At 68.4% G+C, this 54757-nt stretch carries 57 protein-coding genes (2 of these 57 running past the window's edge); 23 read left to right on the plus strand and 34 right to left on the minus strand.

The window, feature by feature from the left end; all coding sequences use genetic code 11:
• A protein-coding gene (locus AC3WRR_RS10085) for a SphA family protein (RefSeq protein WP_037023789.1) crosses the window boundary here: on the plus strand, positions 1 to 413 show its 3' portion. 544 nt of this gene lie to the left of the window's left edge; the window shows 413 of its 957 coding nt (coding positions 545-957); the start codon falls outside the window, past its left edge; its stop codon occupies positions 411 to 413.
• Between the two features lie 24 nt (positions 414 to 437).
• Here AC3WRR_RS10085 and AC3WRR_RS10090 read toward each other — a convergent pair whose 3' ends face one another.
• A complete protein-coding gene (locus AC3WRR_RS10090; protein ID WP_010811557.1) occupies positions 438 to 1271 on the minus strand; it encodes an autotransporter family protein in 834 nt (277 codons plus the stop codon).
• A gap of 143 nt (positions 1272 to 1414) precedes the next feature.
• On the opposite strand from AC3WRR_RS10090, the gene AC3WRR_RS10095 reads away from it, so the two are divergent.
• Complete coding sequence (locus AC3WRR_RS10095; protein WP_010811556.1) at positions 1415 to 1681, plus strand: hypothetical protein; 267 nt, start codon at positions 1415 to 1417, stop codon at positions 1679 to 1681.
• A gap of 468 nt (positions 1682 to 2149) precedes the next feature.
• A complete protein-coding gene (gene yihG / locus AC3WRR_RS10100; RefSeq protein ID WP_492296879.1) occupies positions 2150 to 3052 on the plus strand; it encodes a 1-acylglycerol-3-phosphate O-acyltransferase, YihG family in 903 nt (300 codons plus the stop codon).
• A gap of 7 nt (positions 3053 to 3059) precedes the next feature.
• Here yihG and AC3WRR_RS10105 read toward each other — a convergent pair whose 3' ends face one another.
• From AC3WRR_RS10105 to AC3WRR_RS10115, 3 genes are read right to left on the minus strand one after another with little or no spacing between them, the layout of a single operon-like run.
• On the minus strand, positions 3060 to 4904 hold the full coding sequence (locus AC3WRR_RS10105) for an NAD(P)/FAD-dependent oxidoreductase (protein ID WP_492296844.1): 1845 nt from the start codon (positions 4902 to 4904) through the stop codon (positions 3060 to 3062).
• 7 nt (positions 4905 to 4911) lie between these two features.
• Complete coding sequence (locus tag AC3WRR_RS10110; protein ID WP_011615167.1) at positions 4912 to 6246, minus strand: cytochrome c; 1335 nt, start codon at positions 6244 to 6246, stop codon at positions 4912 to 4914.
• A 15-nt stretch (positions 6247 to 6261) separates the two neighbouring features.
• A complete protein-coding gene (locus AC3WRR_RS10115; protein WP_010811552.1) occupies positions 6262 to 6447 on the minus strand; it encodes a DUF2970 domain-containing protein in 186 nt (61 codons plus the stop codon).
• A gap of 147 nt (positions 6448 to 6594) precedes the next feature.
• On the opposite strand from AC3WRR_RS10115, the gene AC3WRR_RS10120 reads away from it, so the two are divergent.
• On the plus strand, positions 6595 to 8013 hold the full coding sequence (locus AC3WRR_RS10120; RefSeq protein WP_010811551.1) for an aminotransferase-like domain-containing protein: 1419 nt from the start codon (positions 6595 to 6597) through the stop codon (positions 8011 to 8013).
• On the opposite strand, the gene AC3WRR_RS10125 is transcribed toward AC3WRR_RS10120, so the two are convergent.
• On the minus strand, positions 8010 to 9491 hold the full coding sequence (locus tag AC3WRR_RS10125; RefSeq protein ID WP_454749619.1) for a glycine betaine ABC transporter substrate-binding protein: 1482 nt from the start codon (positions 9489 to 9491) through the stop codon (positions 8010 to 8012). The two genes, AC3WRR_RS10120 and AC3WRR_RS10125, sit on opposite strands and share 4 nt — an antisense overlap.
• 220 nt (positions 9492 to 9711) lie before the next feature.
• On the opposite strand from AC3WRR_RS10125, the gene AC3WRR_RS10130 reads away from it, so the two are divergent.
• The 4 genes from AC3WRR_RS10130 to AC3WRR_RS10145 are packed head-to-tail and all read left to right on the plus strand — an operon-like array spanning position 9712 to position 13351.
• Positions 9712 to 10722, plus strand: coding sequence for a LysR family transcriptional regulator (locus AC3WRR_RS10130; protein ID WP_011615164.1), 1011 nt, complete (start codon positions 9712 to 9714; stop codon positions 10720 to 10722).
• Positions 10715 to 12190, plus strand: coding sequence for an FAD-dependent oxidoreductase (locus AC3WRR_RS10135; protein WP_058697297.1), 1476 nt, complete (start codon positions 10715 to 10717; stop codon positions 12188 to 12190). The genes AC3WRR_RS10130 and AC3WRR_RS10135 overlap by 8 nt, the downstream gene beginning before the upstream one ends.
• Positions 12191 to 12221: 31 nt before the next feature.
• Positions 12222 to 12758: a CMD domain protein gene (locus tag AC3WRR_RS10140; RefSeq protein WP_010811547.1), complete on the plus strand. Its 537-nt coding sequence runs from the start codon at positions 12222 to 12224 to the stop codon at positions 12756 to 12758.
• Positions 12755 to 13351, plus strand: a complete 597-nt coding sequence (locus AC3WRR_RS10145; RefSeq protein ID WP_010811546.1) for a peroxidase-related enzyme — start codon at positions 12755 to 12757, stop codon at positions 13349 to 13351. The genes AC3WRR_RS10140 and AC3WRR_RS10145 overlap by 4 nt, the downstream gene beginning before the upstream one ends.
• 34 nt (positions 13352 to 13385) lie before the next feature.
• Here AC3WRR_RS10145 and AC3WRR_RS10150 read toward each other — a convergent pair whose 3' ends face one another.
• Positions 13386 to 13721 carry a cupin domain-containing protein gene (locus AC3WRR_RS10150; RefSeq protein ID WP_492296847.1) on the minus strand — a complete coding sequence of 112 codons (336 nt, stop codon included), beginning with the start codon at positions 13719 to 13721 and terminating at the stop codon, positions 13386 to 13388.
• Positions 13722 to 13760: 39 nt separating this feature from the next.
• Positions 13761 to 16994, minus strand: coding sequence for a DNA translocase FtsK 4TM domain-containing protein (locus AC3WRR_RS10155; RefSeq protein WP_492296881.1), 3234 nt, complete (start codon positions 16992 to 16994; stop codon positions 13761 to 13763).
• A 253-nt stretch (positions 16995 to 17247) separates the two neighbouring features.
• Between AC3WRR_RS10155 and AC3WRR_RS10160 the strand changes: the two genes are divergently transcribed.
• Complete coding sequence (locus AC3WRR_RS10160) at positions 17248 to 18474, plus strand: EAL domain-containing response regulator (protein ID WP_492296848.1); 1227 nt, start codon at positions 17248 to 17250, stop codon at positions 18472 to 18474.
• Positions 18475 to 18481: 7 nt separating this feature from the next.
• Here the strand turns inward: AC3WRR_RS10160 and AC3WRR_RS10165 are convergent, their stop codons facing one another.
• From AC3WRR_RS10165 to AC3WRR_RS10175, 3 genes are all read right to left on the minus strand, one after another.
• Positions 18482 to 19048 (minus strand): DUF4136 domain-containing protein, encoded by a 567-nt coding sequence (locus AC3WRR_RS10165; RefSeq protein ID WP_010809992.1) that lies wholly within the window; start codon positions 19046 to 19048, stop codon positions 18482 to 18484.
• Positions 19049 to 19312: 264 nt separating this feature from the next.
• On the minus strand, positions 19313 to 19732 hold the full coding sequence (locus tag AC3WRR_RS10170) for a DoxX family protein (RefSeq protein ID WP_010809993.1): 420 nt from the start codon (positions 19730 to 19732) through the stop codon (positions 19313 to 19315).
• A 197-nt stretch (positions 19733 to 19929) separates the two neighbouring features.
• Entirely contained in the window at positions 19930 to 20877 is a 948-nt protein-coding gene (locus AC3WRR_RS10175; RefSeq protein ID WP_492296850.1) for a LysR family transcriptional regulator, read from the minus strand.
• Positions 20878 to 21017: 140 nt separating this feature from the next.
• On the opposite strand from AC3WRR_RS10175, the gene AC3WRR_RS10180 reads away from it, so the two are divergent.
• Both AC3WRR_RS10180 and egtB read left to right on the plus strand, forming a co-directional pair.
• On the plus strand, positions 21018 to 21638 hold the full coding sequence (locus tag AC3WRR_RS10180) for an FMN-dependent NADH-azoreductase (RefSeq protein WP_010809995.1): 621 nt from the start codon (positions 21018 to 21020) through the stop codon (positions 21636 to 21638).
• 181 nt (positions 21639 to 21819) lie between these two features.
• Complete coding sequence (gene egtB, locus AC3WRR_RS10185) at positions 21820 to 23109, plus strand: ergothioneine biosynthesis protein EgtB (protein WP_010809996.1); 1290 nt, start codon at positions 21820 to 21822, stop codon at positions 23107 to 23109.
• On the opposite strand, the gene AC3WRR_RS10190 is transcribed toward egtB, so the two are convergent.
• From AC3WRR_RS10190 to mltG, 8 genes are all read right to left on the minus strand, one after another.
• On the minus strand, positions 23106 to 23495 hold the full coding sequence (locus AC3WRR_RS10190) for a YkvA family protein (protein WP_041687712.1): 390 nt from the start codon (positions 23493 to 23495) through the stop codon (positions 23106 to 23108). The two genes, egtB and AC3WRR_RS10190, sit on opposite strands and share 4 nt — an antisense overlap.
• Positions 23496 to 23510: 15 nt before the next feature.
• The gene (locus AC3WRR_RS10195; RefSeq protein ID WP_010809998.1) at positions 23511 to 24263 is read right to left on the minus strand and encodes an ankyrin repeat domain-containing protein; all 753 of its coding nucleotides are present in this window, start codon (positions 24261 to 24263) and stop codon (positions 23511 to 23513) included.
• Entirely contained in the window at positions 24256 to 25050 is a 795-nt protein-coding gene (locus AC3WRR_RS10200) for a TatD family hydrolase (RefSeq protein WP_010809999.1), read from the minus strand. The genes AC3WRR_RS10195 and AC3WRR_RS10200 overlap by 8 nt, the downstream gene beginning before the upstream one ends.
• 24 nt (positions 25051 to 25074) lie before the next feature.
• Positions 25075 to 25575, minus strand: a complete 501-nt coding sequence (locus AC3WRR_RS10205) for a GNAT family N-acetyltransferase (protein ID WP_010810000.1) — start codon at positions 25573 to 25575, stop codon at positions 25075 to 25077.
• A gap of 37 nt (positions 25576 to 25612) precedes the next feature.
• Entirely contained in the window at positions 25613 to 26005 is a 393-nt protein-coding gene (locus AC3WRR_RS10210) for a PilZ domain-containing protein (RefSeq protein WP_010810001.1), read from the minus strand.
• A 61-nt stretch (positions 26006 to 26066) separates the two neighbouring features.
• A complete protein-coding gene (locus AC3WRR_RS10215; RefSeq protein WP_492296852.1) occupies positions 26067 to 27074 on the minus strand; it encodes a DNA polymerase III subunit delta' in 1008 nt (335 codons plus the stop codon).
• A gap of 117 nt (positions 27075 to 27191) precedes the next feature.
• Positions 27192 to 27803 (minus strand): dTMP kinase, encoded by a 612-nt coding sequence (gene tmk, locus AC3WRR_RS10220; RefSeq protein ID WP_010810003.1) that lies wholly within the window; start codon positions 27801 to 27803, stop codon positions 27192 to 27194.
• A gap of 7 nt (positions 27804 to 27810) precedes the next feature.
• The gene (gene mltG, locus AC3WRR_RS10225; RefSeq protein WP_010810004.1) at positions 27811 to 28806 is read right to left on the minus strand and encodes an endolytic transglycosylase MltG; all 996 of its coding nucleotides are present in this window, start codon (positions 28804 to 28806) and stop codon (positions 27811 to 27813) included.
• Positions 28807 to 29030: 224 nt separating this feature from the next.
• On the opposite strand from mltG, the gene ygfZ reads away from it, so the two are divergent.
• The 3 genes from ygfZ (at position 29031) to AC3WRR_RS10240 (ending at position 31254) form a co-directional block, all read left to right on the plus strand.
• Positions 29031 to 30047: a CAF17-like 4Fe-4S cluster assembly/insertion protein YgfZ gene (ygfZ, locus tag AC3WRR_RS10230; protein ID WP_081050197.1), complete on the plus strand. Its 1017-nt coding sequence runs from the start codon at positions 29031 to 29033 to the stop codon at positions 30045 to 30047.
• Positions 30048 to 30064: 17 nt separating this feature from the next.
• Complete coding sequence (locus tag AC3WRR_RS10235; RefSeq protein WP_010810006.1) at positions 30065 to 30355, plus strand: DUF4936 family protein; 291 nt, start codon at positions 30065 to 30067, stop codon at positions 30353 to 30355.
• A 71-nt stretch (positions 30356 to 30426) separates the two neighbouring features.
• Positions 30427 to 31254, plus strand: coding sequence for an NRDE family protein (locus AC3WRR_RS10240; RefSeq protein ID WP_010810007.1), 828 nt, complete (start codon positions 30427 to 30429; stop codon positions 31252 to 31254).
• A 28-nt stretch (positions 31255 to 31282) separates the two neighbouring features.
• Here the strand turns inward: AC3WRR_RS10240 and AC3WRR_RS10245 are convergent, their stop codons facing one another.
• The gene (locus AC3WRR_RS10245) at positions 31283 to 31711 is read right to left on the minus strand and encodes a GNAT family N-acetyltransferase (RefSeq protein WP_010810008.1); all 429 of its coding nucleotides are present in this window, start codon (positions 31709 to 31711) and stop codon (positions 31283 to 31285) included.
• 221 nt (positions 31712 to 31932) lie between these two features.
• On the opposite strand from AC3WRR_RS10245, the gene AC3WRR_RS10250 reads away from it, so the two are divergent.
• The 7 genes from AC3WRR_RS10250 (at position 31933) to denD (ending at position 38948) form a co-directional block, all read left to right on the plus strand.
• Positions 31933 to 32667, plus strand: a complete 735-nt coding sequence (locus tag AC3WRR_RS10250) for a FadR/GntR family transcriptional regulator (RefSeq protein WP_010810009.1) — start codon at positions 31933 to 31935, stop codon at positions 32665 to 32667.
• Positions 32668 to 32722: 55 nt separating this feature from the next.
• Positions 32723 to 33616, plus strand: coding sequence for an L-threonate dehydrogenase (gene ltnD / locus AC3WRR_RS10255; protein WP_010810010.1), 894 nt, complete (start codon positions 32723 to 32725; stop codon positions 33614 to 33616).
• A 13-nt stretch (positions 33617 to 33629) separates the two neighbouring features.
• Positions 33630 to 34928 (plus strand): 3-oxo-tetronate kinase, encoded by a 1299-nt coding sequence (otnK, locus tag AC3WRR_RS10260; protein ID WP_492296855.1) that lies wholly within the window; start codon positions 33630 to 33632, stop codon positions 34926 to 34928.
• Complete coding sequence (otnC, locus tag AC3WRR_RS10265) at positions 34928 to 35581, plus strand: 3-oxo-tetronate 4-phosphate decarboxylase (RefSeq protein ID WP_010810012.1); 654 nt, start codon at positions 34928 to 34930, stop codon at positions 35579 to 35581. The genes otnK and otnC overlap by 1 nt, the downstream gene beginning before the upstream one ends.
• Positions 35582 to 35710: 129 nt before the next feature.
• Positions 35711 to 37084: an MFS transporter gene (locus AC3WRR_RS10270; protein ID WP_010810013.1), complete on the plus strand. Its 1374-nt coding sequence runs from the start codon at positions 35711 to 35713 to the stop codon at positions 37082 to 37084.
• 68 nt (positions 37085 to 37152) lie between these two features.
• Complete coding sequence (otnI, locus tag AC3WRR_RS10275) at positions 37153 to 37935, plus strand: 2-oxo-tetronate isomerase (RefSeq protein WP_010810014.1); 783 nt, start codon at positions 37153 to 37155, stop codon at positions 37933 to 37935.
• Positions 37936 to 37973: 38 nt separating this feature from the next.
• A complete protein-coding gene (gene denD / locus AC3WRR_RS10280; protein ID WP_011615150.1) occupies positions 37974 to 38948 on the plus strand; it encodes a D-erythronate dehydrogenase in 975 nt (324 codons plus the stop codon).
• Positions 38949 to 39063: 115 nt separating this feature from the next.
• Here the strand turns inward: denD and AC3WRR_RS10285 are convergent, their stop codons facing one another.
• From AC3WRR_RS10285 to AC3WRR_RS10295, 3 genes are all read right to left on the minus strand, one after another.
• Positions 39064 to 39501, minus strand: coding sequence for a YbgC/FadM family acyl-CoA thioesterase (locus AC3WRR_RS10285; protein ID WP_010810016.1), 438 nt, complete (start codon positions 39499 to 39501; stop codon positions 39064 to 39066).
• 116 nt (positions 39502 to 39617) lie between these two features.
• Positions 39618 to 40601 carry a tripartite tricarboxylate transporter substrate binding protein gene (locus AC3WRR_RS10290; RefSeq protein WP_011615149.1) on the minus strand — a complete coding sequence of 328 codons (984 nt, stop codon included), beginning with the start codon at positions 40599 to 40601 and terminating at the stop codon, positions 39618 to 39620.
• An 81-nt stretch (positions 40602 to 40682) separates the two neighbouring features.
• A complete protein-coding gene (locus AC3WRR_RS10295; RefSeq protein ID WP_492296857.1) occupies positions 40683 to 41705 on the minus strand; it encodes an alpha/beta hydrolase in 1023 nt (340 codons plus the stop codon).
• A gap of 335 nt (positions 41706 to 42040) precedes the next feature.
• Here AC3WRR_RS10295 and gbd point away from each other — a divergent pair, with 335 nt between their 5' ends.
• Positions 42041 to 43189: a 4-hydroxybutyrate dehydrogenase gene (gene gbd / locus AC3WRR_RS10300; protein WP_010810019.1), complete on the plus strand. Its 1149-nt coding sequence runs from the start codon at positions 42041 to 42043 to the stop codon at positions 43187 to 43189.
• A 76-nt stretch (positions 43190 to 43265) separates the two neighbouring features.
• On the plus strand, positions 43266 to 43787 hold the full coding sequence (locus AC3WRR_RS10305) for an O-acetyl-ADP-ribose deacetylase (RefSeq protein ID WP_010810020.1): 522 nt from the start codon (positions 43266 to 43268) through the stop codon (positions 43785 to 43787).
• A 41-nt stretch (positions 43788 to 43828) separates the two neighbouring features.
• Here AC3WRR_RS10305 and AC3WRR_RS10310 read toward each other — a convergent pair whose 3' ends face one another.
• The 12 genes from AC3WRR_RS10310 to AC3WRR_RS10365 form a co-directional block, all read right to left on the minus strand.
• Entirely contained in the window at positions 43829 to 45001 is a 1173-nt protein-coding gene (locus AC3WRR_RS10310; protein WP_011615147.1) for a porin, read from the minus strand.
• 318 nt (positions 45002 to 45319) lie between these two features.
• The gene (gene leuD, locus AC3WRR_RS10315) at positions 45320 to 45946 is read right to left on the minus strand and encodes a 3-isopropylmalate dehydratase small subunit (RefSeq protein WP_010810022.1); all 627 of its coding nucleotides are present in this window, start codon (positions 45944 to 45946) and stop codon (positions 45320 to 45322) included.
• Position 45947: 1 nt separating this feature from the next.
• Positions 45948 to 47369, minus strand: coding sequence for a 3-isopropylmalate dehydratase large subunit (locus tag AC3WRR_RS10320; protein ID WP_492296859.1), 1422 nt, complete (start codon positions 47367 to 47369; stop codon positions 45948 to 45950).
• Positions 47366 to 48556 carry a CaiB/BaiF CoA transferase family protein gene (locus AC3WRR_RS10325; RefSeq protein WP_439668817.1) on the minus strand — a complete coding sequence of 397 codons (1191 nt, stop codon included), beginning with the start codon at positions 48554 to 48556 and terminating at the stop codon, positions 47366 to 47368. Before AC3WRR_RS10325 ends, AC3WRR_RS10320 begins: the two co-directional genes overlap by 4 nt.
• A gap of 16 nt (positions 48557 to 48572) precedes the next feature.
• A complete protein-coding gene (locus AC3WRR_RS10330; RefSeq protein ID WP_011615144.1) occupies positions 48573 to 49532 on the minus strand; it encodes a hydroxymethylglutaryl-CoA lyase in 960 nt (319 codons plus the stop codon).
• Complete coding sequence (locus AC3WRR_RS10335) at positions 49529 to 50473, minus strand: polysaccharide deacetylase family protein (protein ID WP_010810026.1); 945 nt, start codon at positions 50471 to 50473, stop codon at positions 49529 to 49531. Before AC3WRR_RS10335 ends, AC3WRR_RS10330 begins: the two co-directional genes overlap by 4 nt.
• Positions 50473 to 51399 carry a polysaccharide deacetylase family protein gene (locus AC3WRR_RS10340; RefSeq protein ID WP_492296861.1) on the minus strand — a complete coding sequence of 309 codons (927 nt, stop codon included), beginning with the start codon at positions 51397 to 51399 and terminating at the stop codon, positions 50473 to 50475. Before AC3WRR_RS10340 ends, AC3WRR_RS10335 begins: the two co-directional genes overlap by 1 nt.
• Before the next feature lies 1 nt (position 51400).
• Entirely contained in the window at positions 51401 to 52093 is a 693-nt protein-coding gene (locus AC3WRR_RS10345) for an isochorismatase family protein (protein WP_492296863.1), read from the minus strand.
• 46 nt (positions 52094 to 52139) lie between these two features.
• On the minus strand, positions 52140 to 52853 hold the full coding sequence (locus AC3WRR_RS10350; protein WP_439668810.1) for an ABC transporter ATP-binding protein: 714 nt from the start codon (positions 52851 to 52853) through the stop codon (positions 52140 to 52142).
• Positions 52846 to 53613: an ABC transporter ATP-binding protein gene (locus tag AC3WRR_RS10355; RefSeq protein ID WP_439668807.1), complete on the minus strand. Its 768-nt coding sequence runs from the start codon at positions 53611 to 53613 to the stop codon at positions 52846 to 52848. The genes AC3WRR_RS10350 and AC3WRR_RS10355 overlap by 8 nt, the downstream gene beginning before the upstream one ends.
• Before the next feature lie 10 nt (positions 53614 to 53623).
• Positions 53624 to 54589 (minus strand): branched-chain amino acid ABC transporter permease, encoded by a 966-nt coding sequence (locus tag AC3WRR_RS10360; protein WP_010810031.1) that lies wholly within the window; start codon positions 54587 to 54589, stop codon positions 53624 to 53626.
• A 15-nt stretch (positions 54590 to 54604) separates the two neighbouring features.
• Positions 54605 to 54757, minus strand: partial view of a branched-chain amino acid ABC transporter permease gene (locus AC3WRR_RS10365; RefSeq protein WP_010810032.1) — the final stretch only. 720 nt of this gene lie beyond the right edge of the window; 153 of the gene's 873 nt are visible here — the last part of the coding sequence; the start codon falls outside the window, past its right edge; it ends in the stop codon at positions 54605 to 54607.

A 54757-nucleotide genomic window follows, 5' to 3' on the forward strand; every position in this document is an offset into this window, starting at 1 on the left:
ACTGGACGTTTATTCCGCAAGTGGCCTACACCAAGCTGTTCCCCGAACACGGGCTCGAGTTCGATGCCGTCGCCGGGGTCCAGTTCTACACCCGCAACAACGCCACCGACTACCAGAACGCACCGCTGTTCACGCTCGACACCATGCTGCTCAAGCGCTTTGCCAACGGCGCGGGCCTCGGGTTGATCGCGGGCACGACGCAGCAGCTCGGCGACGACAGCGGCCCGCTGGCCGACCGCCTGAACGGCTTCCGCGGCCATGACTGGGCGGTGGGCCCGATCGTCACCTACGACACCAAGATCGGCGCGAAGAGCCTGCTGTCGCTGGGCTTGCGCTGGGTGCCGACCGTTGCCGGCAAGAACCGCCTGAAGAGCACGAACACGTTCATGGGGACAGCGACTGTCGTGTTCTGATGGCCGCGCGCGCGGTGAGCCCGCTCACCACGTGTACTTCACCCCTGCCCTCAGCGCGTACTGGTAAAAGGATTGCTGGCCCCAGGAACCCGACACATTGGTCCAGCCGGTCCAGCGCTTGCCGAGATCGGCGTTCAGCCCCAGCTTCAGTTCGAAGCGGTTATGCGGATACAGCCCGCCGATCGGCAACTGGTTGAACGAGATATTGGTGTCGGTATCGGAATACCACCAGTTCACCGTCGCATACGGCTGCAGTTTGCGGCCGTCCTCGCGCACGAAGGTCCGATGCGTGCGTACGCCCAGCCGCGCGATGATCCCGCTGGAATCCGCCCCGCTGACGCGCGTGCCGTTGGGCTCGGCAATGTCGTCCTCGCTGTAGTTGACATAGATGAGCTGCGCCTGCGGCTCGATCACCCAGTCGCGCGGCAGTGGGATGGCATAGCCGACTTCCCCCGACAGCCCTAGTCCCTGCGCGTGGTATCGCACCGTCGGCAACTGGTCGCCTTCAACGCGGTTGGTGAACCAGCCATACTGGAACCAGGCATCGACATAGGCGCCCAGCTTGTTCTCGTCGTTCTGGTACCAGGCGCCGTAGACACCCGCAGCCCACCCTTCCACTTTGCCCCTGGCCCGCGTGGGGTTGCCGGCGGCATCCGCGTCGGTGCTGGCGTTGCCATAGCTGCCCGTTACGCCGACATGCAGGCGGTCGGTCTCGCTGGCAACACGCCACCTGGCCAGCTCGGCACCGCCGTGCAGCAGGAAGCTGTCGGTGCGGGTGCGGAAGTTGCCGTCCTTGCTGCGGCTGCCCTCCCACTTGCCCACTGCGCGCAGCCAGCCGCTGCGCGGCTTGTCCTGCACTGGCGTTGCCGCCCCCGGTGGCATTGATATCGAACCCGTCGCGCTCGTTGCCGCCAACCAGGTTGTTGAGGTTCAGCGTCGTGCCCGCATTGACGGTGATAGCCGACCCGCCGGCCGTGCTGTTGGTGACGGCAACACCGTCCATGCCGGCCCCTTGCATCGTGATGGCGCTGGTGCCGCCATTGAACGTCACGCTGGCATCGCCCGGGTTGGTGATGACTTGTGACGCCACGCCACTGGCAGCCGTGGCGGTGGTATTCGTGATGGTGGTCCCGGTCAGGGTCACCGAGGCATTCGCCCCCCTCGCGAGCGCGCGCAGGCTCGCGCCTGTGTTCGTATTGAAGGTGGTGCCTGACACGGTCTCCATCTCGGCGTTGCCCGATGCAGGCGTACAGGACAGTGCCGTATAAGTGCCGCTGGCAATCGTGCCGCAGGCGGTCTGTGCGCGGACTTCGAGCGTTGCCAGGGCCATGGTTCCGGCCGGCGCAAGCCAGTAAGCGATCAGCGCGGCAATCGGCCGCAGGGCGTGGTTGCGTCGCCGCTTGATGATGGCACCGTGCTGCATGCCTGGTCCCGGAACTCGCACAGTGATCTCCTTTGTAGGATTTTTGTTGCATTCTCGGGAACCGGCAATCTGCGCACCAGTGAAACATTTGGTAGGCTGTATTAAGCCTGCTGCGGTAACCCGAACGGGGTAGCAGCGTCAACTTGAGGGATCCACGCACCAACGTCCGCGTTGATCAGGCTCAAGCCCCGATCCATTACAAGCCTGCACACTGGCGCCCATGACCACACTGCCCTCTCCTCCGCCCGTCGCCGCTGATGCGGGCCAACCCAAGCCCCCGCCCCCCTCCGTGGCTGCACGCCGCCCGGCTCTTGTGCCGCGGGGCCGTTTCGCGTGGCTGACTGGTATCCTGAGCTGGACGCTTCTGATTGCCAGCACGCTGTTCTGGTGCGCGCTGCTGTTTCCGCTCGCGCTGCTCAAGCTGGTGCTGCCGTTTGCCCCCGCCAGGCGGCGCATCGATCCGATGCTCAACGGCATCGCCACCGCCTGGATCTCCGGCAACACCGGCTGGTTCGCGTGGATCCAGCATGAGCCGTGGGACGTCCAGGGCAATGAGGGACTGCGCTATGCCGACTGGTACCTGGTCAACTGCAACCACCAGTCGTGGGCCGATATCTTCGTGCTGCAGCGCTCGCTGAACCGGCGCATCCCGCTGCTGAAGTTTTTCCTGAAGCAGCAGCTGATCTATGTGCCGGTTATCGGGCTGGCGTGGTGGGCGCTGGACTTTCCGTTCATGAAGCGACACGGCAAGGCGCAGCTGCGGCGCAATCCGGCGTTGCGGCGCCAGGACCAGGAAACGGCCAAGCGCGCCTGCGCGAAGTTTTCGCTGGTGCCGACCAGCGTGATGGTGTTTGCCGAAGGTACCCGCTTCACCGAGGCCAAGCGCGCGGCCCAGGACTCACCGTACCGCCATCTGCTCAAGCCCAAGGCCGGCGGGCTGGCGGTGGCGCTGAATGCGATGGGCAACAAGTTCCGCTCCCTGCTCGACGTCACCATCGTGTACCCGGAAGGCGCGCCAGGCTTCTGGGACCTGGCCTGCGGACGCGCCGGCCCGGTGCTGGTGCGCATGCGGCAGTTGCCGGTGCCGCCGGCCTTCTGCGAGGCCGACTACGGCAGCGACAAGGCCTTCCGCACGGAATTCCACAACTGGCTGGCACGCCAGTGGGAAGCCAAGGACGCCGAGATCGATGCGCTGACGCCGCCGCGCGAAGGCTGAAGCCCTGCTACCCGGGCAGCCGCTCGACTGCCCGCTTCCCCTGTCCCACCGCCGCGGTCAGCGAAGGGCTGCCGGCATTGTCGCTGTTGGCGATGCTGATATTGCCGACGCCGGCCAGCCCGGGCCACACCGCGTCGGGCGTCACGTTCTCAGCGGCCAGGCTGTCGGGCATATAGCTGTAGCCATGCGCCCAGCGGTTGACGGTGATGCCGCGGATCACGTCCTTCGAAGCAAAGCCCTTGTGCCCGAGCATGCGGTCAAGCTGCGCGCGGATGTCGCGCTCCAGCGTGTCGAACGGCGTGCCCAGCAGCAAGGCGCGGCCCGCGCGGAAGCGGTCGCGCGCCTGCATGCCGCTGTCAGGCACGGTCGGCACATAGAGCATGTGCAGCACGGCCGGATCGGAGGGCTGCCTGCCCGCCGGCGGTTCCAGCCACAGGTCGGTATAGGCCATGGCCGGCGCGTGGATGCGGCGCGTGCGCAGCGCGGCGAACGCCTGCCAGTGGTCGAGCGCCACCTTGGTGTAGACCAGCGGCGCCTTGGCCTCGTTGTGCAGCACCTCTTTCTGCTTGGCCGGCAGCGACGGCAGCAGGTACGGGATCATCATGTTGTAGCCGGCCAGCACCACGTGGCGCGCCTCGACGCGATGCAGGTTGCCGCTGAACCCGTAGGTCACGCGCGTGATATTGCCGTCGGGCTCGACCGCGATCGCGGTGCTGTTCAGGCGCAGGCGCACCGGCTGCCCGTCGCGGTCCAGCCGGCTGTAGTCGAACGCGGCCGACACCACATCGGCCGGCCGGGCGATCGACGCCACGCCCGGGATCAGGCTCTGCACCAGCAGCCGTGCCAGCGAGGCATTGCCATCCGGAAACCACAGGCGCGATGCCGGCGACTTGCCAAGCCGCACATTGCCCGCCGGCGCGGGCATGTTGGCGCCTGCAGGCAGGCCGATGGCGATGGCGTCGGCAACCGAAATCCCATCGGCATCGAGCGCATAGGCATCGTTGCTGCGGCTGCGCAGGAAGCGCTGCCCGGCCAGGCCGATGCCGGCCTTGTCACGCAGGAAGCTGGCGTAACGCATGGAGCGCAGCGCAGCCGCGCGCTCGGTGCCGGACAGCGCCGGCAGGTAATCGGTGGTGCCGGCGGCCAGCCGCGCCAGCGCGGCGCGGTCCGCCACAGGCAAAGGCGTGTTGTCCAGGAAGCGCGACAGGGCAGCCGCGTCCGGGGCACCGGCCTGCTGCCCGCTGCGAACATCGATCAGCTCGCCGAACGGATCGCCAGCCACCCACTGGTCGCGCCCGAAATGCTCGGCATCGAAGAACACGGCGCGGCCCATGCCGAGCGCGCCATAGGGATCCGCAGGCACAGTGCCAGGCGGGCGCGTGGCATCGAGCCCGATCCCCGCCAGCAGTTCGCGCACCGCGGCGTCGCTGGCAGCGCCTGCCGGCATTTCCGCACTGCCGCCATAGGTCACCAGCCGCTTGCCGCGCACCGTGAACTCGTTGCGCTTGGCATGACCGCCGAAGTCGTCGTGGTTGTCCAGGATCAGGATGCGCCGGTTGGCGCCGAAACGGCGCCGGTAGAACCACGCCGCCGCCAGGCCGCTCAGGCCGCCGCCGACCACCACCAGGTCGAAAGCCTCGCGCGCCAGCACGACCGGGTATTTCGCGCCCTCGCGCGCCAGGCTGTGCGCCAGCGTGTAGGTGCCGGCATGGTTGCCGCGCAGACCGGTCAGCGCGGGCGGATACGCCACGCCTGCCCCGCCCTGCTGCGCGTGCAGCAACTGCACCGGCGCAAGGCCGGCGGCAATGGTCAGGGCGGTGCCGTTGAGGAAGTCTCTGCGCGTAATCGTCATCGGGTGCTCATCGGGATGCGTCGCCTGCCGCGGCCGGGTGCTGCGCGGCCAGCTCTTTGCGCCGTGCCGCCACGGCGGCTTCCGGCACCGGCGCCGCGCGGTTGCCCCAGCTGCCGCGGATAAAGGTCAGCACATTGGCCAGTTCCTGGTCGTCCAGCGTCCAGCCATAGCCGGGCATGTGGTAATCCGCCGGCGCGGTGCCCACGCGCGCGGTCACGGCGCCGTCGAGCAGCAGGTTCACCAGCGAGGCCGGGTCGGGATCGGCCACGGTGGGGTTGCCGGCCAGCGGCGGGAACACGCGGGCAAAGCCCTTGCCGTCGGCGCCGTGGCAAGGCATGCAGAACACCGCGTACTGGCGCGCACCGGGCACATCGAAGCGGCCCTGCCGCAGTTGCTGCGCGGTGGCGGCATCATGCCGGAACGGCTTGTCCTCGCCGCGCGCGCCGGGCAGGGATTTCAGGTAGGCGGCCACGGCATCGAGGTCGGGCGCGCTCATGTACTGGGTGGCGGTGGAGATCACCGTGGACATCGGCCCGAACGAGGTCGCGTGCCCGTTGCGCCCGGTGCGCAGGAACTCGGCGATATCCGCGCGCGACCACGCGCCCAGGCCGGTGACCTGGTCACCGGTCAGGTTGGTGGCGGACCAGCCCTCCACGCTCGCCCCGGACAGGAAATGGCGGCTGCGCTCGTCCAGCCCCTTCTCGGCGAACAGGTTGCCGCGCGGCGTATGGCAGGCGCCACAGTGCGCCACCGCCTGCACCAGGTAGGCACCGCGGTTCCAGGCTGCGCCGCGCGCGGGGTCGGTGCGGACCGGGTCGTCATCGACGAACAGGACGTTCCACGCGGCCAGCAGGCTGCGCATGCTGAACGGCCAACGCATCTGCGGCGCGGGGTTGCGCTGCGTGACCGGCGCCACCTCGGCACGCAGGTAGGCGTACAGCGCCGCCACGTCCTCGGCACGCATGCGCGCGTACGAGGGATACGGCATCGCCGGATAGAGCCGCTTGCCATCGCGCGCCACGCCGTGCCGCAAGGCGCGGTCGAACTCGGCCAGCGTATAGGCGCCGATGCCGCTGCCGGCATCGGGCGTGATATTGGTCGAATGAACCGTGCCGACCGCCGTGCGGATCGGCAGCCCGCCGGCAAACGGCTTGCCGCCTTCGCTGGTATGGCACGCGGCGCAGTTGGCGATGCGCGCCAGGTAGCGGCCGCGTTCGATCTGTTGCGTGTCGGTGGCGGCCAGCGCCATGCCCACGGGCAGCAGCACCGCCAGCGTCAGGCAGGCCAGCTTGCGCAGCGCACGGGCTGTGGCGATACCAGGTCCTTGGGGCAGGAAATGCATGGGAGCAGTTTCAGGTCAGGCAGCCGATACCGCCCAGTTTGCCGCAAGCACCAGGCACACCACCAGCCCGGCGGCCACGGCCACGCCAGTCAGGATCAGCGGTACCGGGCGCAAGGTGTCCAGGTCGCGCTGGTGCTCCTGCCCCTGGCGCAGGCCAAAGAAGCCCCACAGCACGGTCCGCAACAGCCTCAACGGGTTCATGGCATCTCCTTGCACAACGCCTTTGTGTACGAGTGCCGATTATGGGCCGTCCGTGCCATCCATAACAGCATCAGATAACAGGGAATCTTACGTATCAGTTTGCCTGTCCGGGAGATAATGCGCTCACCCGCCCCGCCCCCGCCCGCCATGAAACGCTACGAAGCCCTTGCCGAGACCCTGGCTGCCGATATCCGCAACGGCAGCCTGCCGCCGGGCACGCGCCTGCCGTCGATCCGCAAGACCGTGGCCCAGTATGGCGTCAGCCCGTCGACCGCCTTCCAGGCCTATTACCGGCTGGAAGAGCGCGGGCTGGTGCGGGCGCGCGAGCGCTCCGGCTACTACGTGGCGGGACCTGCGCGGCGCGAGCTGCCCCAGCCGCAGGCGCGGCCGTCGCGCCAGGTGTCGACGCAGGTCGACATCTCCAAGCTGGTCTTCGCCGTGCTGGAAGGCGCGCGTGACCGCGAGCTGGTGCAGTTCGGCTCGGCCTTTCCCTCGCCCGAGCTGTTCCCGTGGGAGCGGCTGGGCAAGTCGCTGGCGCGCGCCGGCCGCGCGCTCGACCCGTGGTACTCGGTCAACGACCTGCCGCCGGGCAATACCGCGCTGCGCCGCCAGATCGCGCTGCGCTACCTGGGCGCGGGCGCGCCGCAGCCGGCCGAGGACCTGATCGTCACCAACGGCGCGCTCGAGGCGCTCAACCTGTGCCTGATGGCGGTGACGCAGCCGGGCGACGTGGTGGCAATCGAATCGCCCGGCTTCTATGCCTCGCTGCAGGCACTGGAGCGGCTGCGGCTCAAGGCCGTTGAGATCCCGGTCGACCCCGCCGAAGGCATCGACCTGGGCGCGCTCGACACCGCACTGTCACGGCACCCGGTCAAGGCGTGCTGGTTCATGACGCAGTTCCAGAATCCGCTCGGCGCCAGCATGTCGGAAGACAAGAAGAAGGCGCTGGTGGCCTTGCTGGCGCGCCACCAGGTGCCGCTGATCGAGGACGATGTCTATGGCGAGCTCTACTTCGGCAACCGCTGCCCGCTGCCAGCCAAGGCCTTCGATACGCAGGGGCTGGTGATGCACTGCAGTTCGTTCTCGAAGACGCTGGCGCCGGGCTTCCGCATCGGCTGGGTGGCGCCGGGCCGCTTTGGCGAAGCCATCCAGCGGCTCAAGCTGATGACCACGCTGTCTGCCGGTGTGCCCACGCAGGTGGCGCTGGCCGAATACCTGCAGCACGGCGGCTACGACAAGCACCTGCGCAAGCTGCGCCATGTGCTGGAGATGCAGCAGGGGCGCATGATCGATGCCATCGGCCAGCACTTCCCGGAAGATGTGCGCGTGTCCCGGCCGGAGGGCGGGTATTTCCTGTGGGTCGAGTTTGCGCCCGGCTTCGATGCATTGGCATTGCACCACGCCGCACTGGAGGCAGGCATCGGGCTGGCGCCGGGTCCGATCTTCTCGGCGCGGCAGGGTTACCGCAACTGCATCCGGCTCAACTACGGGCACCTGTGGAGCGATGAGGCCGAGGCCGCGGTAGCCACCCTCGGCCGGCTCATCGCGCAGCAGCAAGGCAGCTAGCGCGCATCGCGATGGCGGCGCAGCGCCCACTCCAGGGTCTCGAACGCTGCCTGTACCACCAGTGCCAGCACGGCCGCCGGGATTGCGCCGGCCAGCAGCAGCGCTGTGTCGTTGAGCGCCAGCCCGGTGGCAATGCGCTCGCCGAAACCACCGGCGCCGACAAAGGCCGCGATTGTGGCCGTGCCGACGCTGATGATGGCCGCGGTCTTGACCCCGGCCAGCAGCACCGGCAAGGCCAGCGGCAGTTCTACATAGCGCAGCACCTGTCCGCCGCGCAGCCCGAGCGCCCGCCCCGCATCGCGCATGCCCTGCGGCACCTGCTCCAGCCCGGTCGCGGTATTGCGCACGATCGGCAGCAAGGCATAGAGAAACAGCGCCACCATGGCCGGCCAGACGCCGATGCGGCCCAGCAGCGGGATCAGCATCGCCAGCAATGCCAGCGACGGCACCGTCTGCAGCACGTTGACCACGCCCAGCACAGCCTGTCCGGTGCGCCGCCGCCGCGCCGCCAGCATCCCCAGCGGCACGCCGACCAGCGTTGCCGCGCCGACCGCCCCCGCCACCAGGCCGACATGGCGCAGCGCCAGGCGCGTGGTGTCGGGCCCGAACAGCGCGGCAGCCAGCCGGCTGCGCGGTTCGGCACCGTCATGCGTTGCCTTTTGCCCCGCAGTGCCGGCCAGGAACGCGCGCGCGATTGCATCGAATGACTGGCCATCGATCTCCGCCGCCGCATTCATGGCGATCATGTCGTCGGCGCTGACGCGCCCGGCCAGCCGCTCCAATGCCTGCCAGGCCTGCGGGAAGCGCTGCGGTACGTCAAGGCGGTAGACCACTACTGCGTCGTAGCGCGGGAAGTAGTGCCGGTCGTCTTCCAGCACGCGCAGCTTGTACTTGCGGATCTTGGCGTCGGTGGAATAGATGTCGATGGCATCGACCTGCCCCGCGGCCAAAGCCTCGTAGGCGACGCCATGGTCCAGCCCGACCGGGCGTTGCGGCAGTCCATAGCGGCTGGCCAGCCCCGGCCAGCCGTCGGCGCGCCCCAGGAACTCGTGGGACAGGCCGAGCCTGAACTGCGGCTGCGCGGCGAGGTCGCTCAGCCGGCGCAGCGCGCCGGCGCGGGCATCGGACACGGCCAGCGCGTAGGTGTTCTCGAAACCAAGCGGAATTGCCGCGCCCAGCCCCATCGGCGCCAGTGCCCGCTGGATGGCATCGAGGCCGGCCCCCGGGGGCAGTTTGAGGATTTCGGCGGCGAGCGTGCCGGTGTAGTCAGGATAGAGGTCGATGCCGCCGGCCTTCAGCGCCTCGAAGACGATCGCGGTATTGCCCAGCCCTGGCTGGTGCTGCGCGGCGCCGGGCGGCCCCGCGGCCTGGGTCAGCAGTTCGCCAAGGATGTACGACTCGGTGAAGCGCTTGGAGCCGATACGCAGCGGATCTGCCGCGCGCGCCGGCATCGCGCCCGCGAGTGCGGCAGCCAGCACCCAGGCCACTGCCCGCCACAACGCGCGCCCTGTTCTCCCGATCTCCCGACTGCCGCGGATCCAAGCCAAAACGTCTGTCCCGATATGGGGCCGGTGTGCGCCCGGCATCGCTACATCATAGCTGCCGCATGTCCTTATCCCGAAATAGTATTTGCTATTTGCATGATGAAGGCATCAGAATCCGGATTACACATATATTAATCCCGAGACCCAGCCCGCCATGGAAATCCGGCAACTGGAAGCCTTCGCCGCAGTCGTCACCACCGGCAGCGTCACCGCCGCCGGGCGCCTGCTCGGCCGCTCGCAGCCGGCCATCACGCGGCTGATCCAGGAGCTGGAGGCCGAGCTGGGCTTTGCCCTGTTCACCCGCAGCGGCCCGCGCGTCAGCCCGACCGAGCAAGGCTTCCTGCTCTATGACGAAGTCGAGCAGACGCTGGCCGGCATGCAGCAGATCCGCACCCGCGCCGCGGCGCTGGCGCGCGGCGATGGCCGGCCCCTGCGCATTGCCGCGACCCCGGCGCTGGCGGCCGGCCTGCTGCCGCCGGCGCTGGCGCTGGCCTTTGAGCGCGGGCTGTGCGCGCCGGAACGCGTCGCGGTGCAGAGTGTGTCGCCCGAACAGGTGGTGCACGCGGTGCTGACCGGCGCCGCCGACATCGGTCTGAACAGCCTGCCGCTGGAACACCGCGGCGTGACCGTGCACTGGATCGGCCAGTCCGCGTGCGTCGCAGCCGTGCGTGCCGACGACGCACTGGCCGCACAGCCTGCGATCGCGCTGCAGGACTGCCGCGGGCGCCGCATCGTGACCATGCAGAACCCGTACCGGCTGCGCCGCCGCGTCGACCGGGCCCTGGCTGGCGCCGGCGTGCCCGAAGCGGGCGTGATCGACACCAACACCTCGATCAGCGCGCTGACCCTGGTGCGCGCCGGGCTGGGCATCGCCGTGCTGGAGCCGGTGACCGCCCGCGGCCTGCCGCTGGCCGATATCGCCGTGCGGCCCATCGATGCCGATATCCCTTTCTACTTCGGCGTGATCACGCCACAGGCCCGCCCGGCCAGCACGGCGGTGCTGGGGCTGGTGCAGGCCGTGGCCGACGCCGCCGCCGCGCTGTTGCCCGACCTGGTGCGGCGCGATCCCGCCGAACACGGAGCGCTGCTGCAATCGCTCTATGGCGATGCCAGCGACGACGCTGACACGCTCACGCAAGATGCCGGACTTCCAAGCCATGACTGACCTATCCGCCCCCGCCCTTACCCCCGCCGCCGGCCTGGCCGCGCTTGAAGCGCGCCTGCGCCAGGACCTGTCCTGGCTGGACCTGCCCGCCAAGGCCTGGACCATGCCGCGCAGCCACGATGGCCAGGACGTGCTCGACGTCGCCGTCATCGGCGGCGGCATGGCGGGACTCGCAGCCTGCGCCACGCTGACGCACCTGGGCATCCGCGTGCGCGCCTTTGACCGCGCCCCGGCGGGCTTCGAAGGCCCGTGGGCCACCACCGCGCGCATGGAGACGCTGCGCTCGCCCAAGCAGCTGACCGGCCCCGCGCTGGGCCTGCCGGCCCTGACCTTCCGCGCCTGGTTCGAGGCGCAGTTCGGCGAGGCCGCCTGGCAAACGCTGGACAAGATCCCGCGCCTGCAATGGATGGACTACCTGCGCTGGTACCGCCAGGTGCTGGCGCTGGATATCCGCAACCAGCACCAGGTCGATGCCATCGTGCCGCGCGCGGACGGCCTGGTGGCGCTGTCGATGCAGACCCCGGACGGCCCGCACACCGTGCTGGCGCGCCGCGTGGTGCTGGCCACCGGCCGTGACGGCCTGGGCGGTGCCTACGTGCCGCCGGTCGCGGACACGCTGCCGCGCCACCTGTGGGCGCACTCGTCGGACGAGATGGACTACGCCAAGCTGCGCGGCAAGCGCGTGGGCGTGGTCGGCGCAGGCGCCTCGGGCATGGACAGCGCCGCGACCGCGCTGGAGGCGGGCGCCGCCAGCGTCGAAATGCTGATCCGCCGCCCGGACATTCCGCGCGTCAACAAGAGCAAGGGCGCCGGCAACCCTGGCCTGACCTTCGGCCACTACGGGCTGCCCGATGCCTGGAAATGGCGGCTGCGCCATTACATCAACACCCAGCAGGTGCCGCCGCCGCGCGGCAGCACGCTGCGCGTGTCGCGCCATGCCAATGCCTACTTCAACCTGGGCGCAGCGCTGGAAGCGATCGAGGCGCAAGGCGATGTCCTGCACGTGCAGACACCGCAGGGCACGTTCGAGCTGGACTTCCTGATCTTCTCGACGGGCTTCCGCATCGCGCTGGAAACACGGCCGGAGTTCGCCGCCTTCGCCCCGCATATCCGCTTCTGGCGCGACCGCCATGCGCCGCCCGCGGGCCAGGAAGACCGCGAGCTGTCCGACTCTCCCGATCTCGGCGCAGCCTTCGAATTCCAGGAGAAAACGCCCGGCGCCTGCCCCGGCGTCACGCGCATCCACTGCTTCTGCTATCCGGCGGCGCTGTCGCACGGCACCGTGTCCGGCGACATCCCGGCGATCAGCGACGGCGCACGCCGGCTCGGCCAGGGCATTGCCGCGCTGCTGTACCGGGAAGACGTTGAGCTGCACTACGCCGCGCTGCAGGCCTATGCCGAACCCGAAGTCTTCGGCGACGAATGGGTGCCGGCCCCGCCGCCGGCGCTGCGCGCAGCCAAGGCCTGAATCCCACCCCGACCTGAACCTGGAGAGTCCGATGACCCAGCCCCCGACTTCCACGGTCGACCTGATCGACCAGCTCACCGGCCTCGCGCCGGGTAGCGCGACACACGCGCTGCGCCACCAGCGCAACAAGGTCGTGGCCGCCACGCAAGGCAGCTACGACGCCCTGTTCGACCCCGCCCTGCCTGGCCTGTCGCTGGCAGAGCGCCTGCTGGTTGCGCTGTACGCGGCACGCCTGACGCCGTCGACGGCGCTGGCGGCACACTATCGCGCGCGCCTTGAGCAGGCCGGCGCAGATGTCAGCCAGGTCCGCGCCGCGGCCGAAGGCCAGCCGGAGGATATTGCCGACACGCGCCTGCACGCCATGCTGGAGTTCACCCGCAAGCTGATCGAAAAGCCCGTTGAGGGCGACAAGGCCGCGCTGCAGGCCCTGCCCGCCGCCGGCCTGAGCACCCCGGCAGTGGTCACGCTGGCGCAACTGATCGCCTTCCTGTCGTACCAGGTCCGGCTGGTGGCCGGCTTGGATGCGCTGAAAGCACTGAACGACAACGCCGCAGGAGCCCAGGCATGAGCGAGATCATCAAATCCCACGGCTTCACCAATGAAGTCCTCGACTGGAAGGCCTGGCTGGACGTGGTCGAACTCGACCAGGCCACGCCCGAGCAGGTCGCCGTACTCGAAGAGAGCCATCCCAAGGCCAAGGTCCAGGATTACTACCGCTTCCTGGTACACCAGCCCGAAATCCTGCGCCAGCGCTCCACCGCCTTCAACGCCATCATGTACGCCCCCGGCGGCATGCCGCGTGCCGAACGCGAGCTCTCCACCACGGTGGTATCGCGCATCAATGGCTGCGTCTACTGCGCATCGGTGCATGCGCAGCGCTTCGAACAACTGGCCAAGCGCAACGACGTGATCCGCCAGGTGTTCGACGATCCCCATACCGCCGGCACGACTGCGCGCGAACAGGCAATCGCGAAGTTCTCGATCGAACTGACCGAGCGGCCCGCCGAAGTCACTGCCGAGCAGCTCAAGCCGTTGCGGGAAGCGGGCGTCACGGATGCGGAAATCCTGGACCTGATCCACTCGATCGCCATCTTTGCCTGGGCGAACCGGCTGATGCTGAACCTGGGCGAGCCGGTGTTTCCGGAGCAATCCGGGGAGTAAGCCGTCAGGCGCCAGCCGCAATGCGCGCGGGCGCTCAGCCCGCGCTGTGATGCACCGCCAGCCAGACACTGGGCTGGCTGGCATCGGTCCACGCCACCCGGTGGCGGCAGTGGGCCGGAAGATGCAGCCAATCCCCCGGCTTCATGGGATACAAGCCGGACTGGCCTTCGATCTCGATGGCGGCGCTGCCGCTGACCAGCAGCACCCATTCCGCCTCTGCGCTGTCGTACCAGAAGCCCTCAGGACTGGCCTGCCCGTTGGAGACGATGCGCTCGATCCGCAGCCCGGGCCGTTCCAGCAGCGGCTGGAAAAATTCCTGCGCCGCGCCGGCCGGGACGTCCGCCAGCAGGTTTCCGTGTTCAGGCTGCATGCTGCCTCCTGGAAGGGAAGTCGTGGTTGCCGACCCCGGTCAGTTACCCGGCCCCGGCGCCAGTACGTCGCGCGCGCCGTTGCGGCCCATCGGCGACACCAATCCGGCCACCTCCATCTGCTCGATCAGGCGTGCCGCGCGGTTGTAGCCGATGCGCAGCTGGCGCTGCACGGCGGAGATCGAGGCGCGGCGGCTGGTCAGCACAAAGCTGGCGGCTTCGTCGTAGAGCGGGTCGGCCTCGCCGTCGCCGCCGCTGTCGCCGAACAGGTCGGTGCTGCCGGCCTCGGCCGGGTCGCCGGCAAGGATGGTTTCATCGTAGTCCGGCTCGCCGAACTGCTTCCAGTGTTCCACCACGCGGTGCACTTCGTCGTCGGCAACAAAAGCGCCATGCACGCGCTGCGGATAGCCGGTGCCAGGCGGCAGGAACAGCATGTCGCCCTGGCCGAGCAGGCTCTCGGCGCCCATCTGGTCAAGGATGGTGCGCGAATCGATCTTGGACGAGACCTGGAACGCCACGCGCGTCGGGATATTGGCCTTGATCAGGCCGGTGATCACGTCCACCGAGGGGCGCTGCGTGGCCAGGATCAGGTGGATGCCGGCGGCGCGCGCCTTCTGCGCCAGGCGCGCGATCAGTTCCTCGATCTTCTTGCCGGCGACCATCATCAGGTCGGCCAGTTCGTCGATCACCACCACGATCATCGGCAGGCGCGACAGCGGCTCGGGCGCGTCCGGCGTCAGCGAGAACGGGTTCGGCACTTTGCGCTCGGCGGCCTCCGCGGCGCGGATCTTCTGGTTGTAGCCGGCCAGGTTGCGCACGCCCAGAGCCGACATCAGCTTGTAGCGCTTTTCCATCTCGCCGACGCACCAGTTGAGCGCGTGCGCGGCCTGCTTCATGTCGGTGACCACCGGCGCCAGCAGGTGGGGGATGCCCTCATAGACCGACAGTTCCAGCATCTTGGGGTCGATCATGATCAGGCGCACATCTTCGGGCGTGGCCTTGTACAGCATCGACAGGATCATGGCGTTGACCGCCACCGACTTGCCCGAGCCGGTGGTGCCGGCCACCAGCAGGTGCGGTGCGCGTGCCAGGTCGGTCACCACCGGATTGCCGGTGATGTCCTTGCCCATGGCCAGCACCAGCCGCGAATGGTGCGCCTGGAACGAGGCCGCGTTGACGATCTCCGACAGCCGGATCATCTGCCGGCGCGCATTGGGCAGCTCCAGCCCCATGCAGGTCTTGCCGGGAATGGTCTCGACCACGCGGATCGAGGTCACGCCCAGCGCGCGCGCCAGGTCCTTCATCAGTCCGACCACCTGGGCGCCGCGCACGCCCATGGCGGGCTCGACCTCGAAGCGGGTGATCACCGGGCCGGCGCCGGCGCCGACCACGGCGACTGGCACCTTGAACTCGGCCAGCCGCTGGGCGATCAGCTCGCCGGTTTCGCGCAGGCGTTCTTCCGACACCTGTTCGGCGCTGTCCACCCCGGTCTCCAGCAGGTCGGCCGGTGGCAGGCGGTAGTCAACGATGGGGCGCGGCGGCGGCGGCGCGACCGGCACCGGCACGGGCGCAGGCTGGGCGGCAGCCAGCGGCACGGTGCGGCCGACCACGGCGGGCAGCACGATGCGCGGCTTGGCGGCCGGGACCGGAGCCTGGTTCAGTGCAGGCGCCTCAGCGGGCTCAGGGACTTCCGGGGCCTCGCTCGCTTCAGGCAGTGCTGCTGCCTCGGCAGGCTCGGCCGCATCGGGTTCCGCCTCCTCGGCGATCAGGCCGTTGCCGTCCATCAATCCGTCCGGTTCGCTGTCCTCCGCGGGTGCCGGGGTGCTGGCATCGAGAGCGCTGCCCTCTTCCATCGCGGAGCTTGCCACGGCCTGGGCTACTGCCTCGGCGCCGGTGATATCCAGTGCGGGCCCGGCTGCTGCCAGCGCTTCGGGTTCCCCAATGACAACGGCGTGATCTCCGCTCCTCGCTTCGGCTTCGGCTTCGGCTTCGGCTTCGGCTGGCAGGGTGACGGTAGCCAGTGCTTGCGGTTCTGCGTCGCCGGCAATGTCCGGCGCCGAATCCGGCACAGCCGCGTCCAGTTGTTGCGGTTGCGGCGCAGCCGCTTGCGGCACTACCGGCTTGCCGGCCAGCGCCTGCAACTCGGCCAGCAGGTCAAGGGCTTCCTGCCGGATCGCGGCAAGCGTGGCTTCGTCGGCTTCGGCCGGCACGGCTTCCGGCGCAATATCGCCAACGATATCGGTGTCTGCGGACACTGGTTCCATGGCAGGCGCTTCGGGCACTGCCACTACCTCAGGTTCCGGGCTGGTAACCGGCTGCGCGGGAGCGGCCACGGCTTGCGTGGCGCCAGTGGGCGCCGGCGCAGCGGCGGCGGCTTCGGCTTCGGCTTCGGCCGGCGCGGATACGGCGGCAGCTACGGTGACTGAAGCAGCGGCCGCGGCGATGCTCTTGCCGGAAGCCTCGGGCAGCGTCGTAATCGCCGAACGCACCAGCGGCTGCGGCTGGCGGAACGGGCTGCTGACGACCGTGCCGCGCAGGGACTGCGCCGGCCGCGGCGCCGGAGCCGGTGAAGGGGCTGCCGTCGGGGCCGGCCTGCGCGCCGCCGGCTGGGCCGGACGCGGCGCCGGTGCCGCCGCCACAGGTGCGGGCGGCGCGGCGCGCGCCGGCTTGACCGCGCCCGGCGACTCGGCGTGGTGCAGCCAGATCTCGCCCGGCTGCGGCGGGGATTCACGCGTGCGGCGCGGCGGTTGCCAGGCGGGCTGGCGGCGCGCCGAGACTGCCTCAAAGCTGCGATGGCGCGTGGCGGGCGCGGTCCAGCCGGGGGTGCCTGCCGCCGGCGCATCGCGGCGCTCTGCGTCGCGCATCGGCTGGGTGGCAGCAAAGGAAACCGGCGGCTCTTCCGGCGCCGCGTCAGGCGCGGCGGCGCGGCGCGGCTTGCGCGAGAACAGGCTGCGCCAGGTTTCACCGAACACCATCGGCGCGGCCAGCGCCAGCACGCCCAGCATCAACAGCAAGGCACCGGTCCAGCCGAACAGGTTGCCCATCATGCCGGCCAGCGCGCGGCCGGCCGAACCGCCAGCGCTCGATTCCGGATCGGTGCCGCTGGTCAGCGCTTCGAGGCAGGCGCTCGCGCACAGCACGGCGAGCGTGCCGAGCCAGACGCGCAATGAGCCGGGCCCTGCCAGCCGGCGCTCGCCGGCGAGCCAGCGCGTCACCAGCCGCCAGACCAGCGGCACTATCCAGAAAGTCGAAAATCCGAACCAGCCAAAACCCATTATCGACATGCCATGTTCAAAACTACGGGCAGCGATTGTAGCGGTTATGGCAGGCGGCGATTGAATCGGAAAGCGCAAATATTCGTAACGCAGCGCGTTTCCGGGGCGATTGCGCAACGATCCCCTGTGCGATTCCGCATGCCAGCGGCGCCAGACTTTGCGCCATCCGGTGGTTGGCGCAGCGGCGCCGCGCTACCATGCGGCAACCCCCAATCGAATTGCACTCCGGCGGCCCGCCGCCTTCCCCTCCCCCATGCCGATCCGCTACGCCAGGCTGCGCGTTCTTGTCGTCGAAGACCATCCGTTCCAGCGCGTCGCGGCCGAGGGGCTGCTGCGGTATCTGGGCGTGCAGACCCTGGTTTCAGCTGAAAACGGCACGCAGGCGGCCGAGATCCTTGCACGCGAACCGTTCGACATCGTGTTCTGCGACATCGAAATGCCTGGCGGCAACGGCCCCGAGCTGATTGCCGAACTGCACCGGCGCGGGCAGCATGCCTTTGCCGGGACGGCGCCGGTATGGGTCTGGGTGACGGCGCTGGCGGAGGACATCCTGGATTCAAACCGCGGCCTGGCGCACGCCGCCGGCATCCCGCGCGTGCACGCGCTGCGCAAGCCGCTGTCGCGCGATGCGGTGGAAGAGATCCTGGCCGATGCGCTGGTGCGCCAGCCTGTTAGCGAATCCACCGCGCCGGCGTGGTCGCCCGACGACGCAGAACTGGTCCCCGCCACCCGCTCGGGCACGGACCTGCTGGTCATGCTGCAGCCCCAGCACGAGATTGCCAGCGGCCGGCTGGCCGGTGCCGAGGCACTGGTGCGCTGGCGCCATCCCGAACACGGTCTGGTGCAGCCCGACCTCTTTATCCCACGGCTCGAAGCGCTCGACGCGGCCGACCCGGTGTTCTTCTTCGTGGCCCGCCAGTGCCTGGCAGCGCAGCAGCGGCTGCGCGCGGCGGGCATCCACATCACGCTGGGCATCAATGCCTCGGCGCAAACCCTGTGCCGGCCCGGTGTGCTGGAGACGTTCGATGCCCTGGTGACCGCCAGCGGCGTGCCGCGGCACGCGCTGACGGTGGAATTGACCGAGGGCTATCCGGTGCCCGATACGCTGGCGCTGTCGGTCGCGCTGAACCGCTTGCGGCTGCTCGGCTACGGCGTGGCGATCGACGATTTCGGCGTTGGCATCGCCACGCTCAGGCTGCTGGCGGACCTGCCTTTCACGCAGTTGAAGCTCGACCGCTCGTTCGTTGTCGAGGTCGACGGGCATGGCCAGCGTGCCGCGATCTGCCGCAACATGATCAACCTGGCGCGCGAGCTGGGCCTGGAGTGCGTGGCCGAAGGCGTCGAGACCGACGCCCAGCGCGCAGCGCTGCTGGCGCTGCGCTGCCCGCTGGGCCAGGGCTACCTGTGGTCCGCGCCCAAGCCGGCCGAGGTCTTCGTCGCGGATGCCATCGACCGGGCGGCAGTCACGCCGGCGGCGTGAGCTGGCCCTACTGCGCGGCCCGGAACGGATACTTGGCAAAGATCTGCGCCACGGTCTTGTCGATGCGCTGCTGGGCGCTGGCCTTGTCGCTGGTGTCCACGCTGCCCACCGCCACGCCTTCCCAGACCAGCTTCATCTGGCGCCGGTCGACCAGGTCGATGTTGACCGTGCCTTCGGTGTAGGTATAGACGTCGTTATAGAAGCCGTAGCCCGGCCACGGCGCATACAGCCCGCCGCGATAACCGTAATACCCCATCATCGGCGTCGGCGCCGGGCTGACCTGGACCTTCTCCTGCAGCCGGGCATTGAAGTTGACCAGCAAGTCCGGCGACTGCGCCGCATAGCGGTAGCCGCGCGCGGTCAGTTCCCGCTGCACGGCAGACTTGAAGTACTGGGTGGTCAGGCTTTCATAGCCCTGGCGGTCGGTGCCGAGATGCTCGACGAAGCCAAAGCTGCGGTAGGCACTGAAGTCAGTGCTGCGATTGTAGTCAGTCTTGATGTCGGGCACGCTGGCGCAGCCTGACAGGACCAGCGCCGCGGCCACGACGGGAAAGAGCTGCCGGAAGGGTTTCACGATACATCTCCATGATGTCCGCGGCAGCGCGCACATGCAGCCACGCGCAAGCGCCACCGGCGCCGGAACGCCGGCGCACCGTACGCCATCTGACCCGATGGGCTAGTGTCCTGTTCCGCAGATGGCTTGCCAAAATGAAATCGTCCAGTTGGTCGTCAGGCTAAACGCGAGGAGGCGCCATAGCCGTAGCTATGGCAACGACGAGCAACGACGCATGGCGGCCAACTGGGCGATTTCATGGCAAGGTATTTGCGGAACAGGGCACTAGTTCAGCTTGCCATTGATGCCGCCCACGCTGAACCGGCCCGCCCCCAGCAGGGCCACCGCCAGCGCCGCGGCCAGGAACATCCCCTGCAACTCAAGCGCCCAGCCGCCGGTATCGGACAGCATGCCGAGCTGCTTGGTATGCACCAGCGCCACCGCAAACACCATGTTGATGGCAACGATCAGCGCCGCCAGCCGGCTCCACAGCCCGATGATCAGCAGGATCGGGGCCACGACTTCCCCAATGTAGACGCCGTAGGCCAGCCATGCCGGCAAGCCGGCGTCGGCGACCACCTTCCCCACAAAGCCCATGCCGGACGCACCGGTCAGCTTGGCGATGCCGTGCATCAGGATCAACACGCCAAGCACGATGCGCAGCAGCGCCTTGCCCAAGTCCTGGGAACCCTGAGAGCCACCCATGGCCGTTCTCCTTGCCGTTGTCTGTCGAGTTGGTTGTCGAAGCCAAGCGCCTTTACCCTCACGCGCAAGGCTCGCCCCTGTACCTTAGTGCGAGGCGGCGTGAAGGTAAAGCCGCAAATACGAGACTGCCTGCTGGCCGGGATGCGACCGGCACACCACCTCGCCAATCCCGCCATGCCGTATCCGGAAGGCCTGCGCTACACCACCCGGTGCATCGCTGGCTGCCGCGGCTCAAGCATGCCGACCTTGTATGCGCATTCGGGCAGGACCTCGCCCAGGAAGTCGAGAAAGCGCCGGGTGGCAGGCGTCACGCCCTTGCGGGAGGGGAACACCGCGTGCAGCGTGCCGACCGGCATGTCGTACTGCGGCAACACCAGTTCCAGCTCGCCGCTTTCCAGCGCATCGCGGCAATACATCCGCGGCAGCATGGCCACGCCCGCGCCGGCGATCGCCGCCTCGCGCAGCAGCACGAAGTCTTCGGTGACCAGGCGCGGTTCATAGGCAATCTGGATCGAGTCGTTGGTCTTGCAGCGCAGGGTCCAGACATGCTTGCCGTCGTGCGGCGGCTGGCCCACGCCGGGCATGCCATCCAGCGCCTGCGGTGTGCGCGGGCGGCCGATGCTATCCAGCAGCGCGGGGCTGGCCACCAGCATCAGCTGGCTTTCACCGAAGGTGCGCACGGCCAGGCTGGAGTCCTCCATGGACTCGCGCACGCGCAGGGCCAGGTCGAAGCCTTCGCCGATCACGTCCACGCGCCGGTTGGTGGTCTCCAGCTCGATCCGCACGGCCGGGTTGGCGCGCATGAAATGGCCGATGGCCGGCGCCAGCAGGATCTGGGCGATGGCGATCGGGCAGCTCACGCGCAGCGTGCCGCCAGGCTGCTCGCGCGCCTGCTCGATGACCTCGCGGGCCGCCTTGGCCTCATTGAGCATGGCGCGGCAGCGTTCGTAGAAGGATTCACCAAGCGGCGTAACGCGCACCTGCCGTGTCGTGCGGCGCAGCAGCTGCACGCCCAGGTCGCGTTCCAGCTGGGCGATGCGCCGGCTCAGGCGCGACTTGGGCACGCCTGAGGCGCGGCTGGCCGCGGAAAAACTGCCGTGTTCGAACACCTGGGCAAACAGGGACAAGTCGTTGAGGTCTTGCATGGATGGCTCCGGGATCACGTGCGGCCGCCAGGCTGGCGTTGCGCCGGCAGAACAATCATTTGCATTTTGCCTCACTACCGATACCAATGGCCAGCCGCTATCTTTCATCCATCGCAACCGCACACCTTGTGGAGATAGACATGAACATCCTGCAGATCGATTCCAGCGTACTTGGCGACAACTCCGTTTCGCGCAGCCTGACCGCCAGCGTGGTGGCCGACCTGGTCGCCGCCACCCCGGACGCCAAGGTCACCGTGCGCGATCTGGACCAGGACGCTCCGGCGCACCTGTCCGGCAACCTGCTGCCCGTGCTGGGCGGCCCGAAGGAAGGCCTGAGCGCCATCCAGGAAGCCGAGCTGCAGCGCACCGAGCAATGGCTGGCCGAATTCCTGGCCGCCGACGTGCTGGTGGTGGGCGTGCCTCAGTACAACTTCAGCATCCCCAGCCAGCTCAAGGCCTGGATCGACCGCATCGCGCAGGCTGGCCGCACCTTCAAGTACACCGAGAACGGCCCGGTGGGCCTGGCCGGCGGCAAGCGCGTGATCGTGGTGTCGTCGCGCGGCGGCGTGCGCCAGGATGCCAATGAACTGGACCTGCACGAAAAGACCGTCGACATCGTGTTCCGCTTCCTGGGCATCACCGACATCACCTACGTGCGTGCCCACGGCCTGGCCATGGGTCCGCAGTTCCGCGAAGCCGGCCTGGCCAGCGCCCGCACCGAAATCGCGGCGCTGAACGACGCCAGCCGCCTGGCCGCCTGAAGTCCTGTGGACGGCCGGCGCTGCAGGACGGCGCCGGCTCGCCCCGCGGACGGATCGGGTCTATGATGGATCGGGGCGCTATGGCGCCCCGCGTGCCATGGGCGGCGCGCCGGCCCCGGCTATTTGCCCGCGGCTGTCGTGCCGCCTGCAGTCATCGACCGATCCACTCCCGGGAGCCCGCATGACTTCAGCCCTGTTGCCAGCCGCCGCCCTCCATCCGCCGCACGAACCCGCCCTGCTTTCACAGTATCGCCACGTACGCACGGCCACCGAGACCCTGGTGGCCGACCTGTCCGATGCCGATGCCACCGTGCAGTCCATGGACGACGCCAGCCCGGCAAAATGGCACCTGGCGCACACCACATGGTTCTTCGAGGAATTCGTGCTGGCTGCGCGGATCCCGGACTACGAGCTGGTGGACCCGGACTACCGCTACCTCTTCAACTCGTACTACGAAGCGGTCGGACCGCGCCACCCGCGGCCGCAGCGCGGGCTGCTGACCCGCCCCTCGCTGGACGAGGTGCTGGCCTACCGCGAGGCCGTGGACGAATCGATGCTGACGCTGCTGGGCAGCGCCCAGACCGATGACGAGGCAGCGCTGATCATGCTTGGCCTGCAGCATGAACAGCAGCACCAGGAACTGCTGCTGGCCGACATCCTGCATCTGTTCGCGCAGAACCCGCTGCGCCCCGCCTTTGCCCCGGAACTGCCCGAGCCGGTGATCGCCGACCCTCGGCCCGCGCCGGACTGGATCGGCTTTGACGGCGGCCTGGTGGAGATCGGCCACCGCGGCGAGACCTTTGCCTTTGACTGTGAAAGCCCGCGGCACAAGGCCTACCTGGCACCGTTCACGCTGTGCTCGCACCCGGTCAGCAACCGGCAATGGTTTGAATTCATCGAGGATGGCGGCTACCAGACGGCGGGGCTGTGGTTGTCCGACGGCTGGCGCTGGGTGTGCGAGCAAGGCATCCTGGCCCCGCTCTACTGGGAAGAACGCGAAGGCACGTGGTGGCAGATGACGCTGCGCGGGATGCATCCGGTCGACCCGGACAGCCCCGTCACCCACGTCAGCTTCTATGAGGCCGAGGCATTCGCGCGCTGGGCCGAACGCCGGCTGCCGACCGAGGCCGAATGGGAGCACGCGGCGCGCAGCCTGCCGGCCACCGGGAATTTTGTTGAAGGCCGCGCGCTGCGGCCGTTGCCGGACCGGCAGAACACCTCGGGCGTGCTGCGCCAGATGTTCGGCGATGTGTGGGAATGGACCGGCAGCGCCTTCCTGCCGTATCCGGGCTTCCGCCCGAACGGCGGTGCGGTGGGCGAGTACAACGGCAAGTTCATGAGCGGCCAGATGGTGCTGCGCGGCGGGTCTTGCGTCACGCCCGAATCGCATATCCGGGCGACGTACCGCAACTTCTTCTATCCGCACCAGCGCTGGCAGTTCACCGGGGTGCGGCTGGCGGACGATGTCTAGCCCGGCGCCAGCCAGCGCCACGCCAGCCAGGCCAGCAACACCCACACCAGCACGATGACCACGGCGGCCGCGCGATTGCGCGGCCGTTTTGCATGCGTGGCCTGCCACGCCTGGGCCCGGCCGCGGCATTCATCCTTGACCGCCGGCGGAATCATCCGCAGCGTCAGCCAGATACCCAGCGGCACCAGCAGCACGTCATCGACATAGCCCAGCACCGGGATGAAATCGGGGATCAGGTCGATCGGGCTGAAGGCATAGGCCACCACCAGCGCGGCCAGCAGCCGCGCGCTCCACGGCGTGCCGGGGTGGCGGCTGCAGAACCACAGCATCAGCAGGCTCGCCTTGAGCCCGCGCGCCCACTGGCGCAGGCGTGCGCCGACGGCCATCGCCGGCATCAGCGCTTACCAGCCCTTGGTCTTGGGCTGCTGCGCCGCGGGCCGCTGCCCGCCCGGCTCGCCGGTGGGCGCCTTCAGCGGCGGCGCCGCCGCGATCGGCGTCTGCGGGTACAGCTTCTGCCAGCGCGCCTTCAGGCCCTTGGCGATCTCTGCCTGGTTGTAGCGCTCGGCAAAGTCGATCACGGTCATGCCCTGCTGGTTCTTCAGGCGCATGTCGGCGCCCTCGTCCAGCAGCAGCTTGACGGTCTCGATATGGCCGCCGCGCGCGGCCATCATCAGCGGCGTGGTGCCGTTGGGGCTTTCAGCGTCGATATAGGCGGCATGGTCGACCAGGTACTTGACTACGTCGTTGTGGCCATTGGTGGCCGCATAGTGCAGCGGGGTCCAGCCGGTCTTGTTGATCTCGGCCTCCATCTCGTCGACCATCAGCTTGACCATGTCCAGCTCACCCTGCAGCGCGGCCATCATCAGCGGGGTCTCGCCGGCCGGGTTGGCCTTGTCGAAATCGATGTCCTTGGCGCGGATCAGCACCGTGGCCGCCTTCAGCGACTTCTCGCGCAGCGCCAGCACCAGCGCCGGGTTGCCGCGGCTGTCCACCAGATTGGGATCGACGCCCTTGGCCAGCAGCTTCTTGACGGTGTTGGCGTCGTCGAATTCGACGGCCTTGCGCATGTCGTCGGCAGGCGCGGCCTGCGCCAGCGTGGCGGCGGCCAGCGCAAGGGCGCCGGCAGCGCGTCGGGCAAACTTCATGTCAAACATGCGATTCCCTGTCAATATGCTTGAATAGCTTGAAGAAATTTTCCGTCGTCTGTTCCGCGACCTGTTCCACAGGGACCCCGCGCAGCTGCGCGATGAACTCGCCCACATGGCGCACCCAGGCAGGTTCGTTGGTCTTGCCGCGGTATGGCACCGGCGCCAGGTAGGGCGAATCGGTCTCGATCAGCATGCGCTCCAGCGGCACCTTGCGCGCGGTTTCCTGCAGGTCGGCCGCGCTCTTGAAGGTGACGATGCCCGAGAACGAGATATGGAAACCCTCATCCAGCGCCTGGCGGGCGACGTCCCAGGTCTCGGTGAAGCAGTGCATCACGCCGCCGGCCTCGCGCGCGTTCTCTTCGCGCATCAGGCGCAGCGTGTCGTCGGCGGACGAGCGGGTATGGATGATCAGCGGCTTGCCGGTCTGGCGCGCGGCGCGGATATGGGTGCGGAAGCGCTCGCGCTGCCATTCCATGTCGGCGATGCTGCGGCCGTTCAGGCGGTAGTAGTCCAGCCCGGTCTCGCCGGTGCCGACCACGCGCGGGTGGGCGGACAGCTCCACCAGGCGCTCCAGCGTGGGTTCCTCGCCCTCTTCGTAGTCCGGGTGCACGCCGACCGAGGCGTACAGGTTGGGATGCTGCTCGGCCAGCGCCAGCACGCGCGGGAAGTCTTCCAGCGTGACCGAGATGCACAGCGCATGCGTGACCTGGTTGGCGCGCATGTTCTCCAGCAGTTCCGGCAGGCGCGCGGCCAACTCGGGGAAATCGATATGGCAGTGGGAATCGACAAACATGGGGAATCTCTGTTGGCGGGTGGCTCAGTCCACGCGGCGGCCGACGATGATCAGGTCGCGCTCGACACCGTCGAGCACGGCAACGCGCGGCAGGTCGCCCCAGCGCGTAAAGCCCAGCGACGCGAACAGGCCCAGGCTGGGCGCATTGTGGCCGAAGATAAAGCCGAGCAGCGTGTTCACCCCGACCCTGGGCGCATGGTCGATGGCCTGTTGCAGCAGGTAGCGGCCCAGCCCCTGGCCGCGGCGCTGCGCGTCCAGGTAGATCGACACCTCGGCGGTGGCGCCGTAGGCCGGGCGGCCGTAGAAGTCTGAAAAGCTCATCCAGCCGGCCATGCGGCCGTCGGCATCCTCGCACACCCACAGCGGGCGGCGTTCAGGCTGGTGGGAATCGAACCAGGCCTGGCGCGAGGCCACGGTGACCGGTTCGGTATCGGCGGTGACCATGCGCGAGGGCACGGTGCCGTTATAGATGGCGACGATGCCCGGCAGGTCGCGGGGCTCGGCAATGCGAAGTGAAAAATTCATTGAAAATCAAAATATTGTGAGAACAACCTCACAACGTTCATAAAGTTTGCGTGGGGCGCCCGGACTCCAGCATCTTGCCCAGGATCTCCTCCACAGCGCGGCGCAGGTTGCGCCCGTTGTCGTCGTCGGGGAAATGCACGCCGACGCCGGGGGTCTTCATCGGCGTGCCCGCCGGGGTGATCCAGGCCACATGGCCCGCGATCTGGTATTTCTGCGGCCGGTCCAGCAGCGACAGCACCAGGAACACCTGCTCGCCCAGTCGGAACGGCCGGTTCGACGGCACGAAGATGCCGCCGCGCGCCAGGAACGGCATGTAGGCCGCATACAGCCCGGCCTGGTCCTTGATCGACAAGGACAGCACATTGGGGCGCGATGCCGCCCCGCTGCCGGTTGGCGCAGCGGGCGGTGCGCCGGCGACTGCTGTGTTCATGGTTGACCCCCTGAATGACGGTGCTGCTTGTTGTTATGGCTTATTTTGACTGCCAGGCGTACTACCGGAACAGCTGGCGGTATTCCAGGAATACCGCTTCCATCACCAGCCGGGCCGCCAGCGGATGGTTCTCGCTGCGGCGATGCGCGGTCAACCGGGTGGCAAAGGCCTGCAGGCGGTGCGCGTCGGTGGCCCCGGCGCAGCGCGCCAGCACCGCCCGTTCCTTGGGCAGGTACCGCGGCGTGGCGCTGCCGTCCAGGCGCAGCGTCAGCAGATCGTACGTCCAGCGCTGCAGGATGCCAAGCACGGCAGGCACCGGCAGCTTCTGCAGTTGCTCGGCCGCCGCGGAAGCGTCGAAGGCGGCGGCGGCGCCGAGCTGGCCGACCAGCCAGCGCTGCAGCGGCTGCTCCTCGGCCTCGGCCGCATGCAGCGCGGTCAGCGGCGAGCCGCCGGCCAGCGCCAGCTGGGCCTCGGCATCGGCCACGCCCTGGCCGCGCAGCCAGGCCAGCGAGGCCTCCGGCGTCGGGCGCTGGGCCGAGAACTGGCGGCAGCGCGACAGGATAGTCGGCAGGATGCGGTCGAGGCGGTCGGTCACCAGCAGGAATACGGTGGACGGCGGCGGCTCTTCCAGCGTCTTCAGCAGTGCGTTGGCGCCCTCGGTCTGCAGCGCATCGAGCGGATAGACCACCACCACGCGCAGCCCGGCCCGGTGCGTGCCCACGCCCACGGCCTCGATCAGCGCGCGCACCTGCTCCATGCGGATGATCTTGCTGGGCGCCTTCCTCTTGCCGCCCTCGTCGGTCTCGGCCTCGGCCGCGGCGTCCAGCGCCTCGGGCCGCACCACGGTGAAGTCCGGGTGGTTGCCCTGGCTGAACCAGTGGCAGGCGGCGCACTGGCCGCAGGGCTGGCCGTCCGGCAGCGGCGCCTCGCACAACAGCCCCTGCGCGAAATGCAGGGCCAGGTCGCGCTTGCCGATGCCTTGCTGGCCATGGATCAGCAAGGCATGCGGCAGCCGTTCACGCAGCGCGCCAAGCCGTTGCCAGTCTTCCTTCTGCCAGGGATATAGCATGTGAATCAGTGGGTTAGCGATCTAACTTCAAGTTTTACCTGTGATAGCCATGCGATTGCGAATTGCGCAATGGCGCGGCATTCACACCTATCACGTCAGCCATATATCGGCCAAAAATCAGATAGTTGCGATGATTTTTTCAAGTTCATCGCGAATGTCGGCAATGCTGCGCGTGGCGTCGATCACCCGGAAGCGCTGCGGCGACTGGGCCGCGCGGCGCAGGTATTCATCGCGGGTGCGCTGGAAGAACGCGCGCGATTCGGATTCGAACCTGTCAGGCGCGCGTGCGCCGGCCAGGCGCTCGCTGGCGGTTTCCAGCGGCACGTCGAACAGCAGCGTCAGATCCGGCTGCAGGCCGCCCTGCACCCAGTCTTCCAGCACTTCCAGGCGCTCGGTGGCCAGGCCCCTGCCCCCGCCCTGGTAGGCGAAGGTGGCGTCGGTGAAGCGGTCGGAAATCACCCACTTGCCGCGCTCCAGCGCGGGTGCGATGACCTCGGCGATATGTTCGCGCCGGGCCGCGAACATCAGCAGCGCCTCGGTTTCCAGGTGCATCTTGCGATGCAGCAGGATCTGGCGCAGGTCTTCGCCCAGCGAGGTGCCGCCGGGCTCGCGGGTGGTGACGACGCCGGCAATGTCGCTGCGTGCGCGCAGGCGGTCGGCGACCCAGTCGATATGGGTGCTCTTGCCGGCGCCGTCGATGCCTTCAAACGTGATGAATTTTCCGCGCATGGAATGCCTATTTGCCGCGCTGGTACTTGTCGACCGCGCGGTTGTGTTCGGGAAGCGAGTTGGAGAAATGGCTGCTGCCGTCGCCGCGGGCGACGAAGTACAGTGCGTCGGATGGCGCCGGCGTGGTGGCCGCCGCCAGCGAGGCCAGCCCCGGCAGCGCAATCGGCGTGGGCGGCAGGCCGGTACGGGTGTAGGTATTGTACGGGTTGTCGGCCTGCAGGTCGCGTTTGCGCAGGTCGCCGTCGAAGCCATCGCCCAGGCCGTAGATCACGGTCGGGTCGGTCTGCAGCATCATGTTCTTGCGCAGCCGGTTGATGAACACGGCGGCGATCATCGGGCGTTCGGCGGCCTGGCCGGTTTCTTTCTCGACGATCGATGCCATCACCAGGGCCTCGTACGGGGTCTTGTACGGCAGGTCGGGCGAGCGTGCGTTCCAGGCCTCGTTCAGGCGCCGCTGCATGGCACGGTAGGCGTGCTTGTACAGGTCGATATCGCTGCTGCCGCGCGCGAACAGGTAGGTGTCCGGGAAGAACATGCCTTCGGGCGAGGTCTCGGCCGCGCCGATTGCCTTCATCAGGTCCGCATCGGACATGTCCCGGGTGTCGTGCCGCAGCGCCGGGCTGGCGTCCACGGCGGCGCGCATCTTGCGGAATTCCCAGCCCTCGATCACCGTGACCACATAGTGCGTGACCTCGCCGCGCGCCAGCTTGCCGATGATCGACAGCGGCGTGGCGCCGGTCGCGAATTCATAGCCGCCGGCCTTCAGGTCAGGCCCGTGGCCGGTCAGGCGCACCAGCAGCATGAACAGCCGCGGGTCCATGCCGACGCCGCCGCGCTGGATCTGGCGGCCGACGCTGGCGACGCCGGAATTGGGCTTGATCACCACTTCCACGGGTGACTTGCTGAGGGGCAGCGGGTGATTGGCCCACCACGCGAACGCGCCCGCGGCCGCCAGCGCGAACACCAGGATGGCCAGGCCAAGACTAAGGAAAAATCGTTTCATGTATCAGGGATAGGGGCGGCTGACCGGATCCGTCGGAGGGCTTGCGCGCCACCGCTTGCCGCCACGTGCTGCCGGCGCCGGCCGAAAATCTCATAGCCCCATATAATAACCGGCAGCCTCGCACCGACCATGCGCCGCGGCGCCGGCGCCGCTTGACGGCCCGCCCGGCACGGCGCACGACCGGCGCCTTCCCTCTCCCGAATTGCCTCAACGATTGCCACGCAATGCCAGTGATGAATGCCCAAGCCCAGGAACTCGCCGCAAACCTTGAAGCCTTGAGCGGCAGCGGCATCGTCTGCAGCCCGCCCGGGCTTGGCCTGGTCCGTGTGGCCGGCGACGATGCCGGCAGCTTCCTGCACACCCAGCTGACCAATGCGGTCGAAGACCTGAAGGCCGGCGCGGCCCGCCTGGCGGGCTATTGCTCGCCCAAGGGGCGCCTGCTCGCCACCTTCCTGATGTGGCGCGATGTCGAAGGCATCGTGCTGCAGCTGTCGGCCGACATCCAGGCCCCGGTGCAGAAGCGCCTGTCGATGTTCGTGCTGCGCGCCAAGGCCAAATTGTCCGACATCACCCCCACCCATGCGATCCTCGGCCTCGCCGGGGCCGGCGCTGCCAAGGCCCTGGCCGCTGCGGGCCTGCCCGTGCCGGAGGTCGCCTTTGCCGTGGCCGAAGCCGACGGCATCACCGTGATCCGCCTGCCGGATGGCGCCGGCCAGCCGCGCTGGCAGCTGGTGCTGCCGGCCGAGCGCGCCGAGGCGGTGCGCGCGGCACTTGCCGCCTCGCTGCAGGATGCGACGCCCGCGCTGTGGGACTGGCTGGAAGTGCAGTCGGGCCTGCCGCGCATCGTCGCGGCCACGCAGGAGCAGTTCGTGCCGCAGATGATCAATTTCGAACTGGTGGGCGGGGTCAATTTCCGAAAGGGCTGCTATCCCGGCCAGGAAATCGTCGCGCGCAGCCAGTACCGCGGCACGCTCAAGCGCCGCATGTGGCTGGTGCAGGGTGAAGGCGAAGTGCCGGCGCCCGCGGCTGAAATCTACCGTCCGGAAGATCCGGGCCAGCCGTGCGGCATGATCGTCAACGCCGCACCGGCGCCCCAGGGCGGCTGGGCCGGGCTGGCCGAGCTGAAGATCGATGCCGCCGCCAGTGCGCTGCGCCTGGGCAGCGCCGAGGGCGCGGCAGTGGCTACGGCCACCCTGCCCTACGAGGTGCCGCTGGGCGAGGCCGCCCAGGCCGCTGGCTGAAACCCACAGGACCTGCCATGAGCGATCACCTCTACGTCTATTTCCGCGTCCCGGAAGCCGTTGCCGCCGAGGCGCTGCCGCACTGGCACCGCTGGATGGAGACTGTCGCCGAAGCAACCGGAATTGGTGGTACGCTGATGCGCAGGCCGGAAACCCGCGCCGGCGTGCAGACCTGGATGGAGTGCTATCCCGACGTGCCGCCCGCGTTCGATGCCACGCTGGAAGGCCTGTGGCGGCAGAGCGGGCTGGACCAATGGGTCGATGGCGAGCGGCGGGCCGAGCACTTTGTCGACCTGGACGTGCTGTAGGCGTCCATGCCGTTGGACTGAAGTACGCCGGGTGCCACTGCAGCCACCCCGGCGGCAAAGGAAGCAAAGCGATGTGTCTGATCCTGGTTGCCTGGCAATCCCACCCCGACTATGCCCTGGTCGTCGCCGGCAACCGCGATGAATTCTATGTCCGCCCCGCGGCGGCCGCGCACTGGTGGCAGGATGCACCGCAGGTGCTGGCCGGGCGCGACCTGGCGGAAGTCATCGGCGAGCCCGGCACCTGGATGGGCGTCAACGCCGACGGCCGCTTCGCGGCACTGACCAACTACCGCGCCCCGTCCGAAAAACGCACCGACGCGCGCTCGCGCGGCGAGCTGGTGGCCGGTTTCCTGCGCGGACGCGAGGCGCCGTTCGACTACCTGGACGGCCTCGCCGGCGAAGACGGCCGCTACAACGGCTTCAACCTGCTGGCGAGCGACCTGCGTGAACTCTGGTGGTACAGCAACCGCGCCGCCTCGCGCCAGCCGCAACGGCTGCGCCCGGGGCTGTACGGCCTGTCCAACGCCCTGCTCGACACGCCCTGGCCCAAGGTGCGCAGCCGCGTGGGCGCGCTGGCCGAAGTGCTGGCCGCCGACAGCGGCCAGGCCAACGCCAGCGCCGAGCCCTACCTGCAAATGCTCGCCGACGAGCGCCAGGCGGCGGATTTCGAACTGCCTGCCACGGGCGTGGCACCGGAATGGGAAAAGCTGCTGTCGTCGGCCTTCATCCGCTCGCCGCTGTACGGCACGCGCGCCAGCACGGTGCTGCGCGTGCGCCACGATGGCCGTTTCGACCTGAGCGAGCGCAGCTTCGACGCCGACGGCCGCATCGGCGACGTCAACTTCCACGGCAAGCTGAACCTGCAACGCGACACCGGCATCGTGCCAGCGCCGCGCTGAGGCCCGCTGGAACCGAGGATTCCGGCGCTCAGCCGGCCAGCCGCTTGCGCATCTCCACGTGCGGGATGCCCGCCTCTTCGAATTCCGGCCCCACCTGCGCAAAGCCCACGCGCGCATAGAATGGCGCCGCGTGCGTCTGCGCATTGAGCACCAGTTCCGGGTAGCCAAGCGCTTCAGCCTTGCGCATCAGCGCGTCCAGCACCATTGCACCGACACCGGTGCCACGCACGGACTGCAGCACCGCCATGCGCCCGATATGGCCATCCGGCAGCAGCCGTCCGGTGGCCACCGGCGTGCCATCCTCGGCCAGCGCCAGCGCGTGCCAGCTCGGCTCGTCCCACTCATCCCATTCCAGTTCCACCGGCACGCATTGCTCTTCGACGAAGACGGTGTAACGGATGGCGCGCGCGCGTTCGCGCGCTTCGGACCAGGGGCAGATCAGGACAGTGATGGACATGGCGTGTGGAATCAGGCGCTTGGAGAACGATTGCGTCGGGCAGGGGATGCGGACGGGCGCCCATGATACGCCAGTGTCGCAGTGACCGTCGATGCACCAAAGCGGATCACTCGCCGCATCTCCGCTCTTGAAGTTGCACCATATCAGGGTTTGCCCGGGGTCGGCAGCGTCCTAGCAAATTTGTATGATGACCTGATTACCGAATAACCCGGGAAGCTGCCGTGTTCCAGAAAGTCCCTGCCCGCGCCCTCACCGACAATGTCGCCGAACAACTGCTGGACAAGATCCAGAGCGGCGCCTTTGCCCGCGGCGACAAGCTGCCGACCGAGGCGGTGCTGTCCGGGGAATTCGGCGTCAGCCGCACCGTGGTGCGCGAAGCCATCTCCCGGCTCAAGTACGAAGGCGTGGTGGAGTCGCGCCAGGGCAGCGGCGTGTTCGTGACGCTACAGGCCGGCATCCGGCCGCTGCGCATCGACTACACCGAAACCGGCACGCTGGAATCGGTGCTGCAGATCGTCGAACTGCGCCGCGCGATCGAGGCCGAGGTGGCCGCGCAGGCCGCCCGCCGCCGCACCGATGCGTCGATGGCGGCCATCGACGCCGCACTGGCCCGGCTCGACGAAGAGGTTGCGCAAGGCGGCGACGGCGTGGCCGAAGACGTGGCCTTCCACCGCGCCATCGCCGAGGCCACCGGCAACCCGTATTTCCTGAAGACGCTGGCCTTCCTCAGCCAGTACCTGGAAGCGGCCACGCGCGTGACCCGCACCAACGAGGCGCGCCGCGCGGACTTTTCGCGCCAGGTGCGTGAAGAACACCAGGCCATCGTCGCCGCCATCCGCGCCGGCGACCCGTTGGCCGCGCGCAATGCCGCGCAGAACCATATGTACAACGCCGCGCACCGTCTCGCCCAGCTGGGTGCGGACGAGAGCGGCGAAGCGCACGGCGCCGCCAACTGACGCGCGCGCAAGCCCGAACCATCGAATTATCCGTATCTGTTTCAGGAGTCCCTTCATGTCCAGGAATATCGGCGTCATCGGCCTTGGTGCCATGGGCTTTGGTGTCGCGCAGTCGCTGCTGCGTGCCGGCTTCAACGTGCACGCGTGCGACCTGCGCCCCGAAGTGCTGCAGCGCTTTGCCGATGCCGGCGGCGTGCCGTGCGCCTCGCCCTCCGAGCTGGGCAGCCGTTGCGACGTGGTGCTGACGCTGGTGGTCAACGCGCAGCAGACCGAGGCCGTGCTGTTCGGCGCCAACGGTGCCGCGGCCGCGATGCAGCCGGGCAAGCTGGTGATCGCCAGCGCCACCGTGCCGCCGGGCTTTGCCGAGGCGCTAGGCCGCCGGCTGGCGGAACAGGGCCTGCTGATGCTGGACGCACCGGTCTCCGGCGGCGCCGCGCGCGCCGCCAGCGGCGAAATGACCATGATGACTTCCGGCCCGGCCGAAGCCTACTCGCTGGCCGAGGACGTGCTGGCCGCCATCGCCGGCAAGGTGTATCGCCTGGGTGCCGCGCATGGCGCGGGCTCCAAGGTCAAGATCATCAACCAGCTGCTGGCCGGCGTGCATATCGCCGCGGCCGCCGAAGCGATGGCGCTGGGCCTGCGCGAAGGCGTGGACCCCGATGCGCTCTATGACGTGATCACGCACAGCGCGGGCAACTCGTGGATGTTCGAGAACCGCGTGCCCCATATCCTGAAGGGCGACTACACGCCGCTGTCGGCGGTCGACATCTTCGTCAAGGACCTGGGCATGGTGCTCGACACCGCGCGCCACAGCAAATTCCCGCTGCCGCTGTCGGCCGCCGCGCACCAGATGTTCATGATGGCGTCGACCGCCGGCCATGGCGGCGAGGACGACTCGGCCGTGATCAAGATCTTCCCGGGCATCGAACTGCCGGGCAAGGCTGAATAAGGGGGAAGCGAAGATGACTGCAGGCACCCTCGCCCATCGCCCGCTGTTGGGCTGCATCGCCGACGATTTCACCGGCGCCACCGACCTCGCCAACACGCTGGTGCGCAATGGCATGCGCACCGTGCAGACCATCGGCCTGCCCGACGTGGGCGCCGTGCAGGACATTGGCGAAGCCGATGCGCTGGTGGTGGCGCTCAAGTCCCGCACCATCCCGGCCGTCGAGGCCGTGGCCCAGTCGCTGGCCGCGCTGCAATGGCTGCGCGCGCAGGGCTGCCGCCAGTTCGTGTTTAAGTACTGCTCCACCTTCGACTCGACCGATGCCGGCAATATCGGCCCGGTGGCCGAGGCGCTGCTGGCGGCACTGGACAGCGACTTCACCATCGCCTGCCCGGCCTTCCCCGAAAACGGCCGCACCATCTTTCGCGGCCACCTGTTCGTGGGCGATGCGCTGCTCAATGAATCGGGCATGGAGCACCATCCGCTGACGCCGATGACCGATGCCAGCCTGGTGCGCGTACTGCAGCGCCAGAGCAAGAACAAGGTCGGGCTGCTGCGCTACGACGCGGTTGCGCGCGGCGCGCATGCCACCGCCGAGCGCATCGCTGCGCTGCGCAGCGACCGCGTGCGCATGGCGATTGCCGATGCGGTGTCCGACGCGGACCTGTTCACGCTGGGCGAGGCCTGCGCCAACCTGCCGCTGATCACCGGCGGCTCCGGCATCGCGCTGGGACTGCCCGAGAATTTCCGCCGCGCCGGCCTGCTACCGCAGCGCGGTGACGCGGCCTCGGTGCCGGCCATCGACGGCCCGGGCGTGGTGCTGGCCGGCAGCGCCTCGCGCGCGACCAATGGCCAGGTAGCACGCTGGCTGGAGCAAGGCCGCCCGGCGCTGCGCATCGACCCGCTCGCGCTGGCACGCGGCGAAGCCGTTGCCGACGCGGCGCTGGCCTTTGCCGACGGTCATGGCGAACCGGTGCTGATCTACGCCACCTCCAGCCCCGACGAAGTCAAGGCCGTGCAGGCCGAACTGGGCGTCGAGCGCGCCGGACACCTGGTCGAACAGTGCCTGGCCACGGTTGCCGCCGGGCTGCTGGCACGCGGCACGCGCCGCTTCGTCGTGGCCGGCGGCGAAACCTCCGGCGCGGTGGTGCAGGCGCTGGGCGTGCGCGCCTTGCGTATCGGCGCGCAGATTGCACCGGGCGTGCCGGCCACCGTCACGCTGGATGCCAAGCCGCTGGCACTGGCGCTCAAGTCGGGCAACTTCGGCGGCCCGGATTTCTTTGACGAAGCGCTGCGCCAGCTTGGAGGTCACTGATGAGCACCGAAAGCAAGCTGCGCGAAGAGATCTGCCGCATCGGCGCCAGCCTGTACCAGCGCGGCTATACCGTGGGCTCGGCCGGCAATATCAGCGCGCGGCTGGACGACGGCTGGCTGATCACGCCGACCGATGCCTGCCTGGGGATGATGGACCCGGCCGCGGTCGCCAAGGTGGCCACCGATGGCAGCTGGGTCTCCGGCGACAAGCCGTCCAAGACGCTGATGCTGCATCGCGCGATCTACGACAACAACCGCGAGGCGCACGCCGTGGTGCATACGCACTCGACGCACCTCGTGGCCCTGACGCTGGCCGGTGTCTGGCAACCGGACGACGTACTGCCGCCGCTCACGCCCTACTACGTGATGAAGGTCGGCCATATACCGCTGATTCCCTACCATCGCCCCGGCGATCCGGCCGTGGCCGCGCGCGTGGCCACGCTGGCCGCGCAGGTGCGTGGCGTGCTGCTGGAGCGCCTTGGTCCGGTAGTGTGGGAATCCAGCGTCTCGCGCGCCGCGTTCGCGCTGGAAGAACTGGAGGAAACCGCCAAGCTATGGATGACGATGAAAGACACGCCGGGCTTCGCCGCCCGCGCTGCGCTGCCCGACGGCGCACTGACTGAGCTGCGCGACGCCTTCCAGGCGCGCTGGTAACAACCGCTTTTCCCCGATAAACGACGGCTTCACCCAGCGCGGTTGCCTTGCGGCCACCGTGCGGGGGACGCGCATGCCTGCAGTCCGCGCGCCGCCGCATTAGACCCACCACCATACCCGGAGACCACCGTGAATCCAAACCAACCGGCGGCAAGCGTGCCCGCCCTTGACAGCCTGGGCGGCAACGCCCGGCTGGATACCGAAGCCCAGATCGAAAAACGCGCCTACAGCAAGGTGTTCTGGCGCGTCATGCCGTTCCTGATGCTGTGCTACGTGGTCGCCTACCTGGACCGCGTCAATGTCGGCTTCGCCAAGCTGCAGATGGGCCAGGACCTGGCCTTCTCCGAAACCGTGTTCGGCCTCGGCGCCGGCCTGTTCTTTATCGGCTACTTCCTGTTCGAGGTGCCCAGCAACCTGCTGATGCATCGTATCGGCGCGCGCATCTGGATCGCGCGCATCATGATCACGTGGGGCATCATCTCGGCGCTGTTCCTGTTCGTGAAGACGCCGACCCAGTTCTACGTGATGCGCTTCCTGCTCGGCCTCGCCGAAGCGGGTTTCTATCCCGGCGTGATCCTGTACCTGACCTACTGGTTCCCGGCCAACCGCCGCGGCAAGATGATCGCGCTGTTCATGTCGGGCATCCCCATCGCGGGCATGTTCGGCAATCCGCTGTCGGGCTGGATCATGGACGCGTTCAACGGCACACACGGCATGCGCGGCTGGCAATGGATGTTCCTGCTCGAGGCCCTGCCCGCGCTTGTGATCGGCGTGGTGACGGTGTTCGTGCTGCGCGACGGCATCGACAAGGCGCCGTGGCTCGACGCCGATGAAAAGCGCGTGCTCAAGCGCAATATCGAGGAAGACCAGCGCGGCGCCCATAACGCCGCCAGCGCCGCCGGCAAGGCCCACGGCCACTCGCTGGGCGCGGTGTTCTCCGACCGCCGCGTGTGGTGGATGTGCCTGATCTACTTCTGCTTCGTCACCGGCCAGTACGCGCTGACCTTCTGGATGCCGACGCTGGTGAAGGCCAGCGGCGTGACCGGCAACCTGAACATCGGCCTGCTGTCGGCGATCCCGTTCATCTGCGCCGTGATCGTCATGAACATCCTGGGCCACAGTGCCGACGCACGCCGCGAGCGCCGCTGGCACCTGATCGTGCCGGCGCTGATGGGTGCCACGGGCTTTGCCATTGCGGCCTCGTTCACCAACAATACAACGGTGGCCATCGCCGCGCTGTCGCTGGCCGCCGCCGGGGTGCTGACCTGCGCGCCGCTGTTCTGGTCGCTGCCGACCTCGTTCCTGTCGGGCATTGCCGCCGCTTCCGGTATTGCCGTGGTGAATTCGGTGGGCAACCTGGCCGGTTTCGTGTCGCCGTACATGGTCGGCGCGCTGAAGGACATGACGCAAAGTACGCAGCTGCCCATGTACGTGCTGTCCGCGATCCTGGTCGTCGGCGCAGTGCTGGTGTGGCTGACGCCCGCTAAACTGGTCAACCGCTGATCCTGGCCGGCCCGCTTTCGACGTAGTCTCGATCGGGCCGGATCCGTACCACCGCTTTGGAGTTCCGAATGCCGCGCTTCGCCGCAAACCTCTCGATGATGTACAACGAGCACGCCTTCCTGGACCGCTTTGCCGCAGCCGCGGCCGACGGCTTCCGGGCGGTGGAGTTCCTGTTCCCGTACGAGCACGCCGCCGCCGAGCTGCGCGCGCGCCTGGACGCGAACGGCCTCACACAGGCACTGTTCAACGCGGCGCCGGGCGACTGGGCAGCAGGCGAACGCGGCCTGGCCGCCCTGCCCGGGCGCGAGGCGGATTTCCGCGGCACCATCGGCCGCGCGCTGGAATACGCCGGCGTGATCGGCAATGACCGCATCCACGTGATGGCGGGCCTGATCCCTGCCGATGCCGACCGCGCGCGCTGCCGCGCCACATACCTCGAGAACCTCGCCTTTGCTGCCAACGCTGCCGCCGCCCAGGGCGTGACCGTGCTGATCGAGCCGATCAACACGCGCGACATGCCGGGCTATTTCCTGAACCGCCAGGACGACGGCCAGGCTATCTGCAAGGAAGTCGGCGCGGCCAACCTGAAGGTGCAGTTCGACTGCTACCACTGCCAGATCGTCGAAGGCGATGTCGCGATGAAGCTCAAGCGCGACATCGCGGGCATCGGCCATATCCAGATCGCCGGCGTGCCCGAGCGCCATGAGCCGGACGTGGGCGAGCTGAACTATCCCTACCTGTTCGAGGTCATGGACACGCTCGGCTACGACGGCTGGATCGGCTGCGAATACCGCCCGCGCGCCGGCACCTCGGCCGGCCTGGGCTGGCTCAAGCCCTACCTGGGCCGCTGATCGCGACCAACCCCAAGAACAACCGCTCCCATCCTGCCATGAACGTACTGATTACCGGCGGCGCCGGCTTCCTCGGCCTGCAACTCGCCCGCCTGCTGCTGCAACGCGGCACCCTGAACCTGGACGGCCAGCCCGTGGCCATCAAGCGCCTGACGCTGCTGGACGTGGTGGCGCCGCAAGGCCTGGACGATGCGCGCGTGCGCGTGGTCACCGGCGACCTGTCCGACCCGGCCGTACTGCGCCAGGCCATCGACACCGACACTGGCGCCGTGTTCCACCTGGCGGCCGTGGTCAGCGGCCAGGCCGAGGCCGACTTCGACCTGGGCATGCGCGTCAACCTGGACGCCTCGCGCGCGCTGCTGGAAACCTGCCGCGAGCTGGGCCACCAGCCGCGCGTGCTGTTCACCAGCTCGGTCGCGGTCTACGGGGGCCAGTTGCCGCCGGTGGTGCAGGACGATACCGCGCTGAACCCGCAATCGTCATACGGCGTGCAGAAGGCCATCGGCGAGCTGCTGCTGTCGGACTACAGCCGCCGCGGCTTTGTCGACGGCCGCGTGCTGCGCCTGCCGACCATCAGCGTGCGCCCCGGCAAACCCAATGCGGCGGCCTCGTCGTTCGCCAGCGGCATCATCCGTGAGCCGCTGTCTGGTGTTGCTGCCAACTGCCCGGTGGCACCGGAAACGCCGCTGTGGCTGCTGTCGCCGCGAGCGGCCGTCGCGGCACTGGTCAATGGCATCGAACTGGCCGGCGAACGGCTGGGCAACCGCCGCGTGGTGAACTTGCCGGGGTTGTCGGTCACGGCTGCCGGCATGATCGAAGCCCTGCGCCGCGTGGCGGGCAATGCCGTGGCGGACCGCGTGACGTGGGAGCGCGAAGCGCGCGTGGAGAACATCGTCGGCACCTGGCCGGCGGCGTGGAACGCGGAGCGTGCGCTGGCGCTGGGGTTCCAGAGCGACGCGAGCTTTGATGAGGTGATTCGCGCCTATATGGAAGATGCGGGGCTGGCCAAGTAAGCGAATCTCGCCTCCCTGCTGCGACGGCCCTAATATTTGCTGAGAGCCGCTCCCCTCTCCCGCTTGCGGGAGAGGGGAGCAAACAAGCGGGATTTGAAGACTCGTCGGCACGGAATCACCCCGCCGGCTTCACCACCTCATACCCCTCGATAATCTCCCGCACCGGCCCCGGAATCGCCGCCGATTTCTGCGTGGCCGGGTCCGCGCACACATAGACGATCTCACCGGTAATCAGGTGTTCGTCGCCGCGGAACATCTCCACCCGGAACAGCATGCTCGAGCGCCCCAGGCGCGACATGCGGCCGCGGATTTCCAGCTCGTCGTCAAAGCGCGCCGAGGCGTGGTATTCCAGCGTGGACTTGACCACGAAGATGTCCACGCCATGCGCGTGCAGCACATCTTCCGGATAGCGGATGCCCAGCGCGCGCCAGTACTCGGTCACGCAGATATCGCAGTACGTCAGGTAGTGCGCGTTGAAGACGATCGACTGCGGATCGACTTCGGCCCAGCGCACGCGCAGCGGGATACTGTGGCGAAAATCCTCTTTGGCCATCGGCCTGGTCTCCTTGTTTGTCGTGGCTTGTCAAAGCACCAGGCCGCCGGCCCGCCGGACAGGACCGGCAGGCGCGGCGGCCTGGATCGATGATGGCGGCGGCAGGCTGATTGCGCTTACTGTGCCTTGGCCAGCCCCAGCTTCTCGATGATCGCCTTTTCCTTCTTGACGGTCTCGGCCGCAAACTGCGCGTATTGCTGGCTGTTCATGTAGTACGGCTCCATGTCGAACTTGGCCAGCGATTCGCGGTAGTTGGGCATGTCCATGGCCTTCTTGAAGGCGTCATGCAGCTTCTGCACGATCTTCGGATCGGTGCCCTTGGGCGCGACCAGGCCGAACGGCGAGGTCTGCACGATGCCGATGCCCAGTTCCTTCAGCGTCGGCACGCTGGGGAAGCGCGCCGAGCGCTTCTCGCCCCAGGTCGACAGCAGGCGCAGCTTGCCCTGCTCAACGTACGGTGCCCATGCCGGCGTGTCGGCCACCGACATCACGTGGCCGCCCAGCAGCGCCTGCATCGACTCGGAATTGCCCTTGTAGGGGATGTGCGAGAACTGCACGCCCTGCTTCATCGCCAGCTCTTCCATGGTCAGGTGCAGCGTGGTCATCGAGCCCGGCGAACCGTAGGTCAGCTTGCCCGGATTGGCCTTGGCGTAGGCAATGTACTCCTGCATCGTCTTGATCGGCGAATCGGCCGGCACCACCAGGCCGAACGAATAGCCGGCGAGGTTGATGATGTAGTTCAGGTCCTTGACCGGGTCCCAGTTGATCTTGGTGGTGTACGGCAGGCGGTAGACCGGCATGGCGACCTGGGCCAGCGTGTAGCCGTCCGGCGCGGTGGACTGCATCATCTGCGCGGGCAGCACGCCACCCGCGCCGGGCTTGTTCTCGACGATCACGGGCTGGCCCAGGATCTTGGAGGCGTTGTCGGCGAGCACGCGGAACGGGATATCCGTGGAGCCGCCGGCGGTGTAGCCGATCACCAGGCGGATCGGGCGCTGCGGGAACTTGTCGGCCTGTGCCTGGGCGGGCATGGCGGCAAGGCCCAGTGCCGCGGTGGCGGCGGCGATGCCCGCGCGGGCGATGAAGTGGCGGCGTTGCATTTGACTATGTCTCCTTGTGCTGCAAGTCACTGCTGAAAATGGAAGGCCAGGGCCGGTGCGGCCCTGACCGTGGCTGCTGGTCTAGTTGTGCGGTGTGCCGAACGCGGCGCGCAGCGCGGCAACGGCCTCGGCATGTGCCTGCGCCACCGCCGGCACGAACCGGCCCAGCTTGAAGAAATCATGGATCATGCCGGGGTAGTCCGCCAGCGTGGCGGCCACGCCGGCGGCGCGCAGCTTCTCCGCGTAGGCCACACCCTCGTCATGCAGCGGATCGTAGCCGGCCACGGCGATCCAGGCCGGGCATGTGCCGCGCACCTCGGCGCCGGCGCCGCCGCCATCCAGCGGGGCGAAACGCCAGTCGTCGCGGCTGGCTTCCCGGTCCAGGTACTGGGCAAAGAACCAGCGGATCATGTCCGCCGTCAGCAGGTAGCCATCGGCCAGCGCGCGGTGCGACGGCGTGTCCTGGCGTGCACAGGTGCCGGGATAGATCAGCAACTGCAGCACGGGCGCCAGGCCCGCATTGCGGGCCTCCACGGCACACGCCGCGGCCAGCGTGCCGCCGGCGCTGTCGCCACCCACGGCGATGCGCGCCGGGTCGGCACCGAGCCGGCCGGCTTCGGCGAAGACCCAGTGCAGCACATCGAAGGCGTCGTTGGCCGCCGTCGGGAAACGCCATTGCGGCCCGAGCCGGTAGTCCACCGACAGCACCATGCAGTCCGCCTGGCCACACAGCAGCCGGCACAGCGGATCGTGCGAATCGACGCTGCCGACCGTGAAGCCGCCGCCATGGAAATACACCAGCAAGGGCAGCGGCTCGGTCCAGCTGGCCTCGCGCGGGGTGTACAGCCTGAGCGGGATGGCGTGGCCGTCGCGCGCCGGCGCCAGCAGGTCTTCCGCCATATACACGGGCGGCGGGTTGATATCGAGGATCGGCGCGCTTTTCTCGTAGGCGATCTTGGCGTCCTCGGGCTCCATCGCGTGGATCGGCGGCCGCTTGGCGCGCGCGATCAGCTCCAGCAGCGCGGCCACCTGCGGGTCGAGCGGGCTGGACGGCAGGCCGGGCGTGGCGGGCGCATCAGGGCTGGAAGACGGTGCGGCGGACATAGGGAATGACGCGGATCCGGAGCCGGTGCCAGCGGCGTGCAGAAGTTCTGCGCGTCGCCCGCATCGGGACAAGTTCGAATTGTGAACGATCGTTCGATTTTAGTATGATGCCAGATGTTCCAGGTGCCCGGCAGTACGAGATAACCCCGAAAAGTCGCTGTCAGCCTGCCACGCGGCAAGTTTTTGCGCGATGATCGGCTGAAGCGGTCCCGAGGGCTCCGGAAACGCAGTAGTGCAGGTCCATTGAAACCCAAGACAGCGGGCCTGGCGAGCATCCGCTCCAGGCCCGTGCAAAAGACAATTTGGCGGCAGATCCCGGCAGGAGACAAGCAAACATGGCGTTTATCTACTATCTGACCCACATCCACCTGGATTTCGGCGCGGTAAGCCTGCTCAAGTCCGAATGCGAGCGCATCGGCATCCGCCGCCCGTTGCTGGTGACCGACAAGGGCGTGGTCGCCGCGGGAGTGGCGCAGCGTGCCATCGATGCAATGCAGGGCCTGCAGGTTGCGGTATTCGATGAAACCCCGTCGAACCCGACCGAGGCCATGGTGCGCAAGGCCGCCGCACAATACCGCGAGGCCGGCTGCGACGGGCTGGTGGCAGTGGGCGGCGGCTCGTCGATCGACCTCGCCAAGGGCATCGCCATCCTGGCCACGCATGAGGGCGAGCTGACCACCTATGCCACCATCGAAGGCGGCAGCGCCAGGATCACCGACAAGGCGGCGCCGCTGATCGCGGTGCCCACCACCTCGGGCACCGGCAGCGAGGTGGCGCGCGGCGCCATCATCATCCTGGACGACGGCCGCAAGCTGGGCTTCCATTCCTGGCATTTGCTGCCCAAGTCCGCCGTCTGCGACCCGGAACTGACGCTGGGGCTGCCGGCCGGGCTGACCGCGGCCACCGGCATGGATGCGATCGCGCACTGCATCGAGACCTTCCTGGCCCCCGCCTTCAACCCGCCCGCGGACGGCATTGCGCTGGACGGGCTGGAGCGCGGCTGGGGCCATATCGAACGCGCCACCCGCGACGGCCAGGACCGCGACGCACGCCTGAACATGATGAGCGCGTCGATGCAGGGCGCAATGGCGTTCCAGAAGGGGCTGGGCTGCGTGCATTCGCTGTCGCACCCGCTGGGCGGGCTGAAGATCGACGGCCGCACCGGCCTGCACCACGGCACGCTCAACGCGGTGGTGATGCCGGCGGTGCTGCGCTTCAACGCCGATGCGCCCACGGTGGTGCGCGACGACCGCTACGCACGCCTGCGCCGCGCCATGCACCTGCCCGACGGCGCCGATATCGCGCAGGCCGTGCACGACATGACCGTGCGCCTGGGCCTGCCCACCGGGCTGCGTCAGATGGGTGTCACCGAGGACATGTTCGACAAGGTGATTGCCGGTGCGCTGGTCGACCATTGCCACAAGACCAACCCGAAAGAAGCCAGCGCCGCGGATTATCGGCGTATGCTTGAGCAGTCCATGTAGCACACAGCGGCTTCCCGCCGGTCAGACCGACCAAGCGGCTGTCCGGCGGCCCTCCCTCCACAGCGCAGGAGACAACATGAGCGGCGAGCACTTGCAGGTAGTCCATGGCGATATCACCCGGATGGAAGTCGATGCCATCGTCAACGCGGCCAATAGCGGCCTGTTGGGCGGCGGCGGCGTCGACGGGGCCATCCACGGGGCAGGCGGCTCCGCGATCAAGGAGGCCTGCCGCGCGATCCGCGACACGCAGGGCGGCTGCCCCACCGGCGAGGCGGTGATCACTACCGGCGGCCACCTGCCGGCGCCATACGTGATCCACGCGGTCGGGCCGGTCTGGCAAGGCGGCGACCAGGGCGAGGACGAACTGCTCGCCAACGCCTACCGCAACAGCATCCGGCTGGCGGCGCAGCACCACCTGCGCAGGCTGGCCTTTCCCAATATCAGCACCGGCATCTACGCCTTCCCGCGCGAGCGCGCGGCGGATATCGCCATCGCCGCGGTGCGCGAGGCGCTGGCCGCGGCGCCGGAGATCGAGCAGGTCACCTTCGTCTGCTTCGACGACGAGAACTACCGCCTGTACCGCGAGCGCTTGTCCTGAGACGGATCGCGGGGCATGCCCCGCGATCTCCACCGCCTGCGTCAGAACTTGTGGCGCAGGCCCACGCGCAACACCGCCTGGCTGTCATCGGCCGACGGACGCACGCCGTTGATCGCGGCCACCGCGCGCTTGCCGGTGGAATCGATCCCCGAGGCCTTCTGGTAGATCGCCATCGCGTAGACATCGGTGCGCCTGGACAGGCTGTAGTCCGCCCCCAGCACGAACTGCCGGTAGCTGGCGTCATTGATGCCGCTGCCCCTGGCATAGTCCGCGGCCACGCCCATCAGCAATGCCGGCGTCACCTGGTACTTGAAGCTGACTTCCACATTGTTGAAGGTCGCGGTGCCGCGATAGCCGAACGGATTCGGGCCGGACGACAGGTCTCCCAGGTCCTTGAAGCGCGTGTTGGAGTACGTGGTCCCGACCGTGGCCGCGCCGAAGCTGTACGCCGCGCCCGCGGCAAAGACTTCCTGCGAGCGCGCCGACGCGTAGCCCGACTGCACCGGCGAGCCGATATTGGTCAGCGTGTTCAACGGTGCCGAGCCGGTGGTGTTGGCCGTGACACCGGTGCCGTAGAACGAGGTATTGGGGTTCCTGACGTTCAGGTAGCCGATGCCGAGCAGCAACGGCCCGCTGCCATAGCCCGCGCCCAGCGACCAGATCTGGTTGCGCGCCGGGCTGCCCGCCACGCCGCCCAGGCTGTAGACCCCGCCAAAACTCAGGCCGCCGTAGTTCTGGCTGCGGAACTTGATGGCGTTGTTGACCCGGGCGGAGTTGTTCAGGTTGTCGATATCGCCGGGGTGGGCGTTGTAGAAGCCGCCCCATTGCGCGCCGATGTTGAGCGGACCGACAAAATCCACCACCGAGTCGTACTGGCGGCCCATGGTCACCGTGCCGTAGTTGCCGGACAGGCCGACGTACGCCTGGCGCCCGAATATCAGGCCGCCCTGCCCCAGCTTGCCGCTGCTGGCGTCGAAGCCGTTTTCCAGCACGAACAGCGCCTTCATGCCACCGCCCAGGTCCTCACTGCCGCGCAGGCCGAAGCGGCTGGCCTGGATCACGCCGCTGACCAGGCCAAACTGGTGATGGCCACCGGCGTTGTTGTTGTAGGTCAGGCCTTCATCGACGACGCCATAGAGGGTCACGCTGCCCTGTGCGCAAGCCATCTGCGCGAATCCGCCGATCAATGCAAAACCTGCAAGCTGCTTTTTCATTCTGTTTCCTCCGTCTATGAATTTGTTGCCGCACCTGTTGATTCGCGTCCCTCGCATATGCGCCGACTGGGTGCGGGCCCTCCCGGAACTGCCTTCGAAAACCACTGCAACGACACCTGCGGAGGGATTCCGCCCGCGTTTCGCTGGCGATGGGCGTGACAAAGCCGCTCACGCCGTGAGCACGGCTTTGCGCCGCTGGCGCAAAGCCGAACATCCACCCCTGGAAAAATCAGAACCAAGAACCGCCGCGCGTTTTGAAAACGACGAGACGCAGGCAGGAATGCGCGTCAGGCCGTCCCGCCCGACAGCCGCCGCGCCTTAGCCATCGAAATGGATCCAGGGCCGGCGCAACCGGTCCGCGCCCTGGAACGCGTCGATGCTTGACGCCAGCTTCAGCGTCAGCGCGATCGGGTCCAGCCCTTCAAGCAGCATCTGCCGCTGCTCGCTGCCCAGCGTGAAGCCGTACCGCGCGCCCGCTGGCGACACCACTTCCAGCTGCCGGAGGTCGACCGTCACCTGCCGCGTGGCCGGCGCTGCGGCGCAGTCGTCGGCGAGTGCCTGCACCGTTGCCATCGGCAGCACCACCGGAAGCAGGCCGTTGCGCACGCAGTTGTTGTGGAAGATGGCACCGAAGCCGGGCGCAACGATGGCGCGGATGCCGAACTCCTTCAGCGCCCACACCGCATGCTCGCGCGAGGAGCCGCAGCCAAAATTGCTTCCGGCCAGCAGGATCGACGCCCCGGTGTACTCCGGCTGGTTCAGCACGAACAAGGGATCGGGGCTGCGGTCCGTCCCCGCCAGGTAGCGCCAGCCGGCGAACAGGCCCTCGGCCAGCCCGTGCCTGGAGACGCGCTTCATTTCCCGCGACGGGATGATGGCGTCGGTGTCGATGTTGATGCGCAGCAGCGGCGCGGCCACGCCGCGATGCATGGTAAATGGCTCCATCTCAGGCTCCCGGCAGCCGGCGCGGGTCGGCGATGCGCCCCAGCACGGCCGATGCCGCCACGGTGACCGGGCTGGCAAGGTGGGTGCGGGTCTGCGGGCCCTGGCGGCTTTCAAAATTGCGGTTGGTGCTGCTGATCACGCGCTGCCGGTGGCCGAAGCTTTCGCCGCCGGCGTAGAAGCACATCGAGCAACCCGATTCACGCCACTCGAATCCCGCTTCACGGAACACGCGATCCAGCCCTTCGGCCTCGGCGGCGCGCTTGACGGCGCTGGAACCCGGCACGCAGATGGCCGTCACGCCGGGCGCCACCTTGCGCCCGGCCAGCACACCGGCCGCGCTGCGCAGGTCCGACAGCCGGCCGTTGGTGCAGGAGCCGATAAATGCGGCATCGATGGCGATGTCCGCCATCCGCTGCCCGGGACGCAGGTCCATGTAGGACAGTGCGCGCTCCATGGCCTGGCGCGTATCGGCATCGATCGCCATGGCGGGGTCGGGCACGGCGCCGTCGACGGCCACGCCGTGCTGCGGGCTGGTGCCCCAGGTCACCATCGGCGCCAGCTGCCTGCAATCCACCGACAGCTCGCGGTCGAACACGGCGTCGGCGTCGCTGTACAGGCTGCGCCAGTGCCACAGCGCTGGTTCCCACTGCGCACCGGCGGGCGCATACGGCCGGCCGGCGAGGTATTCGAAGACCGTGTCGTCGGGCGCGACAATGCCCGAGAACGCCGAGAACTCCACCGCCAGGTTGCACAGCGTCAGGCGCGCCTCGACCGGCAGGCTGCGCACCGCGCTGCCGCCGAATTCGAGCATATGGCCGCCGGCGCCCGCCGCCGAGTAGCGTGCGATCAGCCACAGCATCAGGTCCTTGGCGCCGACGCCCGCTGGCAGCGCGCCGTCGAACGACACCCGCATGGTGCGCGGCCGCGTCACGCGCAGCGTCTGCGTCGCCAGCGCATGTTCCGCCTCGGACGAGCCGATGCCCCAGGCCAGCGCGCCCAGGCCGCCCTGCGTGCAGGTATGGCTGTCGGGACAGACCACGGTGGTGCCGGGCAAGGCAATGCCCTGTTCCGGCGACACCACATGGACGATGCCCTGGCCGGGATCGCCGATATCGAACAGCCGGATGGCCTCGCGCCTGGCGCTGTCGCGCGTGCTGGTGATAAAGGCCTCGCCGCCCGGCATCAGCGTGCTGTCGTTGCGCCCGGGCCGCGTATCGACGATATGGTCCATGGTGCAGAACGCCAGCGCCGGCGCGCGCACGCGCCGCCCGGCCGCGCGCAGCGAGCTCAGCGCGATGCTGCCGGTGCGCTCGTGCAGGAAGACGCGGTCTATATGCAGCAGGCTGGCGCCGTCCAGTTCGGCAATGGCATGCACCTGCCAAATCTTGTCGAACAGGGTCCGGCCCTGGGACATGGCGCTCATCGCTGCGCTCCGATCGCGCGCTCACTCTCCAGCGTGTCGATGGCGTCGCCGCTCATGCCCGTGGCCAGCAGTGCCGTGCGCGAATGCTCGCCGGCGCGCGGCAGGTCGCGGTAGACGTCGAAGCGCCGCCCGTCCATCGCAATCGGCAGCGCCGGCAGCCGCACCTGCTGGCCCGAGGGCAGCGTCACCGGCACCAGCCCGCCGCCCGCGTTCAGGTGCGGATCGTCGAACAGGTCTTCGGGCCGGGAAATCGGCGCGAACGGCAGGCCACACGCTTCCAGCTTCGCCATCAGTTCCTGCTTGCCGAAGCTGCGGAACATCGGCGCCAGCGCGCCCAGCACGCGCGGCCGCTGCCGCACGCGTCCGTCGTTGCGGTCCAGGGTGGGGTCGCCGATGAAGTCGGCCAGTGCAAACGCCTCGCAGAACTTGCGCCACTGCGTGTCGCTGACGATGCCGACAAAGACCGGGGCGCCTTCCATGGTCTCGAAGGTGTCATAAACCCCCCACGCCGAACTGCGCACCGTCATCGGCGGAGCGGGCGTGCCCGTCACGGCCTGCTGTGCCATATGCTGGCCGACCAGGAAGGCCGTGGTCTCGAACAGCGAGCTGCACACATGCTGCCCGCGTCCGGTCCGGTGCCGTTCCTGCAGCGCGCCGAGAATGGCGATCACGCCGAACATCGCGCCGGTGACGTCGATCACCGAGGCGCCGGCGCGCATCGGCTTGCCCGGCAGGCCCGTCATATAGGCCAGCCCGCCCATCATCTGGGTGACTTCGTCCAGTGCCACGCGCCGGTCGTAGGGGCCGGCAAGAAAGCCCTTGGCCGAGCAGTAGATCAGGCCGGGGTTGTGCGCCGCCAGCACGCCGTAGCCGAAGCCGTTCTCGTCCATCGCCCCGGCACGGAAGTTCTCGATCACCACGTCGGCGCTGTCCACCAGCCTGCGCACGGCGTCCCTGCCCGCTGCCGACTTCAGGTCCGCGCACAGGCTCTGCTTGTTGCGGTTGTACATGGCGAAGTAGCCCGCGCCCGAGCCCCCCAGCCGGCGCGTGTTGTCGCCGCCGGGCGGCTCGACCTTGGTCACCTCCGCGCCCATGTCGGCGAGGATCATGCCGATCGCCGGCCCCATCACCATGTGGGTGAATTCGACTACCTTCAGGCCAACCAGCGGCCTGTCCATTGTTGTCATCCGTCGCTCCTGCTGATCATTGCCACGCCGCCAGGACGGCAGGCACGAAGCCCTTGGGCAGGCCGGCCTCCGGCGTGTGCCCGTAAAGCGGTTCGTCCGCCAGGTTGGCCCTGACGATGTCGCGCACGCGGAACAGCGCCTCCAGGTCGATGCCGGTGCGCAGCCCCATCGACTCGAGCAGGAACACCAGGTCCTCCGTCACCACATTGCCGCTCGCACCGGGCGCGAACGGACAGCCGCCGAGCCCGCCCAGCGAGGCATCGACCGTGGTCAGGCCCACGTCGATCGCCGCCAGCACATTGGCCAGCCCCTGCCCGCGCGTGTTGTGCAGGTGGATGCCGCTCAGGTGCTGCTGCCCGATCGCGCGCCATACCGCCAGCGTCAGGCTGCGCACCTGGCGCGGATTGCCGTAGCCGGTGGTGTCGGACAGGCCGACTTCGTCGCAGCCCGCGTCCATCAGCGCTTCGGCCAGCCCGACCACGCGCGCCTCGGCGACCGGGCCTTCCAGCGTGCAGCCGAATGCGGTCGACAGCCCCGCCTCGAAGCGCGGCCGCGCATGGGCCGGCAAGGCGCGGATGCGTTCGGCAATGCGCCGGACCTCGCGCAGCATCTGCTCATGGGTGCGGTTGACGTTGCGCAGGCTGTGCGTCTCGCTGACCGACACCGGGATGGTGAGCTTGTGCACGCCGGCGCCGATGGCGCGCTCGGCGCCCACGTAGTTGGGCACCAGTGCCGCCACCGTGAGCCCGCCGATGCCGAGCGCGTGCGCCACCACCTCGGCCGTGTCCGCCATCTGCGGCAGCACCGTGGCCGGAACGAACGAGCCGACCTCGATCTCGCGCACGCCGGCGGCGGCTTCCGCGCTGATCCAGGCCTTCTTGGCCGCGGTCGCCATCACGCGCCGGGTCATCTGCAGGCCGTCGCGCGGGCCGACTTCGCTGACCAGTACGTCGATGTTCTGCATGTTTGCTGTCATGGGTTTTCCTGTGGTTGGGAATCCTGTGCCGCGAACGCCGCGAGAATCTCGCCCGCGCCCGCGCTCCAGACTTCAGGTCTTGCCATCACGTATTCGAGCGCGGCTTCCAGGTAGCGGATCCGGTGCGGCTGCCCCAGCACCCACGGGTGCACGGACAGCGCGAGGATGCGCCCGCCCTGTTCGCGCGCTTCGTCGAGCAGCAGGTCGCAGGCGTCTTTCACCTGCCGCGCCCACGATGCTTCCGGGTGCAGGTTCTCCATCAGCACGAAGCGGTCCTCGAGCTCGGTCGACAGCGGCATCGCCCACAACTTGCCGTGGCGCGTGCGGAACGGGTAAGGCATGTCGTCGTTGACCCAGTCGCACAGGTACTCGATGCCGTTGGCGCGCAGCAGCTCCGGCGTATTGGCGCTCTGCAGCTTGCCGGGGCTGAGCCAGCCGCGGACGTCCTGCCCGCTGAGCGTACGCAGCCGGTCCAGCGAACGCCGGACGACTTCCGCCTCGACGGCTTCATCCAGGCCGCCGGCGTGTGCGGTGTCCATGCTCCATGAATGGCCGATGATCTCGTCGCCGCGCTCGCTCACCGTGGCGAGCAGCGACGGATACAGCTCGGCCAGCCGCGCATTGATGGCAAAGGTCGGGCGCACGCCGTAGCGGTCGAAGCCGCGCAGCATCCGGTGGATGCCGATGCGGTTGCCGTAGTCGCGCAGCGTGTAGTGGCGCAGGTCCGGATACGGCATGGTCATGTTGCCCGGCACCGCCACCGGTTTGCCGGTCGGGTTCAGCGGGAAGAACTGCAGGCTGACGTTGACCCACAGGGCCAGCGTCTTGCCGCCTGGCCAGCGCACCGGCGCGCGGCTTGCCAGCATCGACCAGTCATAGCGGTCGTGGTCCATGCCGGCGCGGCGGTGCGGGTATTGCGGGGCTTGATGGTCGCGTGGCATCAGCACGCCCTCCGCACCGGGTTGGCTGCGGCAATCGCAGCCGCGGCCGTGTCGTAGCAATGTTCGAGGTAGTAATCGGCGATCTCGCGGCCGGTGGTGACCCAGACATCCGCGTGGCCAGTGATGTATTCCAGCGCTTCCTCGAAGGCGCGCAGCCGGTGCGGGCAGCTGACCTGGTAGTTATGGGTCGGGATGCACATCACGGTGCCGGACTCGGCCCCTTCCGCATAGAGCCGGTCGAAGCAGTCCTTCAGCATCTGCCCGTAGCGGCGCGGCTCGACCTTGTTCACCACGTAGGCGATGGTGTCGTTCATCTCCAGCGAGTACGGCAGCGAGATAAAGCGCTGGCCGCCGCGCACGCGCACCGGCGTGGGCTGGTCGTCATGGAACAGGTCGCAGGTATAGCGGCCGCCCAGTTCGGCGAACAAGTCCAGAGTCGATTCGCTGTGCGACAGCGCTGGCGCCAGGTAGCCGGCCGGCTTGCTGCCGGTGCAGTCCTCGATGATCTGCATCGACTCGCGGATCATCTCGCGCTCCTGTTCCTCGGACATGCCGTAGGTGTAGCGCGTGTTGTAGATGCCGTGCGAGAAGAACTCCCACTCGCGCTCCATGCACATCGCCACGATCTCGGGGTGATGCACGCACAGCGCCGCCGACAGCGACACCGAGCCGCGGATGCCGTACTTGTCCAGCAGCCGCATCTGGCGCTGATGGCCGACGCGGTTGCCGTAGTCGCGGATCGAGTAGCCCGGCACCGCGGGGTACGGATGGGGCCATGCGCGCCGGTGCGGATTGCCTGGCGGGTCGAGTTCATAGAACTCGATGTTGGGCGCGACCCAGAAGGCCAGCCGTGCCCCGCCCGGCCAGCGGATCCTGGGGCGGTCCTGGTAGGGCCAGTAGTCGTAGTAACCGGGGGTTTCAAGCATGTCAGTCCCCCTTGGACAAGCGCGGCGCGGCTTGCCTGTCCTCGAGCCAGTTCTGCACCTCGAGCACGTCGAGCACGTCGGCGTACTTCAGCATCAGGTCGGTCAGGTTGGCGAAGTGGTAGCTCTCATGCTTGTCGGCCACGCACTGCTCCGGCACGATGGTGCGATACCCGCGCGACAGCGAATCCACCGCCGTGGCGCGCACGCAGCCCGAGGTGGAGCCGCCGGTGATGACCACGGTATCCACCTGGTGCCACACCAGCAACGACTGCAGCTGGGTCTCGAAGAACGCCGACGGCATCTTCTTGCAATAGACCACGTCGCGCACCGGATCGACATCGACGCGGCTGTCGAACTGCGCGCGCTCCGACCCATGCTTGATGTTCTGCAGCGAATCCGGCGTATCGGTGCGGGTGCCCCAGATGCCCGCATCCTCGCCGGACGCCATGTACGCCACCCGCGTCCACACCACCGGCCAGCCCAGCGCCCGGAAGCGCCCCGCCAGCCCGTTGATATGCGCCAGCTGCGCGGGATCGGTCTCGTACGCGGTCTTGAAGCGGTCGGTGCAGGTGTAGGCGTTCTGCAGGTCGATATTGACCAGCACCGCCTTGCGCCCGAAGCCGAAGCGCGCCCGGCTGGGGTTGGCCCTGACCTCCTGCCAGATCTGGCGCGCGGTCTTGTCTGACAATTCCATCGGTTTGACTCCGTTCTTTGCTTCTCTGATTGCTGGATGGGTACGCTCACACGCCCAGGTAAGCGGCCCGCAGTTCAGGGGCTGCCAGCAGCGTCCCGGGCGTACCGGAGAACCTGACTTCGCCGTTTTCCAGCACGTAGGCCCGCGAGGCGATTTCCAGCGACAGCGCCACGTTCTGCTCGACCAGCAGGATCGACAGTCCTTCCTTGTGCAGGCGGCGGACCAGGCCGAACATCTCCTCGACCATCAGCGGCGACAGCCCGAGCGAGGGCTCGTCCAGGATCAGCAGGCGCGGATCGCCCATCAGGCCGCGGCCGATGGCCAGCATCTGCTGCTCGCCGCCGGACATGGTGCCGGCGCGCTGGCCCAGCCGTTCGCGCAGGCGCGGGAAGGTATCGAGCACCCATTCCAGGTTGGCCTTGAGCTGGCGCGTGGCGCGGCGGCAGGCGCCCAGCTCCAGGTTCTCCAGCACGGTCAGGTTGGGGAAGATGCGGCGCCCTTCGGGCACCTGGATCAGTCCGGCGCCGACGATGTCCTGCGGCCGGGCCCGGCTGACGTCCCGCCCGTCGAAGCGGACCGTGCCGGAGGTGCCGGACACCAGGCGGCAGGCCGTGTTGATCAGCGTCGATTTGCCGGCGCCGTTGGCGCCCAGCAGGGCCACGATCTCGCCGCGATTCACCTCCACGCTGACGCCGTGCAGCACCTGCACCGCGCCGTAGCCGCTGTGCAGCCCTTGCACCGACAACAGGGTCTCAGGCATGGGCGGCCGCCTCCTGCTGCGCACCGATGCGCTGCGCCATGCCGTGGCCCAGGTAGGCCTCGATCACCTGCGGGTCGCGCGTCACCTGCGCGGGCGAACCCTGCGCGATCAGCCGGCCGCCGGCCAGCACGAATACGTCCTGCGCCAGGCTCATCACCGCCTGCATCACGTGCTCGATCATCACGACGGTGACGCCGTCGTCGCAGATGCCGCGCACCACCGGGATCATCGCGGCGATTTCGCCGGGGTTGAGCCCGGCCAGCACCTCGTCCAGCAGCAGCAGGCGCGGCCGCGTGGCCAGTGCGCGCGCCAGCTCCAGGCGCTTGCGCCCGGCCACGGTCAGGCTCGAAGCGCTCTTGTGCAGCTGGTCTTCCAGCCCGACCCGGCGGGCCACTTCATCGGCCTGTGCCAGCGCCACATTGCGGCCGCGCACATGCAGGTGCGCGCCGACCGCGATGTTCTCGCGCACGGTCTGCCCGGCAAACGGCTGCACGATCTGGAAGGTGCGCGCCAGCCCGAGCCGGCAGATGACATGAGGCGCGAGCCCGTTGAGGGTGCGGCCTTCCAGCTCCACCGTGCCCTGCGTGGGCGCGAGGAAGCCGGACAGCATGCCGAACAGGGTCGACTTGCCGGCGCCGTTGGGGCCGATCAGGCCGGTGATGCGGCCGCGCGCAATGGACAGGTTCACGTCCTGCACCGCCGCCAGGCCGCCGAAGCGGATCGACAGTCCGTGGGTCGAAAGTATGGTCTGCATCGTCATTTCCCTTGCCTTATGCCCTCGCCTTGCGCACCGATCCGGCCGCCCCGGCCAGGCCCTGCGGCAGGAACATCACCATCAGCACCAGCAGCGCGCCGTAGATCACCAGGCTCACGCCCGGCACATCGCCCAGCGCATTGCGCGTCAGCTCGTTGAGCAGCTGCAGCGCCAGCGCGCCGAGCAGCGGGCCGAATACCGTGGCGGTGCCGCCGATCACCGCCCCCACCAGCGCGGCCACCGAAAAGGCCGGACCGTAGGCGATATGCGGATCGAGGTATTGCAGGTACTGCGTATAAAAAACGCCGGCCGCCGCCATCAGCGCCGCGGACATGGCAATGGCTACCAACTTGACGCGCAGCACGTCGATGCCGAGTGCCTTCGCCGCGTCCTCACTGTCCCGCACCGCCATCAGGCAGGCACCGAAGCGCGACCTGCGCAGCCACCACGAGAGGAGAAGGCCCGCGGCGACGAACGTCAGGATGAACCAGAGGTAGCCAGCCTTGCCGGCAAACTGGAGATGCAAGGCACCGGGCTGCAACGGCAACTGCATGCCTGCGCCGGCACCGGTAAAGCCCACCGCATTGGCCACGATGCGCAGCACCTCGGCCACCGCCAGCGTCGCCAGCGAGAAGTACGAACCCTTGAGCCCGTAGCGGAACGACAGCACGCCCACGCCGACGCCGGCGAGCGCGCCGACGCCGGTCGCCAGCACCAGCGCCAGCCACGCATTCATGCCGAACGCGACCTGCAAGATCGCCATGGCATAGGCACCGGTGCCGAAGAACGCCGCGTGGCCGAACGAGAACTGCCCGCCAAAGCCGCCGAGGATGTTCCACGACTGCGCCATCAGCGTCATCAGCAGCACCATCACCAGCAGGTTCAGCGCGAAGCCGGAGGACAGCCACAGCGGCGCCGCGGCAAAGCCGGCCAGAACGATGGCGATCCAGCCGAGCGTGGGAAGAGAAGAAATTCGATTCATGTCAGGCTCCTCGAGTCACGCCTTCGCGCCGAACAGGCCCTGCGGACGGAACAGCAGCACCAGGATGAAGATCAGGAAAATGCCGACCTGGCCCAGGCTGTCGCCCAGCCACAGGCCGCCCAGTGACTCGACCACGCCGATCAGCAGGCCGCCCCACAGCGCCCCGGC

Source organism: Cupriavidus sp. FW305-3-2-15-C-LB2 (assembly GCF_058787575.1).

Bases quoted from the DNA above. Each gene is read 5' to 3' on its own strand.
- AC3WRR_RS10140 (WP_010811547.1), top strand. From the start codon at position 12,222: ATGACCCAGCCCCCGACTTCCACGGTCGACCTGATCGACCAGCTCACC.
- AC3WRR_RS10345 (WP_492296863.1), bottom strand. From the start codon at position 52,093: ATGGAATTGTCAGACAAGACCGCGCGCCAGATCTGGCAGGAGGTCAGG.
- gbd (WP_010810019.1), top strand. From the start codon at position 42,041: ATGGCGTTTATCTACTATCTGACCCACATCCACCTGGATTTCGGCGCG.
- AC3WRR_RS10320 (WP_492296859.1), bottom strand. From the start codon at position 47,369: ATGAGCGCCATGTCCCAGGGCCGGACCCTGTTCGACAAGATTTGGCAG.
- AC3WRR_RS10310 (WP_011615147.1), bottom strand. From the start codon at position 45,001: ATGAAAAAGCAGCTTGCAGGTTTTGCATTGATCGGCGGATTCGCGCAG.
- AC3WRR_RS10130 (WP_011615164.1), top strand. From the start codon at position 9,712: ATGGAAATCCGGCAACTGGAAGCCTTCGCCGCAGTCGTCACCACCGGC.
- AC3WRR_RS10360 (WP_010810031.1), bottom strand. From the start codon at position 54,589: ATGAATCGAATTTCTTCTCTTCCCACGCTCGGCTGGATCGCCATCGTT.
- egtB (WP_010809996.1), top strand. From the start codon at position 21,820: ATGACTTCAGCCCTGTTGCCAGCCGCCGCCCTCCATCCGCCGCACGAA.
- otnK (WP_492296855.1), top strand. From the start codon at position 33,630: ATGACTGCAGGCACCCTCGCCCATCGCCCGCTGTTGGGCTGCATCGCC.
- AC3WRR_RS10355 (WP_439668807.1), bottom strand. From the start codon at position 53,613: ATGACGATGCAGACCATACTTTCGACCCACGGACTGTCGATCCGCTTC.
- AC3WRR_RS10190 (WP_041687712.1), bottom strand. From the start codon at position 23,495: ATGGCCGTCGGCGCACGCCTGCGCCAGTGGGCGCGCGGGCTCAAGGCG.
- AC3WRR_RS10290 (WP_011615149.1), bottom strand. From the start codon at position 40,601: ATGCAACGCCGCCACTTCATCGCCCGCGCGGGCATCGCCGCCGCCACC.
- AC3WRR_RS10210 (WP_010810001.1), bottom strand. From the start codon at position 26,005: ATGAACACAGCAGTCGCCGGCGCACCGCCCGCTGCGCCAACCGGCAGC.
- AC3WRR_RS10105 (WP_492296844.1), bottom strand. From the start codon at position 4,904: ATGACGATTACGCGCAGAGACTTCCTCAACGGCACCGCCCTGACCATT.
- AC3WRR_RS10120 (WP_010811551.1), top strand. From the start codon at position 6,595: ATGAAACGCTACGAAGCCCTTGCCGAGACCCTGGCTGCCGATATCCGC.
- AC3WRR_RS10115 (WP_010811552.1), bottom strand. From the start codon at position 6,447: ATGAACCCGTTGAGGCTGTTGCGGACCGTGCTGTGGGGCTTCTTTGGC.
- AC3WRR_RS10155 (WP_492296881.1), bottom strand. From the start codon at position 16,994: ATGGGTTTTGGCTGGTTCGGATTTTCGACTTTCTGGATAGTGCCGCTG.
- mltG (WP_010810004.1), bottom strand. From the start codon at position 28,806: ATGAAACGATTTTTCCTTAGTCTTGGCCTGGCCATCCTGGTGTTCGCG.
- AC3WRR_RS10305 (WP_010810020.1), top strand. From the start codon at position 43,266: ATGAGCGGCGAGCACTTGCAGGTAGTCCATGGCGATATCACCCGGATG.
- AC3WRR_RS10330 (WP_011615144.1), bottom strand. From the start codon at position 49,532: ATGACAGCAAACATGCAGAACATCGACGTACTGGTCAGCGAAGTCGGC.
- AC3WRR_RS10195 (WP_010809998.1), bottom strand. From the start codon at position 24,263: ATGTTTGACATGAAGTTTGCCCGACGCGCTGCCGGCGCCCTTGCGCTG.
- AC3WRR_RS10135 (WP_058697297.1), top strand. From the start codon at position 10,715: ATGACTGACCTATCCGCCCCCGCCCTTACCCCCGCCGCCGGCCTGGCC.
- ygfZ (WP_081050197.1), top strand. From the start codon at position 29,031: ATGCCAGTGATGAATGCCCAAGCCCAGGAACTCGCCGCAAACCTTGAA.
- AC3WRR_RS10205 (WP_010810000.1), bottom strand. From the start codon at position 25,575: ATGAATTTTTCACTTCGCATTGCCGAGCCCCGCGACCTGCCGGGCATC.
- AC3WRR_RS10325 (WP_439668817.1), bottom strand. From the start codon at position 48,556: ATGACAACAATGGACAGGCCGCTGGTTGGCCTGAAGGTAGTCGAATTC.
- leuD (WP_010810022.1), bottom strand. From the start codon at position 45,946: ATGGAGCCATTTACCATGCATCGCGGCGTGGCCGCGCCGCTGCTGCGC.
- AC3WRR_RS10150 (WP_492296847.1), bottom strand. From the start codon at position 13,721: ATGCAGCCTGAACACGGAAACCTGCTGGCGGACGTCCCGGCCGGCGCG.
- otnI (WP_010810014.1), top strand. From the start codon at position 37,153: ATGCCGCGCTTCGCCGCAAACCTCTCGATGATGTACAACGAGCACGCC.
- tmk (WP_010810003.1), bottom strand. From the start codon at position 27,803: ATGCGCGGAAAATTCATCACGTTTGAAGGCATCGACGGCGCCGGCAAG.
- AC3WRR_RS10240 (WP_010810007.1), top strand. From the start codon at position 30,427: ATGTGTCTGATCCTGGTTGCCTGGCAATCCCACCCCGACTATGCCCTG.
- AC3WRR_RS10235 (WP_010810006.1), top strand. From the start codon at position 30,065: ATGAGCGATCACCTCTACGTCTATTTCCGCGTCCCGGAAGCCGTTGCC.
- denD (WP_011615150.1), top strand. From the start codon at position 37,974: ATGAACGTACTGATTACCGGCGGCGCCGGCTTCCTCGGCCTGCAACTC.
- AC3WRR_RS10180 (WP_010809995.1), top strand. From the start codon at position 21,018: ATGAACATCCTGCAGATCGATTCCAGCGTACTTGGCGACAACTCCGTT.
- AC3WRR_RS10160 (WP_492296848.1), top strand. From the start codon at position 17,248: ATGCCGATCCGCTACGCCAGGCTGCGCGTTCTTGTCGTCGAAGACCAT.
- AC3WRR_RS10335 (WP_010810026.1), bottom strand. From the start codon at position 50,473: ATGCCACGCGACCATCAAGCCCCGCAATACCCGCACCGCCGCGCCGGC.
- AC3WRR_RS10175 (WP_492296850.1), bottom strand. From the start codon at position 20,877: ATGCAAGACCTCAACGACTTGTCCCTGTTTGCCCAGGTGTTCGAACAC.
- AC3WRR_RS10170 (WP_010809993.1), bottom strand. From the start codon at position 19,732: ATGGGTGGCTCTCAGGGTTCCCAGGACTTGGGCAAGGCGCTGCTGCGC.
- AC3WRR_RS10245 (WP_010810008.1), bottom strand. From the start codon at position 31,711: ATGTCCATCACTGTCCTGATCTGCCCCTGGTCCGAAGCGCGCGAACGC.
- otnC (WP_010810012.1), top strand. From the start codon at position 34,928: ATGAGCACCGAAAGCAAGCTGCGCGAAGAGATCTGCCGCATCGGCGCC.
- AC3WRR_RS10200 (WP_010809999.1), bottom strand. From the start codon at position 25,050: ATGTTTGTCGATTCCCACTGCCATATCGATTTCCCCGAGTTGGCCGCG.
- AC3WRR_RS10215 (WP_492296852.1), bottom strand. From the start codon at position 27,074: ATGCTATATCCCTGGCAGAAGGAAGACTGGCAACGGCTTGGCGCGCTG.
- AC3WRR_RS10285 (WP_010810016.1), bottom strand. From the start codon at position 39,501: ATGGCCAAAGAGGATTTTCGCCACAGTATCCCGCTGCGCGTGCGCTGG.
- AC3WRR_RS10110 (WP_011615167.1), bottom strand. From the start codon at position 6,246: ATGCATTTCCTGCCCCAAGGACCTGGTATCGCCACAGCCCGTGCGCTG.
- AC3WRR_RS10350 (WP_439668810.1), bottom strand. From the start codon at position 52,853: ATGCCTGAGACCCTGTTGTCGGTGCAAGGGCTGCACAGCGGCTACGGC.
- ltnD (WP_010810010.1), top strand. From the start codon at position 32,723: ATGTCCAGGAATATCGGCGTCATCGGCCTTGGTGCCATGGGCTTTGGT.
- AC3WRR_RS10145 (WP_010811546.1), top strand. From the start codon at position 12,755: ATGAGCGAGATCATCAAATCCCACGGCTTCACCAATGAAGTCCTCGAC.
- AC3WRR_RS10095 (WP_010811556.1), top strand. From the start codon at position 1,415: ATGCCGGCCCCTTGCATCGTGATGGCGCTGGTGCCGCCATTGAACGTC.
- AC3WRR_RS10340 (WP_492296861.1), bottom strand. From the start codon at position 51,399: ATGCTTGAAACCCCCGGTTACTACGACTACTGGCCCTACCAGGACCGC.
- AC3WRR_RS10295 (WP_492296857.1), bottom strand. From the start codon at position 41,705: ATGTCCGCCGCACCGTCTTCCAGCCCTGATGCGCCCGCCACGCCCGGC.